Origin of the sequence: Niallia taxi (assembly GCF_032818155.1) — a bacterium.
Taxonomy (GTDB): Bacteria; Bacillota; Bacilli; order Bacillales; family Cytobacillaceae; genus Niallia; species Niallia taxi_A.
Window position 1 is genome coordinate 1,458,085 of the sequence record NZ_CP102589.1, and the last position, 57,671, is coordinate 1,515,755.

Annotated in this window: 55 protein-coding genes, 1 tRNA gene, 1 pseudogene, 2 riboswitches and 2 other annotated features (2 of these 61 only partly in view); of the genes and pseudogenes, 43 read left to right on the top strand and 14 right to left on the bottom strand. The window is 38.7% G+C overall.

Annotation, left to right across the window (positions count from 1 at the left end; translation table 11 throughout):
* Nucleotides 1-351, top strand: partial view of a TVP38/TMEM64 family protein gene (locus tag NQZ71_RS07110; protein ID WP_144456539.1) — the 3' portion only. Its footprint begins 249 nt before the window's first position; 351 of the gene's 600 nt are visible here — the last part of the coding sequence; its start codon lies beyond the left edge, outside the window; it ends in the stop codon at nucleotides 349-351.
* Nucleotides 352-365: 14 nt separating this feature from the next.
* Here the strand turns inward: NQZ71_RS07110 and NQZ71_RS07115 are convergent, their stop codons facing one another.
* Entirely contained in the window at nucleotides 366-719 is a 354-nt protein-coding gene (locus NQZ71_RS07115; protein ID WP_144456537.1) for a sigma-w pathway protein ysdB, read from the bottom strand.
* A gap of 238 nt (nucleotides 720-957) precedes the next feature.
* Between NQZ71_RS07115 and NQZ71_RS07120 the strand changes: the two genes are divergently transcribed.
* Nucleotides 958-2,040, top strand: coding sequence for a M42 family metallopeptidase (locus tag NQZ71_RS07120; RefSeq protein ID WP_144456535.1), 1,083 nt, complete (start codon nucleotides 958-960; stop codon nucleotides 2,038-2,040).
* A 40-nt stretch (nucleotides 2,041-2,080) separates the two neighbouring features.
* Here NQZ71_RS07120 and NQZ71_RS07125 read toward each other — a convergent pair whose 3' ends face one another.
* From NQZ71_RS07125 to sspI, 3 genes are all read right to left on the bottom strand, one after another.
* Nucleotides 2,081-2,620 carry a hypothetical protein gene (locus NQZ71_RS07125; protein ID WP_260053727.1) on the bottom strand — a complete coding sequence of 180 codons (540 nt, stop codon included), beginning with the start codon at nucleotides 2,618-2,620 and terminating at the stop codon, nucleotides 2,081-2,083.
* Between the two features lie 151 nt (nucleotides 2,621-2,771).
* The gene (locus NQZ71_RS07130; RefSeq protein WP_127737101.1) at nucleotides 2,772-3,899 is read right to left on the bottom strand and encodes an AI-2E family transporter; all 1,128 of its coding nucleotides are present in this window, start codon (nucleotides 3,897-3,899) and stop codon (nucleotides 2,772-2,774) included.
* A gap of 351 nt (nucleotides 3,900-4,250) precedes the next feature.
* Nucleotides 4,251-4,457: a small acid-soluble spore protein SspI gene (gene sspI / locus NQZ71_RS07135; RefSeq protein ID WP_127737103.1), complete on the bottom strand. Its 207-nt coding sequence runs from the start codon at nucleotides 4,455-4,457 to the stop codon at nucleotides 4,251-4,253.
* Between the two features lie 135 nt (nucleotides 4,458-4,592).
* Here sspI and NQZ71_RS07140 point away from each other — a divergent pair, with 135 nt between their 5' ends.
* From NQZ71_RS07140 to NQZ71_RS07205, 14 genes are all read left to right on the top strand, one after another.
* A complete protein-coding gene (locus NQZ71_RS07140) occupies nucleotides 4,593-5,339 on the top strand; it encodes a TrmH family RNA methyltransferase (protein WP_144456531.1) in 747 nt (248 codons plus the stop codon).
* Nucleotides 5,340-5,410: 71 nt separating this feature from the next.
* Nucleotides 5,411-5,658: a binding site (T-box leader), on the top strand.
* An 89-nt stretch (nucleotides 5,659-5,747) separates the two neighbouring features.
* Complete coding sequence (pheS, locus tag NQZ71_RS07145; RefSeq protein WP_144456529.1) at nucleotides 5,748-6,788, top strand: phenylalanine--tRNA ligase subunit alpha; 1,041 nt, start codon at nucleotides 5,748-5,750, stop codon at nucleotides 6,786-6,788.
* Between the two features lie 18 nt (nucleotides 6,789-6,806).
* A complete protein-coding gene (pheT, locus tag NQZ71_RS07150) occupies nucleotides 6,807-9,221 on the top strand; it encodes a phenylalanine--tRNA ligase subunit beta (RefSeq protein WP_144456528.1) in 2,415 nt (804 codons plus the stop codon).
* A gap of 338 nt (nucleotides 9,222-9,559) precedes the next feature.
* Nucleotides 9,560-9,820 (top strand): cell division protein ZapA, encoded by a 261-nt coding sequence (zapA, locus tag NQZ71_RS07155; protein ID WP_144456526.1) that lies wholly within the window; start codon nucleotides 9,560-9,562, stop codon nucleotides 9,818-9,820.
* Between the two features lie 9 nt (nucleotides 9,821-9,829).
* Nucleotides 9,830-10,372, top strand: a complete 543-nt coding sequence (locus tag NQZ71_RS07160) for a CvpA family protein (protein ID WP_127737113.1) — start codon at nucleotides 9,830-9,832, stop codon at nucleotides 10,370-10,372.
* Between the two features lie 161 nt (nucleotides 10,373-10,533).
* Nucleotides 10,534-12,255 (top strand): DNA polymerase/3'-5' exonuclease PolX, encoded by a 1,722-nt coding sequence (gene polX, locus NQZ71_RS07165; RefSeq protein ID WP_260053825.1) that lies wholly within the window; start codon nucleotides 10,534-10,536, stop codon nucleotides 12,253-12,255.
* Nucleotides 12,256-12,315: 60 nt separating this feature from the next.
* On the top strand, nucleotides 12,316-14,664 hold the full coding sequence (locus NQZ71_RS07170) for an endonuclease MutS2 (protein WP_317011574.1): 2,349 nt from the start codon (nucleotides 12,316-12,318) through the stop codon (nucleotides 14,662-14,664).
* A 31-nt stretch (nucleotides 14,665-14,695) separates the two neighbouring features.
* The gene (locus NQZ71_RS07175) at nucleotides 14,696-15,103 is read left to right on the top strand and encodes a DUF350 domain-containing protein (protein ID WP_144456522.1); all 408 of its coding nucleotides are present in this window, start codon (nucleotides 14,696-14,698) and stop codon (nucleotides 15,101-15,103) included.
* Nucleotides 15,104-15,261: 158 nt separating this feature from the next.
* On the top strand, nucleotides 15,262-16,944 hold the full coding sequence (locus tag NQZ71_RS07180; protein WP_186304110.1) for a long-chain-fatty-acid--CoA ligase: 1,683 nt from the start codon (nucleotides 15,262-15,264) through the stop codon (nucleotides 16,942-16,944).
* A 5-nt stretch (nucleotides 16,945-16,949) separates the two neighbouring features.
* Nucleotides 16,950-17,690 carry an electron transfer flavoprotein subunit beta/FixA family protein gene (locus NQZ71_RS07185; RefSeq protein ID WP_144456518.1) on the top strand — a complete coding sequence of 247 codons (741 nt, stop codon included), beginning with the start codon at nucleotides 16,950-16,952 and terminating at the stop codon, nucleotides 17,688-17,690.
* 16 nt (nucleotides 17,691-17,706) lie between these two features.
* Nucleotides 17,707-18,669, top strand: coding sequence for an electron transfer flavoprotein subunit alpha/FixB family protein (locus NQZ71_RS07190; protein WP_144456516.1), 963 nt, complete (start codon nucleotides 17,707-17,709; stop codon nucleotides 18,667-18,669).
* Between the two features lie 151 nt (nucleotides 18,670-18,820).
* Nucleotides 18,821-19,135 carry a thioredoxin gene (gene trxA, locus NQZ71_RS07195; protein WP_144456514.1) on the top strand — a complete coding sequence of 105 codons (315 nt, stop codon included), beginning with the start codon at nucleotides 18,821-18,823 and terminating at the stop codon, nucleotides 19,133-19,135.
* A 186-nt stretch (nucleotides 19,136-19,321) separates the two neighbouring features.
* The gene (gene uvrC, locus NQZ71_RS07200; RefSeq protein ID WP_144456512.1) at nucleotides 19,322-21,094 is read left to right on the top strand and encodes an excinuclease ABC subunit UvrC; all 1,773 of its coding nucleotides are present in this window, start codon (nucleotides 19,322-19,324) and stop codon (nucleotides 21,092-21,094) included.
* Between the two features lie 84 nt (nucleotides 21,095-21,178).
* Nucleotides 21,179-21,359: riboswitch (Lysine riboswitch) on the top strand.
* A gap of 124 nt (nucleotides 21,360-21,483) precedes the next feature.
* A complete protein-coding gene (locus NQZ71_RS07205) occupies nucleotides 21,484-22,716 on the top strand; it encodes an aspartate kinase (protein WP_317011575.1) in 1,233 nt (410 codons plus the stop codon).
* Between the two features lie 89 nt (nucleotides 22,717-22,805).
* On the opposite strand, the gene NQZ71_RS07210 is transcribed toward NQZ71_RS07205, so the two are convergent.
* A complete protein-coding gene (locus tag NQZ71_RS07210) occupies nucleotides 22,806-23,168 on the bottom strand; it encodes a DUF4288 domain-containing protein (RefSeq protein ID WP_317011576.1) in 363 nt (120 codons plus the stop codon).
* A 181-nt stretch (nucleotides 23,169-23,349) separates the two neighbouring features.
* Entirely contained in the window at nucleotides 23,350-23,805 is a 456-nt protein-coding gene (locus NQZ71_RS07215; protein ID WP_144456506.1) for a YslB family protein, read from the bottom strand.
* Nucleotides 23,806-24,307: 502 nt separating this feature from the next.
* On the opposite strand from NQZ71_RS07215, the gene NQZ71_RS07220 reads away from it, so the two are divergent.
* From NQZ71_RS07220 to sdhB, 3 genes are read left to right on the top strand one after another with little or no spacing between them, the layout of a single operon-like run.
* Nucleotides 24,308-24,916, top strand: coding sequence for a succinate dehydrogenase cytochrome b558 subunit (locus NQZ71_RS07220; protein ID WP_144456504.1), 609 nt, complete (start codon nucleotides 24,308-24,310; stop codon nucleotides 24,914-24,916).
* 42 nt (nucleotides 24,917-24,958) lie between these two features.
* Complete coding sequence (gene sdhA / locus NQZ71_RS07225; protein WP_144456502.1) at nucleotides 24,959-26,722, top strand: succinate dehydrogenase flavoprotein subunit; 1,764 nt, start codon at nucleotides 24,959-24,961, stop codon at nucleotides 26,720-26,722.
* A gap of 1 nt (nucleotide 26,723) precedes the next feature.
* Nucleotides 26,724-27,485 (top strand): succinate dehydrogenase iron-sulfur subunit, encoded by a 762-nt coding sequence (gene sdhB, locus NQZ71_RS07230; protein ID WP_317011577.1) that lies wholly within the window; start codon nucleotides 26,724-26,726, stop codon nucleotides 27,483-27,485.
* A 120-nt stretch (nucleotides 27,486-27,605) separates the two neighbouring features.
* Here sdhB and NQZ71_RS07235 read toward each other — a convergent pair whose 3' ends face one another.
* The 3 genes from NQZ71_RS07235 to NQZ71_RS07245 form a co-directional block, all read right to left on the bottom strand.
* Nucleotides 27,606-28,280: a DUF2642 domain-containing protein gene (locus NQZ71_RS07235; RefSeq protein WP_144456500.1), complete on the bottom strand. Its 675-nt coding sequence runs from the start codon at nucleotides 28,278-28,280 to the stop codon at nucleotides 27,606-27,608.
* Nucleotides 28,281-28,322: 42 nt separating this feature from the next.
* Nucleotides 28,323-29,762: a DUF2642 domain-containing protein gene (locus NQZ71_RS07240; RefSeq protein ID WP_317011578.1), complete on the bottom strand. Its 1,440-nt coding sequence runs from the start codon at nucleotides 29,760-29,762 to the stop codon at nucleotides 28,323-28,325.
* A gap of 61 nt (nucleotides 29,763-29,823) precedes the next feature.
* Complete coding sequence (locus tag NQZ71_RS07245) at nucleotides 29,824-30,339, bottom strand: hypothetical protein (RefSeq protein ID WP_144456496.1); 516 nt, start codon at nucleotides 30,337-30,339, stop codon at nucleotides 29,824-29,826.
* A gap of 617 nt (nucleotides 30,340-30,956) precedes the next feature.
* Nucleotides 30,957-31,039: riboswitch (cyclic di-GMP riboswitch) on the top strand.
* A gap of 74 nt (nucleotides 31,040-31,113) precedes the next feature.
* On the opposite strand from NQZ71_RS07245, the gene NQZ71_RS07250 reads away from it, so the two are divergent.
* The 10 genes from NQZ71_RS07250 (at nucleotide 31,114) to NQZ71_RS07295 (ending at nucleotide 37,646) form a co-directional block, all read left to right on the top strand.
* A complete protein-coding gene (locus NQZ71_RS07250; RefSeq protein WP_260053738.1) occupies nucleotides 31,114-31,470 on the top strand; it encodes a response regulator in 357 nt (118 codons plus the stop codon).
* A 129-nt stretch (nucleotides 31,471-31,599) separates the two neighbouring features.
* Entirely contained in the window at nucleotides 31,600-32,217 is a 618-nt protein-coding gene (locus tag NQZ71_RS07255; protein WP_317011579.1) for a cupin domain-containing protein, read from the top strand.
* 227 nt (nucleotides 32,218-32,444) lie between these two features.
* Nucleotides 32,445-32,669, top strand: coding sequence for a spore germination transcription factor GerE (gene gerE / locus NQZ71_RS07260; RefSeq protein ID WP_016201768.1), 225 nt, complete (start codon nucleotides 32,445-32,447; stop codon nucleotides 32,667-32,669).
* Between the two features lie 270 nt (nucleotides 32,670-32,939).
* Nucleotides 32,940-33,398 carry a MarR family winged helix-turn-helix transcriptional regulator gene (locus NQZ71_RS07265; protein ID WP_127737155.1) on the top strand — a complete coding sequence of 153 codons (459 nt, stop codon included), beginning with the start codon at nucleotides 32,940-32,942 and terminating at the stop codon, nucleotides 33,396-33,398.
* Between the two features lie 10 nt (nucleotides 33,399-33,408).
* Nucleotides 33,409-34,206: a glutamate racemase gene (gene racE, locus NQZ71_RS07270; protein WP_144456490.1), complete on the top strand. Its 798-nt coding sequence runs from the start codon at nucleotides 33,409-33,411 to the stop codon at nucleotides 34,204-34,206.
* A 134-nt stretch (nucleotides 34,207-34,340) separates the two neighbouring features.
* Complete coding sequence (locus NQZ71_RS07275) at nucleotides 34,341-35,396, top strand: GerMN domain-containing protein (RefSeq protein WP_317011731.1); 1,056 nt, start codon at nucleotides 34,341-34,343, stop codon at nucleotides 35,394-35,396.
* Between the two features lie 152 nt (nucleotides 35,397-35,548).
* Nucleotides 35,549-36,142 (top strand): XTP/dITP diphosphatase, encoded by a 594-nt coding sequence (locus NQZ71_RS07280; protein ID WP_317011580.1) that lies wholly within the window; start codon nucleotides 35,549-35,551, stop codon nucleotides 36,140-36,142.
* A 15-nt stretch (nucleotides 36,143-36,157) separates the two neighbouring features.
* Nucleotides 36,158-36,667 carry a metallophosphoesterase family protein gene (locus NQZ71_RS07285; protein WP_144456484.1) on the top strand — a complete coding sequence of 170 codons (510 nt, stop codon included), beginning with the start codon at nucleotides 36,158-36,160 and terminating at the stop codon, nucleotides 36,665-36,667.
* A 132-nt stretch (nucleotides 36,668-36,799) separates the two neighbouring features.
* Nucleotides 36,800-36,873 (top strand) — tRNA-Arg (locus NQZ71_RS07290).
* Between the two features lie 575 nt (nucleotides 36,874-37,448).
* On the top strand, nucleotides 37,449-37,646 hold the full coding sequence (locus NQZ71_RS07295) for a hypothetical protein (protein WP_260053741.1): 198 nt from the start codon (nucleotides 37,449-37,451) through the stop codon (nucleotides 37,644-37,646).
* Between the two features lie 162 nt (nucleotides 37,647-37,808).
* Here the strand turns inward: NQZ71_RS07295 and NQZ71_RS07300 are convergent, their stop codons facing one another.
* Both NQZ71_RS07300 and NQZ71_RS07305 read right to left on the bottom strand, forming a co-directional pair.
* Nucleotides 37,809-38,249 carry a ferritin-like domain-containing protein gene (locus tag NQZ71_RS07300; RefSeq protein ID WP_144456480.1) on the bottom strand — a complete coding sequence of 147 codons (441 nt, stop codon included), beginning with the start codon at nucleotides 38,247-38,249 and terminating at the stop codon, nucleotides 37,809-37,811.
* Nucleotides 38,250-38,363: 114 nt separating this feature from the next.
* A complete protein-coding gene (locus NQZ71_RS07305) occupies nucleotides 38,364-38,606 on the bottom strand; it encodes a hypothetical protein (RefSeq protein WP_144456478.1) in 243 nt (80 codons plus the stop codon).
* A 200-nt stretch (nucleotides 38,607-38,806) separates the two neighbouring features.
* Here NQZ71_RS07305 and NQZ71_RS07310 point away from each other — a divergent pair, with 200 nt between their 5' ends.
* The gene (locus NQZ71_RS07310) at nucleotides 38,807-39,328 is read left to right on the top strand and encodes a GNAT family N-acetyltransferase (RefSeq protein WP_317011581.1); all 522 of its coding nucleotides are present in this window, start codon (nucleotides 38,807-38,809) and stop codon (nucleotides 39,326-39,328) included.
* Nucleotides 39,329-39,416: 88 nt separating this feature from the next.
* Here NQZ71_RS07310 and NQZ71_RS07315 read toward each other — a convergent pair whose 3' ends face one another.
* Nucleotides 39,417-39,776, bottom strand: a complete 360-nt coding sequence (locus tag NQZ71_RS07315) for a YhjD family protein (RefSeq protein ID WP_317011582.1) — start codon at nucleotides 39,774-39,776, stop codon at nucleotides 39,417-39,419.
* Between the two features lie 13 nt (nucleotides 39,777-39,789).
* Nucleotides 39,790-40,098, bottom strand: a complete 309-nt coding sequence (locus NQZ71_RS07320; RefSeq protein ID WP_260053743.1) for a hypothetical protein — start codon at nucleotides 40,096-40,098, stop codon at nucleotides 39,790-39,792.
* Nucleotides 40,099-40,210: 112 nt separating this feature from the next.
* Between NQZ71_RS07320 and NQZ71_RS07325 the strand changes: the two genes are divergently transcribed.
* Complete coding sequence (locus tag NQZ71_RS07325) at nucleotides 40,211-40,429, top strand: WYL domain-containing protein (RefSeq protein WP_144456470.1); 219 nt, start codon at nucleotides 40,211-40,213, stop codon at nucleotides 40,427-40,429.
* Nucleotides 40,430-40,447: 18 nt separating this feature from the next.
* On the opposite strand, the pseudogene NQZ71_RS07330 reads toward NQZ71_RS07325, so the two are convergent.
* A pseudogene (locus tag NQZ71_RS07330) lies at nucleotides 40,448-40,850 on the bottom strand (GNAT family N-acetyltransferase).
* 414 nt (nucleotides 40,851-41,264) lie between these two features.
* On the opposite strand from NQZ71_RS07330, the gene NQZ71_RS07335 reads away from it, so the two are divergent.
* The 12 genes from NQZ71_RS07335 to lon form a co-directional block, all read left to right on the top strand.
* Nucleotides 41,265-41,498 carry a YolD-like family protein gene (locus tag NQZ71_RS07335; RefSeq protein WP_259347156.1) on the top strand — a complete coding sequence of 78 codons (234 nt, stop codon included), beginning with the start codon at nucleotides 41,265-41,267 and terminating at the stop codon, nucleotides 41,496-41,498.
* 433 nt (nucleotides 41,499-41,931) lie between these two features.
* Nucleotides 41,932-42,193, top strand: a binding site (T-box leader).
* A gap of 126 nt (nucleotides 42,194-42,319) precedes the next feature.
* Nucleotides 42,320-44,038, top strand: coding sequence for an acetolactate synthase large subunit (gene ilvB, locus NQZ71_RS07340; protein ID WP_260053744.1), 1,719 nt, complete (start codon nucleotides 42,320-42,322; stop codon nucleotides 44,036-44,038).
* On the top strand, nucleotides 44,035-44,553 hold the full coding sequence (gene ilvN, locus NQZ71_RS07345) for an acetolactate synthase small subunit (RefSeq protein WP_144456463.1): 519 nt from the start codon (nucleotides 44,035-44,037) through the stop codon (nucleotides 44,551-44,553). Before ilvB ends, ilvN begins: the two co-directional genes overlap by 4 nt.
* A gap of 46 nt (nucleotides 44,554-44,599) precedes the next feature.
* Entirely contained in the window at nucleotides 44,600-45,622 is a 1,023-nt protein-coding gene (gene ilvC / locus NQZ71_RS07350; protein ID WP_127737187.1) for a ketol-acid reductoisomerase, read from the top strand.
* A gap of 124 nt (nucleotides 45,623-45,746) precedes the next feature.
* The gene (gene leuB, locus NQZ71_RS07355; RefSeq protein ID WP_317011583.1) at nucleotides 45,747-46,847 is read left to right on the top strand and encodes a 3-isopropylmalate dehydrogenase; all 1,101 of its coding nucleotides are present in this window, start codon (nucleotides 45,747-45,749) and stop codon (nucleotides 46,845-46,847) included.
* Nucleotides 46,848-46,933: 86 nt separating this feature from the next.
* Nucleotides 46,934-48,340, top strand: coding sequence for a 3-isopropylmalate dehydratase large subunit (leuC, locus tag NQZ71_RS07360; RefSeq protein ID WP_144456459.1), 1,407 nt, complete (start codon nucleotides 46,934-46,936; stop codon nucleotides 48,338-48,340).
* Between the two features lie 20 nt (nucleotides 48,341-48,360).
* The gene (gene leuD / locus NQZ71_RS07365) at nucleotides 48,361-48,963 is read left to right on the top strand and encodes a 3-isopropylmalate dehydratase small subunit (protein ID WP_144456457.1); all 603 of its coding nucleotides are present in this window, start codon (nucleotides 48,361-48,363) and stop codon (nucleotides 48,961-48,963) included.
* 175 nt (nucleotides 48,964-49,138) lie between these two features.
* Complete coding sequence (locus NQZ71_RS07370; RefSeq protein WP_317011584.1) at nucleotides 49,139-50,164, top strand: tetratricopeptide repeat protein; 1,026 nt, start codon at nucleotides 49,139-49,141, stop codon at nucleotides 50,162-50,164.
* A gap of 225 nt (nucleotides 50,165-50,389) precedes the next feature.
* The gene (tig, locus tag NQZ71_RS07375; protein ID WP_144456454.1) at nucleotides 50,390-51,676 is read left to right on the top strand and encodes a trigger factor; all 1,287 of its coding nucleotides are present in this window, start codon (nucleotides 50,390-50,392) and stop codon (nucleotides 51,674-51,676) included.
* Nucleotides 51,677-52,043: 367 nt separating this feature from the next.
* Entirely contained in the window at nucleotides 52,044-53,309 is a 1,266-nt protein-coding gene (gene clpX / locus NQZ71_RS07380; protein ID WP_144456452.1) for an ATP-dependent protease ATP-binding subunit ClpX, read from the top strand.
* Between the two features lie 200 nt (nucleotides 53,310-53,509).
* On the top strand, nucleotides 53,510-55,183 hold the full coding sequence (gene lonB / locus NQZ71_RS07385) for an ATP-dependent protease LonB (RefSeq protein WP_317011585.1): 1,674 nt from the start codon (nucleotides 53,510-53,512) through the stop codon (nucleotides 55,181-55,183).
* 441 nt (nucleotides 55,184-55,624) lie between these two features.
* Nucleotides 55,625-57,671: the 5' portion of an endopeptidase La gene (gene lon / locus NQZ71_RS07390; RefSeq protein ID WP_144456448.1), read on the top strand. Its footprint extends 281 nt past the window's final position; only the first 2,047 of its 2,328 coding nucleotides appear in the window; the start codon lies at nucleotides 55,625-55,627; its stop codon lies off the right edge, out of view.

Below are 57,671 nucleotides of genomic sequence, written 5' to 3' on the forward strand. Positions count from 1 at the left end.
GTCTTGAAGAAAAGGTGGTTCGGTGAATACCGCAATCTTACAACAGGTCAAGTAGCGGTTTTAAGGCTAATCCCTTTTATCCATTATCATCTCTTAAACTTCTGCCTTCTGGAGCGGACAAAAACTTTTAAGAATTATTTAAAATCCTCTTTTGCCACGAATATACCGCTTGCCTTTTTTTATACTATTTTTGGGCAGTTTATCAGCCAGTTTTCACCAACGATGATTATTGTTATTTTATTTGCATTAGCTGTATTAGTGTATATTTTGCGAGAGAAAATGACCATTATTAAATGGCATGAGTTTTTTAAAGAGGATAAGCAAGAAAAAAAAGCTAAACACTCTGTTTAGCTTTTTGATTTTTATTAGGATTTTTTCCAGTCTATTTTTGAATTAGGGTAAACAGCTTTTAATGATTCCTCCAAAAAGCGGACATCATCGTCCATTAGCTTCGTGTCATAAGGTTCAGTCGGCCATAATAAAATCCTGCTTACCGTTTTATTGTCAACGGGGTGTACATATTTTTCCCCTTCAAATAAAAAGCCTTTATAAGTGACAAGGAGATTCATTCTGACATTTTTTCGATTGTCAATCAAATAAAACCTATTGCCTCTTTTAGCAAATTCAAGCCTTCGTACAGGGCTTGCAACAAATGAAATGATACGATAAACAATAAAGATGATAAGAGCCAATAACAGCAAACGCAAGAGCAACATCATAAATAAAGCCTCCAAATTTTTTGATAAAACTTTAGCTAATTCTATACGTGTAGAAACAAATAAGGTTTCAAATTTTAGAAAATATTTTTTAAAATACGAAAGAGACTTTTAAAAAAGCGAATTTAAAGCATAATATTAATGATTACATCACTATCTCAGCATAATACTAGGAAGATTTTTAATTTATTAGTATAATAAGAATGATTTGAATGATTAATATTAAGGGAGTCGAAGTAAAATGAAGCTAGATGAAACATTATCAATGCTTAAAGATCTGACAGACGCTAAAGGCATACCAGGAAATGAAAGAGAACCAAGAGAAGTAATGAAAAAATACATATCAGCATATGCAGATGAAGTGACGACAGATAATTTAGGGAGTCTTATTGCCAAAAAAACAGGTAAAGAAGACGGTCCGAAAATCATGGTGGCTGGCCACTTGGATGAAGTAGGCTTTATGATCACAAGGATTGATGATAGAGGGTTCCTATACTTTCAGACAGTTGGAGGCTGGTGGTCACAAGTAATGCTGGCACAGCGTGTGACGATTGTAACAAGCAAAGGAGATATCACTGGTGTAATCGGTTCAAAACCGCCGCATATTTTGTCTCCAGAAGCCCGTAAAAAGCCGGTTGAAATTAAAGATATGTTTATTGATATCGGTGCTGCTTCTAAAGAAGAGGCACATGAATGGGGAGTTAAGCCAGGAGATATGGTCGTACCATATTTTGAGTTCACTGTTATGAACAACGAAAAGATGCTGCTTGCTAAAGCTTGGGATAACCGTATTGGCTGTGCCATTGCCATTGATGTACTAAAAGGCTTAAAGGACAGTGAGCATCCTAATACTGTTTATGGTGTCGGAACAGTTCAGGAAGAGGTCGGCTTGCGTGGTGCAAGAACGGCAGCGCAGAAAATTCAGCCTGACATTGCATTCGGCGTGGATGTAGGTATCGCTGGAGATACACCTGGCGTCACAGAAAAAGAAGCGTTGAGTAAAATGGGTAAAGGCCCGCAAATTATTTTGTATGATGCTAGCATGGTGTCTCATAAAGGCTTAAGAGATTTAGTAACAGACACAGCAGATGCTCAAAATATACCTTATCAATTTGATAGTGTGCCTGGGGGAGGCACTGATTCAGGTGCCATACACTTAACACATAATGGTGTGCCGGCATTGTCTATAACAATTGCAACGCGCTATATCCACTCACATGCAGCAATGCTCCATCGTGATGATTACGAAAATGCTGTTAAGCTTATTATCGAGGTTATTAAAAAGCTCGACAGTGAGACAGTGAAAGAACTAACATTCAAATAATTAGAAAAGAGACCAGGGAAAATAAATTGGTCTCTTTTTTTTATTTATTAACACTAGATGGTTTTTTCTTCGGCCAAAGACAATAGCTGAAACTGATTAGAAAGTCGATACCAAGGACAAGTGTCCATACTTGAATAAGTGAAAGCAAGGTTTTTATCTCTTCTTTAGGAATAAATAATGTCATGAAATAAAGCAAACAGGCACCTATTGCAAAAGCAGCAAGATGGCGCAGCCAACCAACCACCTCTTGTATTGCATGCGCCCGTCCGTATTTTTTTACAGGCTTTTCTCCACCTGCAAACCGGAAGCTGAAATGGGCATCCATCCATTTAATCATACTGTGTCCGAAGGCAATTGTGACACCGATATAAACAGCAGCCAGCCCATGGAATACCGTGATTTCACTGCCCTTATTGATGTCTATAATCGTAAAAGTGATTAAAAGTAAATCGATAATTGGTGTGGCGAGAAGAAAAGCTGCACTTAGTTTTTTTTTCTTCCACATATACCGGCAAAACAACCCCAATAATACAAATATCCAAAAAGCAATTTCGCATAGAATAATTAAAAAGCCAATCACCTGGAACACTCCTTTTAATAAGTGAAAAATGATTAAAGGTATACTAGTGATATGCACAAAGCAGTTAATCATGAACTAAAAAATAAAACTTTTTAAATGATAGGCAGAAACCAAAAACGGTTTGCCCGATTACTGGACAAACCGTTTTAAATTAACTTAAATCGATTGGCGGTGGTGGTGGCGGAGTATTGTTTAATATTGCCGCTTTTCGTGCCTTTAAGAATCGATTGATGTTTAAGACAATTGTTTTTGCAACAGCGTAGGTTGGTACTGCCAAAATCATTCCAAGTATGCCTGCAAGGTTTCCAGCAACAAGCAACAGAACAATAATAGTAGCAGGATGGGTATCTAGCCTTTTACCTAAAATAAGTGGTGAAAGGATATTACCTTCGATTTGCTGAGCAATCGTAATGACGAGAATTACTAAAAGAGCCTGTGTCGGTGAAGTAAATAATGCGATAATAACAGCAGGCGCTCCGCCGATAAGTGGTCCAACATATGGGATAATGTTAGTAACAGCAACAATCAATGCCATTACTAAAGCATAATCAAGACCAATGATCCAGTAACCAATTAAAGCAAGTGTACCTACAAACAGGGCAACCATTACTTGTCCTTGAATATAAGCAGCTAAAGTGTCACCAGTATCTTTTAGAATTTTTGTAGCTTCCTTGCGATAAGAAACAGGGAAAAACTTCGATAATGCGGAAGGAAACTTACTGCCGTCCTTGAAGCTGTAAAAGAGCAAGAAAGGAACAGTAACAATCGTTATCGTAATATTTGTCATCGTACTGATGATGGCACTAATGCTGTTTGTTATGCTGCTTGGAATTGTTTGAGCATAGTCATTCAGCTTTTCGGTAATGTCGCCCATTGTGACATATTCCTGATTAAGGAGCCATTTGTATTGCTTCGTATCATTTAAAGTATTAAAGAATTTAATAGCTTGATCCGCATAGTTTGGAATATTGCTGAAAAGCTCAGTGATCTGCTTGCTAATTAGCGGAATGACACTGCCGACAGCTAAAATAATTAATCCTATTACTACTACATAAATAATAATAATAGCTAATGTTTTCGGCACTTTATATTTTTGCAAGAAATTTACGATCGGGTTGAGCAGGAAATACAAAAAGCCTGTGATGATAATGGGGAAAAACAAAGTAGTGAACAATACAGCTACAGGCTGGAATAAAAAAGATATTTTTGTGCAAACATATATGATTGCTACAATCAATAATACTTGCAAAAGCCAATAATGAAACTTCTTTTTCGTCAAGTTATCTTCACCTTTTTTCTTTAATTATTACATTGCATCTATGTAAAAATATATGTAACGTAGTATAGCATAAAAAACTATTAGAATTATACCCTGATATACCAAGATTATAACATTACAATTGGATGCTAGTAAGGAAATACGAATGACTAATAAATAAGTTTCATAAATAAGTAATAAATTTTTGAGGCAAAAAAATAGGAGGAATAAATTCTCCTCCTATACGGTGATATAGTGAATTAGTTTTAAGTGAAGAAATCCTTGTCTTGGCTGTGTTGCACGATGTAGCCAAGAAGCTTTACGGATCAGTTGATCTTTTTCTTAAGTCTGGGAGAATAAATTCCCCCAATTTTATTTTAATCCAGTCTCAAGTGTCTGAAGCATTTCTGTTTTATCTTGATCAGAAGAATTTTGCCAGATTACTTCAAACAGCACACCAAGACCTGGTAGCATTTTCTCTTCGCCATTTTGGATAGCGTCAACAATTGTTGCTTTTAGCTCGTCTTGTGAATTACCTGATACATTATGGATAATCGCGTTTCGTAAGTTTAAACTCATGGATAGCACTCCTTTTTCCTATTATAAGAAAGCCCACACTATATCATTTCTCATTTGCCGTTTATTATGTATATTCTTTACGCTATAATTAAAAAATAGGAAGCAATGGTTAGTTTAAGTGAGGAGACATGCAATTTGAAACATATACTTTCTGCCAAAAACCCTCAAGTTAAAGAGTGGAAAAAATGCCTGACCAAAAAGGAAAGAGACAAAACAGGAACATTTCTTGTCGAAGGATTTCATTTAGTGGAAGAGGCGCTCAAAGCAAATGCGATAAAGCAGATAATTATTTCTGAGGAAATAGAAATGCCAGCTTGGGATTATGGAGATATTTCCGTTACAATCGTAACCAAAGAAATTATTTTACAGTTGACTGACACTGAAACACCGCAAGGAATTGTAGCGCTGTGTGAGCAATATAGAGATGAGCAGGCATTATTAACAGGTAAGTCCTTTATTGCCCTTGATCAGGTGCAGGATCCGGGAAATCTTGGCACAATAATTCGCACAGCAGATGCTGCAGGAATTGACGCAGTAATCGTTGGGGATGGCACTGTCGATATATACAATCCAAAAGTAGTCCGCTCTGCACAAGGAAGCCATTTTCATCTGCCTATTATTAAGCAGAACCTGCCAAAATTCATAGAAGGCTTAAAGGAAAAGGGAGTTTCTGTTTATGGGACAAGCTTGGAAAATGGCGTTAATTACCGAGAAGTATCTGCTGCAGAATCCTTTTGCTTGATTGTCGGTAATGAAGGAAACGGTGTAAGTAAAGAAGTGCTGTCAGCAACTGATAAAAATCTATATATTCCGATTCATGGTAAAAGTGAATCATTGAATGTGGCTGTAGCTGCAGGAATTTTAATGTATCATTTCGTTTGAGTCTAGCCTAAATCCAAAATGGGTTTGAAATGCGCTTTAAAATATACTATAATAATGGCAAATTGCATGATGAATAAACGTTGATGGAGAAAAGTAGTTTATAGCCCTGCTGATAAAGGGAGAAAATGCCTTGACTGAAAGCATTTTTATCTGGCAGCATGAATGAAGTTCACCTCCTGAGTTGGCATCGGGACCAATTTCTTTATGAAATTGTAAAGATGTTCCGGCATTTATGCCGTTATCCAAATGAAGTGAACTTGAATGCTGAAATTCAGGTTAATTAGGGTGGTACCGCGAATACATAAACCTCGTCCCTTTTATAGGGATGGGGTTTTTTTATGTTCTAATTCAAAGTAAAGCGAATCAAAGCTTTGCAATTCATGCAAAATTACAAGGAGGAAACGAACAGTGGAAGCGAAATTAAAGGAACTGCAAGAAGAAGCTTTAAAAGCAATAGCAGCCAGTGAAAGCGTAAAAGAGTTAAATGACATAAGAGTAGCTTATCTTGGCAAAAAAGGTCCCATTACAGAAGTATTAAAGGGAATGGGTAAATTATCAGCAGAAGAACGTCCGAAAATGGGTGCTTTAGTCAATGTCATTCGTGATGAGATTACAAGCCATATTGAAGAGAAGCAAAAGATGCTGGAAGAAGCAGAGGTTCAAAAGAAAATCGCATCTGAAACAATTGACATTACACTTCCAGGGCGTCCAGTTGCGGTTGGGAATCATCATTCCTTAACAAGAGTTATTGAGGAAGTAGAGGATTTATTTATTGGAATGGGCTATACGGTAGAAGAAGGTCCAGAGGTAGAAGTCGATTACTATAATTTTGAAGCATTGAACCTGCCGAAAAACCACCCAGCAAGAGATATGCAGGATTCCTTCTATATCACAGAAGAACTGCTTTTAAGAACACATACTTCACCAGTTCAAGCACGTACAATGGAGAAGCATAAAGGAAAAGGCCCTGTTAAAATTATTTGTCCAGGAAAAGTGTATCGCCGTGATAATGATGATGCGACACATTCCCATCAATTTATGCAAATTGAAGGACTTGTTATTGATGAAAATATTCGTATGAGCGATCTTAAAGGTACACTTGAAGTATTCGCGAAAAAAATGTTCGGAAATGACAGAGAAATCCGTCTGCGTCCAAGCTTCTTCCCATTCACAGAGCCTTCTGTTGAAGTGGATATTTCATGCAGTATTTGTAAGGGAGCAGGCTGCAGTGTATGTAAAGGCACTGGCTGGATTGAAGTGCTTGGAGCAGGGATGGTTCATCCAAATGTACTGGAGATGGCAGGATTTGACTCGAAGAAATATTCTGGTTTTGCCTTTGGAATCGGTGCAGAACGTATCGCTATGCTGAAGTATGGAGTTGACGACATTCGCCATTTCTATACAAATGATATCCGTTTCTTAAAACAATTTTCAGTGCCAGAATATTAAGGTTGGAGGAGAAAGCAAATGTTAGTTTCTTATAAATGGTTGCAGGAATATATAGATTTAAATGATATAACACCAGATGAATTAGCTGATCGCATCACAAGAAGCGGTATTGAGGTTGAAGGTGTTGAAGTATTGAATGAAGGCATGAAAAATATCGTCATCGGACATGTGCTAGAGCGTGAGCAGCATCCGAATGCAGATAAATTAAATAAATGCTTAGTGGATGTCGGTGATGGTGAGCCAGTACAAATCGTCTGCGGCGCGCCGAATGTCGATGCTGGTCAAAAAGTGGCTGTCGCTAAAGTTGGAGCAGTCCTGCCAGGCAACTTCAAAATTAAAAAGGCAAAGCTGCGCGGTGAGGAATCAAATGGAATGATTTGTTCCCTTACGGAGCTTGGCATTGAATCGAAGCTAGTTGCAAAGGATTTCTCAGAGGGTATTTTCGTATTCCCAAGTGATGTGGAAGTAGGAAGAGACGCACTTGAGTATTTACAGCGTGATGATGCGGTCCTTGAATTAGGATTGACACCAAACCGTTCTGATTGCTTAAGCATGATTGGAGTTGCTTATGAAGTTGCAGCAGTGTTAAGCAAGGATGTAAAGCTTCCTGCAGTTGATTATCCAAAAGCAGCAGAAAAAGCATCTGATTATGTTAGTGTTAAAGTGGAAAACAGTGAAGATGCTCCATTATACACTGCTAAAATTATTAAAAACGTTAAAGTTGCTCCATCACCATTATGGATGCAAGGAAGACTGATGGCTGCTGGTATCCGTCCACATAATAATGTTGTTGATATCACGAACTATATTCTTCTTGAATACGGTCAGCCTCTTCATGCATTTGACTATGATCGTCTTGGCTCAAAGGAAATTCTTGTAAGAAGAGCAAAAGCAGGCGAAACAATTACTACATTGGATGATGCGAAAAGAACATTATCTGAAGATAATCTGTTAATTACAAACGGTGAAACTGGTGTGGCTGTTGCTGGAGTTATGGGTGGAGCAAACTCAGAGGTTCAAAATGATACAACGACAGTTCTTCTTGAATCTGCATATTTTGAAGCGGGAGTTATCCGTAAATCTTCTAAAACATTAGGGTTAAGAAGTGAAGCAAGTGCAAGATACGAAAAAGGGATTGATCCAAATCGTGTCCGTCAAGCTGCAGAAAGAGCAGCACAATTGCTGCAGCTTTATGCTGGCGGTGATGTGTTGGAAGGTGAGGCAGCAGTTGATGCACTTAAAGCTGAGCCAAAGGTTGTATCCATTACACTAGAGAAGCTGAACAATGTATTGGGAACTTCTTTAACAGAAAATGAAGTTACTGATATTTTCAAAAGACTGCAATTTGAAACGTCTGTGGAAAACGGCAGCTTTACAGTGACTGTTCCGACGAGAAGAAATGATATTACTATTCCAGAAGACTTAACAGAAGAAGTGGCAAGACTTTTTGGCTATGATGATATCCCGACAACTCTGCCAATTGGTGCTTCTATCCCTGGAGCATTAACAGAGTATCAGAAGAAGCGTCGTTCTGTTCGCAAATACCTAGAAGGTGCTGGCTTGTATCAAGCTATCACATATGCATTGACAAGCGACAAGAAGGTGCAGCAGTTTGCACTAGAAAAAAGAAACCCAGTTCGTTTGGCAATGCCGATGAGTGAAGAAAGAGCATTGTTAAGACAAAGCATTATTCCACAGCTACTTGAGGTAGTTAAGTATAACGCAGCACGTCAAAATGACAGTCTTGCTGTGTACGAAACAGGTGTTGTGTTCTTAGAAACGGAACAAAATCAGCTTCCAGAAGAAAGAGAGCATGTTGCCGGAGCAATTACTGGTTCTTGGGTATCTCATGTTTGGCAAGGCGAGAAAAAGCCAGTCGATTTCTTCGTTTTAAAAGGTGTGCTTGAAGGACTTTTCCAAAAGCTTGGAGTATCTAAGTCAATCGAGTTTACGCGCGGAACAATGGATGGAATGCATCCTGGGAGAACAGCTGAAATTCTGTTCAACGGTGAGTCAATCGGCTTCGCAGGCCAAGTGCATCCACAAGTACAAAACGAGCTTGATTTGAAGGAAACATATGTCTTTGAATTAGACTTAAGCAAACTGCTGGCAACAGAAGTAAACGAGCTGCAATATACAACAATTCCAAGATTCCCAAGTGTAACAAGAGATATTGCACTTGTTGTCGATGCAACAATTCTAGCTGGCGACATTCAGAACATTATCGTTGAAGCAGGCGGCTCCCTTTTGAAAGAAGTGCAAGTATTTGACCTGTACGAAGGCGACAAAATGGAAGAAGGCAAAAAATCAATTGCATACTCTCTGAAATACTTCGATCCAGAACAGACTCTAACAGATGAAATGATTACAAAATCACATGACAAAGTGCTAGAAGCTGTTAAAGAAAAAGCAGGAGCAGTGTTAAGAGGATAAAACAAATTTTTGTAGCATCAAAGAAAGAAGGATATTGATTTACGCTGCAAGGGGAAACTCTTACTTGCTGCGAAACTGCCGAGCCTCCACACAGTGCTTTTTGCAAGCACATGGAATCTCTAAAGCAAACGTCAATATTTATCTTTTATAGTAAAACAAACTTCCTTTTTAAAAGTAAGTGCATTAACAAAAGAGCTGGCCATTACGGCCAGCTTTTTTGCGCGATTTAATAGGGAGAAGCTGTAAAACTTGCCCCATTTAACATGCAATGACTTCCCACCTAAAGTCACTTCATGGTATGATATAGAATAGGATTCTTAAGAATTGGAGGCAATATAGTGTCAGATGTACAAAAAAACCGTACGAATGTGAAAATATATGGAACGGAATATGTAATAGTTGGCCAAGAATCTTCTAATCATGTTCGATTGGTTGCCTCTATCGTAGACAAAAAAATGCGCGAGATAAACGGGAAGAATTCATCCCTTGATTTGAATAAATTAGCAGTGTTGACAGCTGTGAATATTGTAAATGACTATATTAAGTTAATAGATCGCGTGGAAGAACTTGAGAATGAATTAAATAGAGAAAAGGGCTGAATAAAGTTCATGTTAGATATAATCGTCATTATTCTGCTGATTTTTGGTCTATTGAGAGGACTGAAACGAGGCTTTATCCTGCAAATCATTCATTTGACAGGGTTTATCGTTGCTTTTATTGTGGCAACGAAATATTATATACCATTCTCAAAGAAATTAAATTTGTGGATACCTTATACGAATACAAGTGAGAACAGTTTCGTTCAAGGACTTTTTGGCAGCATGAATTTAGAAGAGGTATTTTATCGCGCAATCGCCTTTGCGGTGATTTTTTTTGCTGTGAAAATAATTTGGCAAATTATCGGAAGCATGGTGGATTTCGTTGCGAGTCTTCCTATTCTTAAACAGCTTAATACCTGGGCTGGTGCAGTATTAGGCTTTGTTGAGACATATTTAGTGCTGTTTATTTTGCTGTATATTGCCGCACTGCTGCCTGTCGAATTTATTCAGACACATTTAAACACTTCCTTTATTGCAGCAGGCATTATCGAGAACACCCCGTATTTCTCGGAAAAGATTAAAGAAATATGGTTCGAATATGTTGGCTCCTAATGGGCAGTTAAACTCTTCCGGCAAAATGAGGCTGGGGGAGTTTTTCTGTTGTAATTTAAGCATCAACATATTATAGAAAAGCAGCAGAACATGTTATGATATTATTGTTTGACAAAATTAGGGGAAACATACTAATCAATAACAGAATTATGTAGGTGATTATAATGACAACAAAAAAAGATGTAGTACGGCAATTAGAACAAATTGCGATATATATGGAATTAAAAGGAGAAAACTCCTTTAAAATAAGTGCATTCAGAAAAGCAGCTCAAGCATTAGAGACAAATGAACATACACTTGAGGAAATAGAGGACTATACTGCATTGCCTGGTATAGGCAAAGGAACGGCTGGAGTGATTGAGGAATTTATCGCAACAGGAGAGTCCTCTGTGCTAAAGGAGCTGAAGGAAGAAGTACCAAAAGGCTTAATTCCTCTATTGCAGCTTCCAGGTCTTGGCGGCAAAAAAATTGCGAAGCTCTACAAGGAATTAGGAATTGAAAATGCAGAGGACTTAAAGCTTGCTTGCCATAACAAGAAAGTGCAAGCACTTAGTGGCTTCGGCAAAAAAACAGAAGACAAGATACTAGAAGCACTCGACAGCTTTGGTTCAAGACCAGATCGCTTGCCGCTTGCCTATATGCTCAGGGTAGCATTTTCGATTGAATCTGAGCTGGAAAAAATTGCAGAAATCGAAAAGTTTTCCCGTGCGGGAAGCATAAGAAGAATGCGGGAGACTATCAAGGATTTAGACTTTATTATTGCCACAAATTCACCGTCTGAGGTTAAGGATAGATTGCTGGCTTTAAACGGAATAAAGGAAGTCATAGGTGCAGGCAAAACGAAGGTAAGTATTGTTCTTGAATTAGAATTCGACGTATCTATTGATTTCCGTCTTGTGAAGCCAGAGGAATTTGCAACAACACTTCATCATTTTACAGGAAGCAAGGATCATAATGTAAGGATGAGACAGCTCGCCAAGGAACGAGGCAAAAAAATCAGTGAGTATGGTGTAGAGGATACGGAAACAGGGGAAGTGGAAACATTCTCGACAGAAGCTGAATTTTACAACTATTTCGGGTTGCCGTTTATTCCTCCAGAAATGCGGGAGGACGGAAAAGAAGTCGAGGATTACAAAGAAGACTTGCAAATTGTTTCTCTTGAAGACATCAAAGGTGACCTACATATGCATACAACTTGGAGTGATGGTGCATTTTCAATCGAAGAAATGATTGAAGCAAATAGACAGCGCGGCTACAAATATATGGCAATCACCGATCACTCTTTTTATTTGAAGGTAGCAAACGGCTTATCCCCTGAACGTTTGAAAGAGCAGCTAGATAAAATTAAAGCACTCAATGAGAAGTATGATGATATTACCATTCTTGCAGGTGTTGAAATGGATATTTTGCCAGATGGTTCACTCGACTATGACGACGAGCTTCTTGAGCAAATGGATATTGTTATTGCATCCATTCATTCGTCCTTTTCACAGCCTAAAAAGAAAATAATGGAACGTTTGGGAACTGCTCTTCGTAATAAGAATGTCGATATTATTGCACATCCGACAGGCAGGAAAATCGGCAAAAGGGACGGCTATGAAGTCGATATGGAGGATTTAATTAAGCTGGCTAAAGAGACAAATACAGTTCTTGAGCTTAACAGCAATCCGAACCGCCTTGATTTAAATGCAGAATATGTCAAGATGGCGCAAGATGAGGGAGTTCATCTCGTCATTAATACAGATGCCCATCATACGAAGGAGCTTGCATATATGGGGATCGGTGTGTCAACAGCAAAAAAAGGCTGGATAAAAAGAGATACTGTGATAAATACATGGGAAACAGATAAACTATTGGATTTTTTAAAGAATCGCCATCAATAAGTTTTAATGATAAAAAATCATAACTATGGCATTGCTAAAAAAGGTAAAGGAGAAAACTCCATGCAAGAAAGAGCGTTAAAGACATTAGAATTTGATAAGATTAAAAGTCAACTGCTAGAGCATGTCTCTTCCTCACTAGGAATGGCAAAAGCAACTGAGTTAATGCCTTCCACAAATTATGAAGAAGTCGTGCAATGGCAGGAAGAAACAGATGAAGCAGCAAAGGTAGTCCGAATGAGAGGGAATATCCCGTTAAGCGGCATCCATGATATTCGTCCACATGTTAAACGCTCAACCATTGGGGGTATGCTTAGCCCTGTTGAGTTAAATCAAATAGCAAGCACTGTTCATGTGAGCAGGCAAATAAAAAGATTCACAGAGGAATTTCATCAAGATGAGCCAATTCCGATTTTGTTTGGGCTCGCTGAGCAAATTATAGTCCTTGCAGAGGTAGAAGAAGAAATTAAGATGGCAATTGATGAACAAGGAAGTGTAATGGATAGCGCTAGTGAAGCACTGCGTGCCCTTCGCAATCAGCTAAGAAGGAATGAATCAAAGGTCAGAGAAAAGCTGGAAAGTATGATACGTTCATCTAGTGCTGCTAAGATGCTGTCAGATACAATCATTACTATCCGGAATGACCGTTATGTTATTCCAGTAAAACAAGAATACAGAGGTCATTATGGAGGAATAATCCACGATCAAAGTGCCTCTGGCCAAACATTGTTTATAGAGCCCCAATCTGTTGTAACCCTGAATAATGAACTTTCAGGAATCCGTGTAAAGGAACAACAGGAAATAGACAGGATTTTGGCACAGCTAACGGTGCTTGTAGCAGAGCATCGTGAAGAACTTCTGTCTATTGTAGAAATACTAAAGGACATTGACTTTATGTTTGCAAAAGCAAAATACGGTCAACGGATTAAAGGCACGAAACCAAAGATAAATAATGAAAGAAGAATTAATCTTTTTAAAGCAAGACATCCGTTAATTCCACTTGATCAGGTTGTAGCAAATGATGTTGCCTTAGGTGATACGTATTCCGCTATTGTTATTACAGGACCGAACACAGGTGGTAAAACAGTAACACTGAAAACAGTTGGACTTTGCACATTAATGGCACAAGCGGGCTTGCAAATACCAGCACTTGATGAATCCGAAATGGGTGTGTTTGAGGCAGTTTATGCAGATATTGGCGATGAACAGTCCATCGAGCAATCATTAAGTACATTCTCCTCCCATATGGTTAATATCGTGAGTATCTTAGAAGACGTAAACAGCAATAGTCTTGTGCTGTTTGATGAGCTTGGTGCAGGAACAGATCCACAGGAAGGGGCAGCACTTGCCATTTCCATCCTAGACGAAGTTAACAAACAGGGAGCAAGAGTAATAGCGACTACCCATTATCCAGAACTGAAGGCTTATGGCTATAACAGGGAAAGGGTAGTGAATGCTAGTGTTGAATTTGATGTAGAGACATTAAGCCCAACCTACAGGCTGTTAATCGGTGTGCCTGGCCGAAGCAATGCCTTTGAAATTTCGAAGCGCCTTGGCTTAAAAGAGGATGTTATCGAAACAGCCAGATCTCATGTGAGTGATGAAACTAACAAAATCGAAAATATGATCGCATCTCTCGAGGAAAGCCGCAGAGCAGCGGAAATCGAGCATAAAGAAGCAGCAGAATTACTGAAACAGGCAGACATGCTGCACCGTGACTTGCAAAAGCAGGTTATGGAGTATTATGAGAAAAAAGAAGCGCTTGAAGAAAAGGCGAAGAAAAAAGCAGCAGATATCGTTGAAAATGCGCGAGCAGAAGCAGAAACGGTTATTTCTGATTTGCGGAAGATGCAGCTGGAAAAACGGGCAGAAATTAAAGAGCATGAACTGATTGACGCTAGAAAACGTCTTGAGGATGCTGCTCCAAAGACTGCTATCAAACGAAAAGAAGCAGCAAAAACGAGTCATGAATTCCAGCCTGGCGATGAAGTTAAGGTGCTGACATTCGATCAAAAGGGTCAGCTCATTGAAAGGGTTTCTGCTAAAGAGTGGCAAGTTCAAATCGGCATTATGAAGATGAAAGTAAAAGAGCGTGACTTGGAATTTATTAAAGCACCTAAAGTGGTTGAAACAAAACCACTGGCAACAATCAGAGGTAAAGACTTCCATGTAAGCCTTGAACTGGATCTTCGCGGGGAAAGATATGAAAATGCGTTAGCACGTGTGGAAAAATACATTGATGACAGTTTGCTTGCAGGCTATCCAAGAGTATCCATCATACATGGTAAGGGAACAGGTGCATTACGGACAGGTGTGCAGGAATACTTGAAAAACCACCGTTCTGTCAAAAGTATCCGCTTCGGTGAGGCAGGAGAAGGCGGCAGTGGCGTTACGGTTGTTGAGCTTAGATAAGAGTTTTTAGAAATAGGAGAGGAGATGCCAGATGAATTCCTTTTGGAGTAATGAATATGTGAACACCGCTGGCGATTATAGTGTTGTAATCCTTAGCATTGTTGTGTTTTTAGCTGTGTTTGAACTGGTGACAAAATACAATAACTGGGAAGAAATAAAAAAAGGGAATGTCGCTGTTGCGATGGCAACAGGCGGAAAGATATTTGGGATAGCGAACGTGTTCAGGCATTCCATCATGCAAAATGACTCATTGCTGACAATGATTGTTTGGGGAATATTCGGTTTTTTCCTATTGCTAATCGGCTATTTCATCTTTGAGTTTTTAACACCAAAATTCAAAATTGATGAGGAAATAAAAAATGATAACAGGGCGGTTGGCCTTATTTCCATGATTATTTCCATCGGCTTATCTTATATTATAGGTGCAGGAATATCCTAAGCACATAAAAAAGAAGACCTGTTCCATTTTGGAACAGGTCTTCTTTTTTATAAACGGAAACTGCCCTTTTTTATTTTGGGCTTATTTTATATATCCATTGGTACCTCCCCGCCATATAATAAGCTAGTACAATTTATTATATGTTAGGAGGAGTCGGTTTGGAAACGGAAAAACCATGGCTGGCGCTTTATCCAGGTGAAACAGCCAAGAATGTCTATTATAAAGCAGAAACCTTGCCACAGCTTTTACGTAACGCAGCAAAGGAATATCCGAAGCATAAAGCCATTCACTTTATGGGGAAGGAATTAACCTTTAAACAAACATTTGAAAAAGCGAGAAACCTCGCAGCATATCTGCAAGAAACAGGAATCACAAAAGGAGACAGGGTTGCAGTCATGCTTCCCAATATCCCGCAAACGGTCATTAGCTTTTATGCTATTATGCTTGCAGGCGCCATTGTAGTACCAGTTAATCCACTTTATAAAGAAAGAGAAATAGAATTTATACTCAACGATTCAGGCGCAAAAGCAATTATTACCCTCGATATCCTATATAATCGCGTGAAAAGTGTACAAGAAATGACAAGTGTAGAGCAAATTCTTGTTACCTCCATCAGTGAATTTCTTCCATTCCCTAAAAATCTATTTTACCCATTTATCCAAAAGAAAGAGTATGGTTATATCCCTAATGTTAAGCATGAAGGAAATACCCATTTATTGAAAAATATTTGGAGCTTGCCAACAGCAGACTTAAAAGAGATCAGCATCGACTTTGAAGAAGACTTAGCAATCATTCAGTACACTGGGGGTACAACAGGATTTCCAAAAGGTGTTATGCTGACACACCAAAACCTTGTTGCAAATACGTCTATGTGCCGTCAATGGCTGTATAAGCTCGAAAAAGGCAAGGAAAAGCTGCTAGCAATTATGCCTCTCTTTCATGTTTATGGCATGATGACAGTTCTCGTCCTTTCTGTAATGGAAATTTATCAGATGATTCTACTACCGAAATTTGATGCCACTACTGCTTTAAAGACGATTGAAAAACAAAAACCAACTGTTTTTCCAGGGGCACCGACAATCTATATTGGCCTCTTAAACCATCCGGACATCAATAAATATGATTTATCCTCTATTGTTGCCGCAATAAGCGGTTCTGCTCCACTACCTAAGGAGATTATTGACCGCTTTGAAGAAAAGACTGGTGGGAAGCTTGTCGAAGGTTATGGGCTAACTGAAGCATCACCAGTAACACATGTTAATTTTGTCTGGGATCATGAAATTGTCAAAGGAAGCATTGGAGTGCCTTGGCCTGGTACAGATGCTGCTGTGTTCTCTCCAGAAACAGGGGAAGAGCTGCCTCATGGTGAAATTGGTGAATTGGCAGTGAAGGGACCACAAGTAATGAAAGGCTATTGGAATAATCCAGACGAAACAGAGCTTGTTTTAAAGGATGGCTGGCTATATACAGGTGACCTGTGTTACATGGATGAACGAGGCTATTTCTATATTGTGGACCGGAAAAAGGACACGATTATCGCAAGTGGCTTTAACATCTATCCACGCGAAGTGGAAGAGGTATTATATGAGCACCCTGCAGTTCAGGAAGCGGCAGTTGTTGGGGTGAAGGATTCCTATCGCGGGGAAACAGTGAAGGCTTTTATTGTATTAAAAGAAGGAGCACAAACATCTGAAGATGAGCTGAATAAATATATGAGGGAGAGAATTGCCTCATTTAAAGTACCGCGAATATATGAGTTCCGTAAAGAATTGCCAAAATCGGCAATTGGCAAAATTTTAAGAAGAGAATTGAAAGAGAATGGAACAGAAGAAGGGAGATAGTGGGGATGAACATCATCGTCTTGCTTTCCATCGTTGTGGAGGCAAATCAGCCAATTACGATTGAAAACGGGCAGATTTTGGACAAAAACATAAAAGAAGCAATTAATCCACCAGATGAGGCTGCGCTTGAAGAAGCATTGCTGCTGAAAGAGACTTATGGAGGAAGTATTACCATTGTAGCAGTACATCATCAGGATGCAGAGAAGCATCTTAGAAGAGCACTTGCAATGGGTGCAGATAGCGCACTTCTTATACAGACAGAAGGAAGCTTGGAGCCGTCTTCCATTGCTAAAATCATTGCCCAGAATATAAAGGACCTATCATTTGACCTAATCCTAGCAGGCGATTTCTCCACAAATGGAGGGTCCGGACAAGTGGGACCAAGAGTCGCAGCCATTTTGGAGCTGCCTATCATAACAAAGGCAGAAAGAATCGAATTAGATAAAGGGGCTGTATTTGTCACAAAGGAAAGCAACGGTGATTTAGAGACATACAAAGGCTCGTTCCCTGTTTTGCTAACAATTCCACAAGGACTGCATAAACCGCGATTGCCAATTCTCGCAAACATTATGAGAGCTAAACAAAAGCCATTAGAAAAAAGAACCGCTTCATTAGAACAGATTGATATCCAGTCACATAGCTTCCGTTTTCCTGTTGCTGACAGAAAAAGGATCATACTGCAAGGGGAGCTGCCCGAACAGGTGAGTGAATTGGCGAAACTGATTAAAGAGCATATACAAGAGTGACGGGAGGGGAAGTATAATGGATGGGAAAATTGTCATTATCGCAGAAAAAAGACGGGAAAAACTTCATCCTGTCACATTGGAATGTATAGAAGCAGCTCAAGAAATTTCAGGTACTGGCGAAATCATTGTCCTCGTTTTTGGGGATGAGGAAGAAGAGGAGTTGGCTGAAAACCTTTTATATCATGATGCAGACAGAGTCCTGTATATGAAAAACAGCCGCTTATCACGACTAGAGCCCGAAAGCTTGCTTCCATTAATCCAGCAAACAGCTGAAGCGGAGCAGCCTTCCTTCCTGCTGTTTGGCCAAACAGATTTGGGTAAAACCCTTGCTGCAGCTTTATCAGAAAAAATCAATCTTCCTCATGTGTCAAATATAGTGGCAGTAGAAAAAACAAACGCATTACTAGTCACTAGGCAAATTCTTTCTGGTAATGTCCTAGAAAAGGTACAAACAAACACACCTTGCATTCTCAGCATAAAGCAAAAGGCTTGGAAAGCAAATAACAGGCTTCAGAAGAAAAAGGGGAAATTAGAAACAATCCATCCGACTGTTAAGGAACCTTCCTTTTCCTTAGTCAGGCTTGAGAAAAAACATACTGGAAAGGAAGAGCTGGCAAATGCTAAAGTAATTGCAGCTGCAGGAAGAGGCGTGCAAAATGAGAAAGGCTACAGCCTTGTTCAGGAGCTTGCAAAAACTTTAAAAGGAACAGTTGGAGTGTCCCGCGGAGCTGTTGAAATTGGAGTTTGTGATGCCGCTAATCAAATTGGGCAAACAGGAGAGACGGTTGCACCAAAAATGTATATTGCTTGTGGAATATCTGGAGCCATCCAGCATCTTGTTGGTGTAACAGCTGCTGAAATGATTATTGCTATTAATAACGATGCGGAAGCACCGATTTTTCAAAACGCTGATTATGGAATTATTGGGGATGTTTTTGAAGTTCTGCCCTTATTGAAGAAAGAGCTAGATTTACTATAGAGAGAAAGATGCAAGCGCTGGTTAAAAGGTCTGAATAGATGCTGAAGCAGATGGGAAAAATGATGGACGAAACAAATTATTAGCATCATCATGCAAACGGTGGTATACTTTGGTTTATTATCAGGTATAACACTACTTAGGAGGCATATAAATGGCTATATCACATGCAACAGATCAAAACTTTTCAGAAGAAACAGGTTCAGGCGTAGTCCTTGCAGACTTTTGGGCACCTTGGTGCGGACCATGTAAAATGATTGCACCAGTATTAGAAGAATTGGATTCAGAAATTGGCGATAAAGTTAAAATCGTAAAAATCGATGTTGACGAAAACCAAGAATCTGCTTCTAAATTCGGCGTAATGAGCATCCCAACATTGTTGGTATTCAAAGACGGAGAAGTTGTCGATAAAGTTGTCGGCTTCCAACCTAAAGAAGCTCTTTCTGAACTATTGGCAAAACACGTTTAATGCAAAAACAACCCCCGGGACCTTCCTTGGGGTTCTTTTTTTCAAAACAGCACTCCTTTTGGAAAAATCCTCATTCCCTTCCTTCAAATTACAAACGCTCATAGTTGCCGAATTCAAGCTTCTGTCCTATCATATATAATAGTACTTATGTTCTGTATTAACAGGTGCGTTCAGGGAGGGACTGCAATGAACGATACGATAAAAAACAAACTGATGCTTTTGCCTGATCAGCCAGGATGCTACTTAATGAAGGACAGACAAGGAACGATCATTTATGTAGGAAAAGCAAAGGTGCTAAAAAACCGCGTCCGCTCGTATTTCACTGGCTCTCATGACGGGAAAACCTTAAGGCTAGTCAATGAAATTGAAGACTTTGAATATATTATCACCTCCTCTAATATAGAGGCACTTATCCTTGAAATTAACTTAATTAAAAAGCATGACCCAAAATACAATATTATGCTTAAGGATGATAAGACCTACCCTTTTATTAAGCTGACTGCGGAAAGACATCCACGTTTAATTACGACACGCAATGTAAAAAAGGATAAAGGCAAATACTTTGGACCATATCCGAATGTACAGGCAGCAAATGAAACGAAAAAGCTGCTAGACCGCATTTATCCGCTGCGCAAGTGCACAACACTGCCTGATAGGGTATGTCTTTATTATCATTTAGGACAATGTCTTGCACCATGTGTAAATGAAGTGCCGAAGGAAGAATATCGAAGAATGGTTGATGAGATTACGAAGTTCCTTAATGGCGGGTATAAAGATATAAAAAAAGAGCTCACAGAAAAAATGACAGCAGCAGCAGAGGAGCTTGATTTCGAACGGGCAAAGGAATTCAGAGATCAGATTGCTAATATTGAAGCTACAATGGAAAAACAGAAAATGATGATGACAGATCTTGTTGATAGAGATGTTTTTGGATATGCAGTAGACAAAGGCTGGATGTGTGTTCAAGTCTTTTTCATCAGACAAGGAAAGCTGATTGAGCGTGATGTAAGCATGTTCCCCATTTATCAAGAGCCGGAAGAGGAAATGCTCACATACTTCGGACAGTTTTATTCTAAGGCCAATCATTTCAAGCCGAAGGAAATCCTTATCCCAGATTCTGTTCAAGGAGAATTAGTAGAGGAACTGCTTGATGTGAAGGTTATCAAACCACAGAGAGGACAAAAAAAGGATCTTGTTCTCTTAGCAAATAAAAATGCTAAAAACGCCCTGCATGAGAAATTTGCTCTAATTGATAGGGATGAGGACCGCACAATAAAGGCAGTTGAAAATTTAGGCAGGCAAATGGGAATTTACACACCACATCGTATTGAAGCATTTGATAACAGTAATATTCAAGGGACAAATCCAGTATCTGCCATGATTGTTTTCGTAGATGGAAAACCTGCGAAAAAGGATTATCGAAAATATAAGATTAAGACTGTTCAAGGACCAGATGATTATGAATCAATGCGCGAGGTCGTCAGAAGAAGATACCAGCGTGTATTGAAAGATGGGCTGCCAATGCCAGATTTAATTTTAGTTGATGGAGGAAAAGGTCATATTGAAGCAGTAAGAGAAATTCTCCTTGATGAGCTGGCACTCGACATTCCAGTTGCAGGCTTGGCTAAAGATGATAAGCATAGGACTTCCCAGCTTCTTTACGGCAATCCGCTCGAAATTATACCACTGGAAAGAAACAGTCAGGAATTTTATTTGCTTCAACGCATACAGGATGAAGTCCACCGTTTTGCAATCAGCTTTCACCGACAAATCCGTTCAAAAAATGCTTTCCAATCTATGCTTGATGATATCTCAGGCATTGGAGAGAAACGGCGTAAGCTGCTGTTAAAAACGTTTGGTTCTGTCAAAAAGATGAAAGAGGCATCCATTGCTGAATTCACAGCCATTGGAATCCCTGCGGCTGTTGCCGAGGAGCTTATAGAAAAATTAAAAGACTGATTGTATTTTTATGCAAAAAAACAAAAAACATTATTGTTAACTTAAAAACGGTATGCTATAATGATGGCAACTTATAACTTAATAAGTGAAGGTAGAGGTGCGAGCTTCAATAGTAATAATTCGGAGAAGAATGAGCTTCCGTGAAGAATTATGAAAGGGAAAATCGCCGAAGTGAAGGGATAACTCATCATTCCTTTGCTGGTTTTGCATTGAATAAATGTAAGACTGTCAAAACAAGGAACTGTTTTGGAGAGCTATCTCGCTGTTTGTGCACATTTAGTATGTATTTAACCTGCACGGCAATGAGATGTTCTCATTGCCTTTTTTGTTGTTTCTTTTAAGAAATAAGGCAATAGAACAAAACTTCTAAGAGGAAAAGGGGAATAGCTGTGGGATTAGTAGTACAAAAATTTGGCGGAACATCTGTTGGCAGTGCTGATAGAATCAAGCATGTTGCAAAAAGAGTAATCGAAGAAAAGAATCGTGGAAATGATGTCGTTGTTGTCGTTTCAGCAATGGGGAAAACAACAGACTCATTAGTGAAGCTTGCTGGTGAAATTACAGATAAGCCGAGCAAACGTGAAATGGACGTGCTATTGACAACAGGAGAGCAAATCACAATTAGCTTACTGGCGATGGCTTTAAATGAAAAAGATGTTGAGGCAATTTCATTCACAGGCTGGCAAGCAGGAATGGAAACAGAAGCGGTACATGGAAATGCCCGCATTTTAAATATAAAAACAGAAAGAATCGAAGAGCATTTGATGGATGGCAAGGTTGTTATTGTCGCAGGCTTCCAAGGAATTACAGAAGGTGGAGACATCACAACACTTGGCCGCGGCGGCTCTGATACAACAGCGGTTGCACTTGCTGCAGCATTTAAAGCAGATAAATGTGATATTTATACAGATGTTACTGGTGTATATACAACAGATCCACGCTATGTGAAAGAAGCACGTAAGCTGCTTTCCATTTCATATGACGAAATGCTTGAGTTGGCAAACTTGGGTGCAGGGGTGCTTCATCCTCGTGCAGTAGAATATGCGAAAAACTACCAAATGCCGCTTGTCGTTCGTTCAAGCATGGAACAAGAAGAAGGAACTATCATCGAGGAGGAAGTATCAATGGAACAAAATTTAGTAGTGCGCGGAGTAGCATTTGAAGATAATATTACGAGTGTAACGGTGTTTGGCTTGAAAAACTCATTAACAAGTCTTTCAACAATCTTCTCAACATTAGCATCCAATCACATCAATGTCGATATTATCATCCAAAGCTTGACAGAAAGCCAAGCAACAAACCTATCTTTCTCTATTAAAGACAGTGATTTGGATGAGACAGTTAAAGTGCTTGAGGAAAATAAGGCAGTACTAGGCTACGATAAAGTCGCTTCAGAGCAAGGCCTTGCAAAAGTATCAATCGTTGGTTCTGGCATGATTTCAAACCCAGGTGTGGCAGCAGACATGTTTAAAGTTCTAGCAGAACAAGACATTGTTATTAAAATGGTAAGCACATCAGAAATCAAAGTTTCTACAGTTATTGAAAAAGGCAATATGGTGAAGGCTGTTGAAACACTTCATGATGCATTTGACTTGAGCAACCTGCCTGTGATTAATGCTTAATAACATAAAAGAATAAGATTTCTAAATTATAGGATTATACTTAAAATCACATATAAAAACGCTGTTGAATGTACAACAGCGTTTTTATATTATTCTTGGAAGAACTTCTTTAATACATCCTGTGTTCCACTTTCCCTTGGGACCAAAATAAAGCGAGAATATACCTCGGTTCCCGTTTTTAATTCCTCATCCATTAATTCAAAAACATCAAGAACCTTTACTAGCTTCCAGCATACTGTTTCCTCATACTGATTTTTATAATCGTGTTCCGCTTCTTCTCCTAGTTTTTTCCCAAGCAAGCTGGCATTTTCAGATGATTCTGCCTTAACTAATATATGGCTTTCCTCATACGTTTTAGTTGTGTTTTCATAATTCTCGTCTACTTGTTTTGGTTCTCCATTATGAACAGATTCATACAGAAGTGCCACGACAAACCACTTTTTGTCAGACATTTTCGGACCTCCTCTAAGTCACAAGTAATTCTATTTTTATTTTATATGGGATTTATCGCTGCACAACAAGTATTACGAAAAATGCAGGTGAATGTAATCCTTAGAAATAGCGTCTCAATAAAAAAGCGTGAAATTCAATGAAGAATTCACGCAGAAGTCTGTTTCGTACTATTGGTTTTTATTATGCAGGGTCTTTACTATCCCAGCGGACTGTAATCGTGATTTTTTTACCGCGGCGTTTTGGATCTTCAAACGCTTCTGCAACTAATTCTCTTATTTGTTCATGCTGCTGTGCTAAATAGCCTGCTTCGAGCTGAAACGTGCATTTCCCTTTTTCCTTAAGCCTTTTTTCAATTAAAGGGCTTGAGAGAGCATATTCCATTTCGTTTTTATTTGCTTTTACAATTTCGAGATGGCCCCAGCCTGCTTTTTCAAAGTAAGCAGCTGCCTCTTCCAAGTGTTCCAGTGGAAATGTTCGGGCAATTCTTTTTCCGGCCCAATATAAGATATCTGGAGTGTCTCTCCCAAGCAAGTCAGGTATTAGGATTTCACGCAGCAATTCGTATCCATATGCAGGTACGGTAAGAGAGTCTTCCTCCACTTTCGTTATTTGTTCTTCCGTTGTAATCTCGCTCAATTGTCTCTCTCCTCTTTCTACAATTCTATAAATATATGTTAATAAATTCTGTATATGCTTCGTAATTTCGACAAAAAATATATCGCTTTAATAGTATACTGTAAAATCCGGAAAAAAACATAGCAATAAGGGATTAATAACAGGAAAATCAGGTCTATTTTATTAGTTCTGTATGGCAAAATAACACATGATAGTTAGCTTTTCGTTTCTTAGAAAAATTTAAGTGAAAAAAAGCTAAGGTCCTTCTGGCATCTGGTCTATTAGCTTCTTTTATTTTTCCTGTACCCACTTGTTTCTATGCTAGAAAATAAAGTAGAAATTTTTCCAAGAGCAAAATCATATAATAAAAAAGGATAAATAAATCTGGAATAAATGTATCCGTTTTCTTGACCGAGATTTTTATTGGGGGTACAATGAAATTGTCACAGAATTGTAAGTTTTCTATCTTGTAATCGCTTTTATGAGTAAAAAGAACTATTTCATCATTTGGGGGGGGAAAAGTATGGCAAAAAATCGAGAGTTTCTGTTCAGAAGATTACATTCTTTACTGGGGGTCATTCCAGTAGGTGTATTTTTGATACAGCACTTGGTTGTTAACCACTTTGCTACAAAGGGACCGGAATCATTTAATAAGGCAGCTGGATTTATGGAGCAATTGCCATTTCGTTACTTTTTGGAAATTTTCGTGATTTTTTTACCAATCATTTATCATGCTGTATACGGTATTTATATTGCTATTACAGCCAAGAACAATACAAAAAACTATGGGTATTTCCGAAACTGGATGTTTTATATCCAAAGGGTCACAGGGATTGTGACATTGGTATTCATTGTATGGCATGTTTGGGAAACACGGGTAGCGGCTCAAATGGGGAAAGAGGTCAATTATAACATGATGGAGGAAATCTTAGGAAATCCTTGGATGTTTGCCTTCTATTTAGTTGGTGTTGTCTCTACTATCTTCCATTTCTCTAATGGTTTATGGTCATTCTGTGTCAGCTGGGGTATTACTGTTACACCTAAATCTCAAAGAATCAGTACATACGTTACGATTGGAATATTTATTGTTTTAACAACAATTGGCGTTAGAGCACTTTTAGCTTTTGTATAAAGTTTTAGATTAATAGAGCAATAGATTAAGGGAGTGGAATAAATGAGTAAAGGGAAAGTAATCATTGTAGGCGGCGGTTTAGCAGGACTAATGGCCACAATTAAAGTAGCGGAAACTGGGACACCTGTTGAATTGTTTTCCCTTGTGCCTGTTAAGCGTTCCCATTCTGTTTGTGCACAAGGCGGCATAAATGGTGCGGTAAACACGAAAGGAGAAGGAGATTCTCCTTGGGAGCATTTTGATGACACAGTGTATGGCGGAGATTTCTTAGCAAACCAACCGCCAGTAAAAGCAATGGCAGAAGCTGCACCTGGAATTATCCATTTGCTTGACCGTATGGGCGTTATGTTCAACAGAACACCAGAAGGTCTGCTAGATTTTCGACGCTTTGGAGGAACGCAATACCACCGAACAGCATTTGCTGGAGCAACAACAGGCCAGCAGCTTTTGTATGCATTAGATGAACAGGTGCGCAGATACGAGGTAGATGGACTAGTTGTCAAGTATGAAGGCTGGGAATTTCTTGGGGCAGTTCTTGATGATGACGGTGTTTGCCGCGGTATTAAAGCACAGGATTTGAAAACAATGGAAATTAAAGCCTTTCCTGGTGATGCTGTCATCATGGCAACAGGCGGGCCTGGTATTATCTTTGGAAAATCGACGAACTCTGTTATTAATACAGGTTCAGCGGCCGCAATTGCTTATCAGCAGGGCGCTTATTATGCAAATGGCGAGTTTATTCAAATTCACCCGACAGCTATTCCTGGTGATGACAAGCTGCGCTTAATGAGTGAATCAGCTCGTGGTGAAGGTGGAAGGGTTTGGACATATAAAGATGGTAAACCGTGGTACTTCCTTGAAGAAAAATACCCTGCCTATGGCAATCTAGTGCCAAGGGATATTGCAACAAGGGAAATTTTCCATGTATGTGTAGATCAAAAGCTTGGTATTAATGGCGAAAACATGGTGTATTTGGACTTGTCCCACAAAAATCCAAAGGAGCTAGACATTAAACTAGGCGGTATCATTGAAATTTATGAAAAGTTCATGGGAGACGACCCACGTAAAGTGCCGATGAAGATTTTCCCGGCAGTTCATTATTCTATGGGTGGATTATGGGTCGATTATGATCAAATGACAAATATTCCTGGCTTGTTTGCGGCAGGAGAATGTGATTATTCACAGCATGGTGCAAACCGTCTAGGAGCTAACAGCTTGCTGTCTGCTATTTATGGCGGTATGGTTGTTGGTCCGAATGCAGTTAAGTATATCAATGGGTTAAGCAAAAGCGCTGATGACTTATCATCCGTTCTGTTTGATAAGGCAATACAGGAAGAGCAAGGAAAATGGACTGACATCATGAAGCTTGATGGAACAGAAAATGCTTATGTACTGCATAAGGAATTAGGAGAATGGATGACAGATAATGTCACAGTTGTTCGCTATAATGACAAACTTCAGGATACGGACAACAAAATCCAGGAATTACTGGAACGCTATCAAAACATCAACATTAATGATACGGCGAAATGGAGCAACCAAGGAGCGGTCTTTACCCGTCAGCTTCAAAATATGCTGCAACTGGCAAGGGTTATAACAATTGGAGCATATAATCGTAATGAAAGCCGGGGCGCTCATTATAAACCTGATTTTCCAGAGAGAAATGATGAAGACTTCTTGAAAACAACAATGGCCAAGTTCGTATCAGAGAAGGAAGCGCCAAGCTTCCATTATGATGAGGTTGATACATCACTTATCAAGCCTAGAAAGCGGGATTATTCCAAACAAAAAGAAGGAGTGAAATAAGATGGGGGAAGCAAGTACGGTTACATTTCTGATTAAAAGGCAAGATGATCCTGATACAGCACCATATGCAGAAGAGTTTAAATTGCCTTATAGACCAAATATGAATGTCATCTCTGCCTTAATGGAAATACGAAGAAACCCGGTTAACAGCAAAGGCGAAAAAACAACTCCTATCTCTTGGGATATGAACTGCTTAGAGGAAGTATGCGGTGCTTGCTCAATGGTTATTAATGGAAAACCAAGACAGTCATGTACTGCATTAGTAGATCAGCTGGAGCAGCCGATCCGCTTGGAGCCAATGCGCACATTCCCAGTTGTCAGAGACCTGCAGGTTGACAGAACCCGTATGTTTGACAGCTTGAAAAAGGTAAAGGCTTGGATACCAATCGATGGCACTTATGACCTTGGACCAGGACCAAGAATGCCCGAGAAGAAAAGACAATGGGCATACGAATTATCTAAATGCATGACATGCGGCGTCTGCTTAGAAGCTTGTCCTAATGTTAACAGTAAATCAGACTTTATGGGACCTGCACCATTATCTCAAGTACGACTCTTTAATGCTCATCCAACAGGAGCAATGAACAAGTCTGACAGACTTGAGGAAATTATGGGAGATGGCGGTCTTGCGAATTGCGGTAACTCGCAAAACTGTGTTCAATCATGTCCGAAAGGCATACCATTGACAACATCGATTGCAGCACTGAACAGAGATACAACCTTTGAAGCATTCAAAAGCTTTTTTGGCAGTGACAGTGTTTAATAAAAAGGAGATGGCTGACAAAAACAGCTATCTCCTTTTTTAAATTATCATCAAGAGTGCAAAATAAAATTGGAAATGCAAAAGAAAAACATCTTCCTTGAGATGTTTTTTATTTGTATATTATGGTAGGTGAACTGATTTTAAATGGGTTAGCTTCCAATAAACAGGAGTACCCTCGGCTGTAATTATCTCTATAATATTATTGGAAATATTTTTTACTAATCCAATCTTGTCTGGCGCATCTCCGAGATCAAATACAAGCAATTGGTCAGTATATTTTTTTAATTGCTCTTCAAAAGTGCGGGCTAAAGGTATATTGGAGGGGACAATGGGAAGATTCGCATTATTCAATGTGTATGGTGTTAAATTAGAAGTGTATGGAATAAGCCATTTGATGTGATGCATCGAAATAAGAATAGTTTTAAAAACTGGAGAATAAAAAACAATATAGTCATTTAAAATATTAGTGATATAGCCATGAATAGACTTATTGCCAGTAACGAATAATTCTATAAATTGTCCCTTTGCATTATTTAGGATTTTACGATATGAAATGTTTTCATTATCATCTTGAAATGGCAAATCTCCGCTAAATGTATCAAGAGTGAATTCCGTTTCTCCTTTTAACGATTTTTTTATAGTATGAACATGGTTAAGTGGAATATAAAGGTACTTTTCTCCATCGTTAATCACGATAATATCTAGGCCATTGTCCAAAAGAATTCCAGAAAACGTAGTTTTTCCTGATATTTCAACCTTTACATACTCATTTTTCAATTTTTTAAAGCTATCCATCTTTTCACTTCCTTAAAAAAGCAAGTAATTAAAATACACTAATCATTTCTTTGGTTTTCTTAGACGTTCTTCCCTGATTTTCTTGTACATATATTCTGCATGTTTCATTAAGGAAAAGTATTGTTTCTCAAGTGCAAGTTTCTGGTCTTTTGCATTAATAATCTGTGTTTTTAATTCTGTTTTTGCATTATTTTCATTATTCAATGGCACTTCTGGATTTTCCGTTTCTAGTTCCGTTTGCTTTTTTTTGCTTCTTAAAGAGGATCCTAAGGGATTAAGGGGGTGTTTAAAGACACTATCACTTAGGTTATTGTTCTCCTTTTGTTTCACTTCTTTTTTCGGAGAAACTTGATCACTTTCGGCTTTAGGAGATTTATCCAAAGTATCAGCACTTCCTTTGTATTTTTGTGTTAAAACATCAGTCAAAAAGTCATGCAGAGTATCATCTTGCTTCTTATTCTGTCTTGATGGTATATCGGCAAAAACATTGTTTGTTTCCCGAACTCCACTTTTAGTATGTTCTGAGTTCACTATAACCGCACCTGGTTCACCAGTGACTATAGAATTTTTCATTATCCCCATCATAGAATCAGCATTTATTGTTTCTGCTTTAGAATCAGAGATTGTATCAACAAGAGGGCTCATGTCAGAATCAGAGATTGTATCAACAAGAGGGCTCATGTCAGAATCAGAGACTGTATCAACAAGAGGGATCGTGTCAGAATCAGAGACTGTATCAACAAGAGGGATCGTGTCAGAATCAGAGACTGTATCAACAAGAGGGATTGTGTCAGAATCAGAGATTGTATCAACAAGAGGGATTGTGTCAGAATCAGAGATCGTTTCTACAAGAGGGTTCATGCTAAAATCGTAGACCTCGCTTTTAGCTGGTTCCATACTGTACTTAGAGTCAGCATTATCTCTTGTTTCTGTGTTAGAATCTGCAGGAGCTTCCTTAAACAATTCGCTCATTTCCGTAACTTCTTCTAAATGTGCTTTAGAATCAGGGGAATTATCTTCATTATTAGACGATTGCACCTGCTTAGAATTGGAACTATCATCTTCATGCAGGCCATTAAAGATATTTATTATCGAGGTTTTAAGGATATACATTTGTTCTTCCTTATTAATTAAAATCAAGAAGTCCTCGGTAACTTTACTTAGCATTCCTTTAAAAACCTGATTGGAATTACAAGTAATGGTCACCCAGCTGTATCTTAGCTCCTCTAATAAAGCATTTAAGTCTTTTTTAGTCTCAAGTGGAAATTCTAAGGATAATGGATTATTGTCTTTGGCATTCTTTGTAATAGCATGAATTTGGTCTAATGCAAAATAATAGATTTTCCCATTCATTTCAAGCATTAAATGATCTTCTTTGACATCGAGTAATGTACCTTCCACATATTGGTCTTTGTCTAGGAAAAGCCTTATCTTGAATCTTTTTAGTCTATCAAGTGCATTGGAAAAAGTGAATTCTCCCAAAAGAACCACCTCCTAAATGATAGTCGCTTCTTCTAGAAAAAGAAGCGACTAATCATAATGATTATTTTTCACTGCTCTTTTCTTCTGTTTTTTCTTCCTTCTTATCATCTTTCTTATCTTCTTGTTTCTCAGACTCCTCTTTCTGCGGCTTTTCAATTTTAAGTCCATAGCTGATATTGTGGATGTGGAAAGTGGCGATTCTGATAATTTCTTCATTATGAACAATTGTAATATATTCTAAATTAATGTCATCCAATACGCCTTCAACGGACTCCTTACCACCGCGATTGATCTTAACCCAATTGTATTTTAAGCTTTCCATTACTTCAAAAAGAGTTGGAGCAGTTACAAAGACAAATACTTCAGGTATTTCAAGTTCAAATGGAAGGCCTTTTTTTGTGTTTTCTGTCAGACTTTTGATGTGGTGTGTTAAATAATAAACGACACCATCTGCTTCAGTAAGAATAGTGAAATGGTCTTCGCTAACCGCTAGTAATTTCCCGATGCGGGATTCTGGACCTCCCCTATCCACTTTAATTGTTTTACCTATTAATGTCTGTAATACTTCTTTATTCATCTCCAAATAACCTCCTAGTTATGTTTTCCTTGTATGATATGTGTCGGGGTAAGACAATGTACTATGTTACCTGCCTATTTATGTAAATGCATTTTTTTAGTGCGTGTATCAATAGTTTTTCTTTAAATAATTTCCTGGTATTGGACAAACGTATATTTTCATGCATGTAAGGAAAACTCTGAACAAAAAGAATGAAGAATCCATAAAATGTAGCAAAAAAAGGAAAGCCATTAATTTTGTGGGGGACATCATAAAGACTTTTGGTGATAGTTTAAAGAAATGGAAAGAAGGAATAACTTTTTCATTAGAGATTAATTTTGTAAAAAAGAAGATGATAAAAAAGACGACAAAAAGCATGAGAAAAGGGATAGCAAAAAAGATGAGACAAGAAAGGGACACATAAAAAATAAGTATTACTTTGTAAAGTAAAGGTATTGTCAATCTGCATAGCAGAGAAAAAACTGGGATATAGTCTAACTATATTCTAATTTTTTTTTGTGTGTGAAGAAATATTATAATGTTTCTGCTATTTATTGATTATTATTTAGCAGGAATAAGTATTGTTTCTCATTTCCTTATAAAAAAACAATATATAGTTTAAAAGTACTATGTTATTCTAATGTTATTGGCAAATTTTACGAAAGTAAAAGACGCAAAGCCACGGGCCTAATGTGCAAGCAATGGCAGCCGGGTTGCCGAGACAAAAGCTTGTCTTGATTAATAAATTACTCCTTTCCTTTAAGTTTGCCAAAGTTAGAACTAGGAGTGATTATATTGGAAGTCAGGGTTGTTATTGCAGACGACTCTTTATTTATGAGAATTTACATAAAAAATCTATTGAAAAACAGCAAATACAAAGTCATAGGAGAAGCCTCTGATGGATGTGAGGCTGTGACTATTTACAAGGAGCTTAAACCGGACATACTACTCCTTGATTTAACAATGGAATGTATGGACGGCATGACAGCATTGCAGAGAATTATGGAATTTGACCCTTGTGCCAGAGTTGTTATCTGTTCAGCAATGGGACAAAGCAGGAATGTCATTGCTGCCCTTTCATACGGCGCAAAGGATTTCATCGTAAAGCCTAATTTCGATAGGATCCTGCTTACATTAAATAAGATATCATAAGGAAAAGGATGCCGCCTTTGGCATCCTTTTCCTTATTCTTAAAATTGTGTTTAGGGTATGTGTCACGCTTTTAGCTGATTCTCATACTATACGTTGTAGTACTTTATAAAGAAATGGGGACTGTATGCGATGCCAACTTCCTATATGGACTATACGAAACCAGATGTCAGCTATTTTTCCGACGTGAACAAAAACCGTCTAAATACTCGCAATGCTGATAACTACATCAACCGATTAGGCAGGGATGTCTTAAACACTCTCGGTGAGGTTTCTTTATTAGATATTTATTTAAGCAACGGAAGGGTAGTCGAACCACATTATCATCAAAACGCGGCAGAGCTTGTTTACTGCATCTCTGGGTCTGCAGTCGTTTCCTTGATTAATCCTTTCACAAACAAAGTATCCAATATTCCCATAAGGCCAGGCCAAGTGGCCAACATCCCTCAAGGCTGGTGGCACTGGGAAATAGCCTCGGAAGATAAAACCCATTTGCTTGCCATCTTTGATGCCCCGTACCCTGAGTATATATTTGGTTCTGATATTCTTACTAAAACACCAGTCGAAGTGCTCGCACACACGTATTGTCTTGACCCCGACCAACTGAAAAAAACCCTTGCTCCGCTGAAAAATGAAACCATTGTGATAGGACCTACAGATGAATGCTTGCATAATCAGCAAATGCAACAATCTACTTCTGACTATCATTATGGCCGAAATAATCCATACAGCATGCAGCAGCCATTCTAACCATATGGCTACTACTGAGCAAATCTACAAATAAGAAAAGTAATGCCTTACCTGCAATGGAAAGGGATACGCAGCAGTAAAGTGCAGCAGCCATTTCTAGAAAAAAACGCAGTCCATTTTCAGAAAATACAGTCACTACAACGCTTTTTCTCACATAATATATTCAGACTATAATATATACCCATCCCATAGTTCATAGCTGGCAAAGGCAAGGAGGGTTACACTACTTGAAGGAGAATGAATTTACTCACAAGCCATTATTAACAAAAAGGGAAAGAGAAGTATTTGAACTCTTGGTTCAAGACAAAACGACCAAGGAAATCGCGAGTGATTTGTTCATCAGCGAAAAAACAGTTCGCAACCATATTTCTAATGCGATGCAAAAGCTGGGCGTAAAGGGGCGTTCACAGGCTGTTGTAGAACTCCTAAGAATGGGAGAACTAGAGCTATAATTTTCGGAGGGTGACTTTAAAGAGCAGCGGATACGAATCCTGTCTATGGGAGGGATGACTGCGGCTTATAGAGTCACCTTTCAGTTTTATATCAGTTATATATAGTAGTGTTTAAATGGGTGACAGCAAATAGTGCTGTCTTTTTTCAGTTGGAAAGCTTCCAGTAAAGGCATTTTAGCCTATACGTTTACGATTTGCTCAATCTAGACTATAATTATTATTAAGTAATGAGGAAGAAGATAAATTGGACAGATAATAGGAGATGTAGCAATGAATGTAGAAGAAAAAAACTCTAAAGAGTATTCAGATATGATAGCAATCATTGAGAAAGATATGAGATACATTTCTGGCATCATCAAACAGAAGGGCCGGGAAATTTTAAGCAATTATACAATTACACCGCCTCAATTTGTTGCATTGCAATGGCTTTTTGAAGATGGGGACATGACAATCGGTGAATTATCGAATAAAATGTATCTAGCCTTCAGCACGACAACTGATTTAGTGGACAGAATGGAAAAGAACGAATTGGTTCAGCGAGTGAAGGACCCTAATGACCGTCGTGTTGTACGCATTCATTTATTGGATGAAGGCAAAAGGCTGATTGATGAAGTAATAAAAAAAAGACAAATGTATTTACAGGAAGTTTTGGGTAATTACTCACTGGAAGAAGTTGCACATTTAAAAGACAACTTCATTAGATTGCATCAAGAAATGCGGGAAAAATGAGGCGGTAAGTTTGGAAAGACCAATAGGTGTTATTGATTCAGGTGTTGGCGGATTAACTGTTGCAAAAGAAATTATGAGACAGCTGCCTAACGAAAAGATCATTTATTTGGGAGATACGGCTAGATGTCCGTATGGACCAAGATCTGGGGAAGAAGTAAAAGCATTTACATGGGAATTGACGCGGTTTTTGCTGCGGAAAAATATTAAGATGCTTGTCATTGCTTGTAACACAGCAACTGCTGTCGCCCTTGAAGAGATAAGGGAGCAGCTATCGATTCCGGTCATCGGTGTGATTGTCCCTGGGGCAAGAACGGCGATTAAAGTGACAAGAAACAACTATATTGGCATGATTGGAACGATTGGAACAGTTAAAAGCAAAGCATACGAAAAGGCGCTGAAGCAGATAAACAAAAAGGTGCGCACAGAAAGTCTAGCATGTCCAAAATTTGTTCCTCTTGTGGAGAGTGGAGAATACGATGGGCCTGTCGCAAAACGCATCGTAAAGCAAACTCTTGCTCCATTAAAAGGAATTGGTATTGATACACTTATACTGGGATGTACACATTACCCTCTTTTGGAAAAGGTTATCCGAGAGGAAATGGGGGACAAGGTTAAGGTGATTAGCTCTGGTGCAGAAACAGCGCGAGAAGTAAGCACCATTCTTGCACATAATAATCAGCTTGCCTTGCCACATGATAGTAATGAACATGAGTTTTATACAACAGGCTCAAGCGATATTTTCGCAAGGATTGCTTCAGATTGGCTCCATGAAAAAGTGGAAGCGGTCGAGACAATTAAGCTGATATAAAAGACTAAGCATAAAAGTGCTTAGTCTTTTTTCTATGGATTTAATAATTTTAAAAAATATTTTAGAGAGCTCGGTCTAATTTTAGAAATAGCTCGTATATATATTAGTACAAACTGTCTTAGGAGTGATTAATGATGTCTAAGAATAAAAAGCTTACCATTTTGTCCGCTGCACTCGTATCAACTGTTATGCTATCTGGCTGTGGTTTATTTGGAGGAGAAAATGGCAAAGAAAATGTCGACCCACCGCAATCAACTACATATAGTGATAATGCGACAGAGGAAACAGCTGCAAAGGCTGGGGAAGAGACTGCAGAATCCATGCCAATTGAGTTATATTTAGTGGATAAGGATGGATTTGTTGTTCCGCAAACATTAAATATCCCGAAAACAAACAGTGTTGCAAAAGAAAGCCTTGAGTATTTAGTGAAGGATGGTCCTGTCACAGAAATGCTGCCGAACGGCTTCCAAGGAGTCTTGCCTGCAGGTACAGAGGTTACTGTCAATATTAAGGATAAAGTAGCTACAGTTGATTTCTCGAAGGAGTTCAACGACTATGATGCAAGCGACGAGTCTAAAATCATGCAGTCAGTCACATGGACATTAACACAGTTTGATTCCATTGATTCGGTTAAGCTGCAGGTTAATGGCAAGGAGCTTGTACAAATGCCTGTCAATAAAACGCCAATCCAAAGCGCCTTAACAAGGGAAATGGGTATTAACTTGGATACAAAGGATGTTGCTGATATTACTAACACTAAACCGCTAACTGTTTATTATGTGGGCGGAGAGACTGGCGAATATTATTATGTTCCAGTAACAAAACGTGTCAGCAACGCGAATGATAATAATATTGCTGCAGCAGTTGGCGAGCTTGCAGAAGGACCAGGAACTGGGTCTGCCTTGGCAACCTTCATGGAGCAAGACGTGAAGCTGTTGGATGAACCTGTTGTGGCAGATGGAAAGGTTACATTAAACTTCAATGAGTCCATCTATAATAGTGCAGACGGTGAGGAAAAAACCGTTTCTGCTGATCTGTTAAACTCTCTTGTGCTGTCTTTGACAGAGCAGGAAGGCATTGAGAGTGTTGCCATCACAGTGAATGGCGAACAGGACCTTGTGAATGAGGAAGGCAAAAGCCTTACTGAGCCAGTATCACGTCCTGAAAAAGTTAATACTGGAAGCTTCTAATATACGAAAGGCTGCTTTATGCAGCCTTTTTTGTGTGTAAAGGATGACATTTTATATATGATTGGACTGTCCAATTTTTTGATAGTAAAATGTAAGAAGAAGTAAATATATCTACATAATTAAAAATGCACGCAGCAGGAAGTGGGAGCAAAATGAAAGAAATCATTATCGCAACGAAAAACCGAGGAAAAGCGAAAGAGTTTGTGGAGATGTTTGAGCCGCTTGGCTACGCTGTCAAAACATTGCTTGATTATCCAGAAATTGAGGATGTGGAAGAAACAGGCACAACATTCGCAGAAAATGCAGTTTTAAAGGCTGAAACAGTGGCAAAGCTGTTAGGAAAGGTTGTTATTTCCGATGATTCCGGCTTAATGGTTGACGCACTTGAAGGCAGACCTGGCGTTTATTCTGCACGATATGCAGGAGAACAGAAGGATGATCAGGCAAACATGGATAAAGTGCTTGAAGAATTAAAAGGAGTTCCTGTAGAAAAACGAACAGCACGCTTTTGCTGCACATTAGCAATCGCCAATCCTGAAAGCGGGACACAGACGTTTACAGGCACTTGTGAAGGTGTAATATTAGAGGAGAGAAAAGGAGAATATGGCTTCGGCTATGATCCGATTTTCTTTGTAGTGGAAGAGGAAAAGGCAATGGCAGAATTGCCGCCAGAGAAGAAAAATAGTATTAGTCACAGAGCAAATGCACTTAAAAAATTAAAGGAACAGCTTCCGCAAGTTCTGTAAGGAGAGTGTTTGACAATGAAGGTTCTAATCGTCAGTGATAGCCATGGCCTTGTCGATGAGCTGCAGGTGTTGAAGGAAAGGCATAAAGAAGAAGCAGACCTGTTCCTTCATTGCGGAGACTCTGAGCTCCCTATCGATGACAAAGCCATCTCTGGGTATGTCGTAGTTCAAGGAAACTGCGATTATTTCGCAAAATATCCAGAAGAAACAATCCAAGAAGTGAACGGAAAAAAACTCCTGATGGTGCATGGCCATCTATATGGCGTCAAATCATCTGTCAGCAGACTGTTATACAGAGCAAAAGAAGTCGGCGCTCAAATTGCCTGCTTCGGACACAGCCATTATCTTGGTATGGAAATGATCGAAGATGTATTATTCATCAACCCAGGCAGCCTGCGTTTACCAAGAGGAAGAATGGAAAAGACATATGTCATTCTATCCGTAGAAGACAAAATATTAAAAACAGAAGTGTACGATTTTGACAAAGGACTGCTTCCAGAATTGACAGCAGAGTTTCCTATTTAATAACTTTCTTGAGGAGAAAATAAATTAATTTTCTCTTCAAGAAAAAAACTTTGCAAAAGTTGTTGACTTTATATTATCTAGAACATATAATAAATATTGTCCTGATGAGGACGTTAAAAAAACAAAAAACATGTCCCAGTAGCTCAGCCGGATAGAGCATACGCCTTCTAAGCGTACGGTCGGGAGTTCGAATCTCTCCTGGGACGTCCCATAAAGGCACTTGCAAATGTTGATTTTTATCAATGCTTGTGAGTGCTTTTTTTATGTCTTCAAACGAATAATCAATAAGGAAAAAATTTTACATATCTTTTTATACATGATGAGGATTAATGATTAATCGATATAAAATCCTATGGACTTTTTGTGATCGGACAGGTTATTGAAGAGGCGAGAAAGAAACGAACTAATTTTAAACCCATATTCTTTTTATATTTCTAAGCTTCATTGTTTTATAGTTAGATTAAATTATTTATTTTCGTGTTTAATTATATTTGACTAGCCTCATCTATCGCTTTGTGATTGCGTATTATTTTTATTTATTTACTTAAGGTTGTCAAACTAAAAGTGTATAAACAATAAGATAAATGGTTACAATAAAATAGTAACAGTTTTTTGCACAACACTGTTAAATGCCTTACTCTTCGGAGTAGGGCTTTTTTTATATTTCCCAAGACATTGCACTTCATCAAAGCAAACATAGCTGCTTTTCCAGTTTAGAAATACTTTTACAGCCTCCTAAAACATGGTAACATTGAATTACCACAAAAAGGAGAATAACCACATGAAGCATATAACAGCAGCTATCTACTTTTCAGTAGGCTTTTTATTAGTATCTTTTAACAGCTTTGGCGGCTTTTATCCTGTAGCAGGCTATAAGTTCATTGTCTTTTTTATTTTTCTTTTAGGAATTGTTTATCTTGTTTCTGCTATTAAAGATTACTTGAGAAAACATTATTCAACAGAAGATAGAAAAGGGTAGTTTTACTTTCAATGCTAGAGTATGACAAGTCCTAAAGGGAAGAATGTATCTTCTGAATGGAACACCTAGTGATGTTAGAATCTAATTTTTAATATTCACCAGTCTAGGTATGACAGGTTCATATTTCCTTAAACGAAAAAAAGCATCCGATGGGTGCTTTTTTTATCTTTGCGTCTTCAAAAAATACAAAAACCAAACTGCATGATTTTGTTCATCCATCGCTGCTCTTTTAAATGATTCTTTAATAAAGTCATTGCTTGTGCTGTCAGCGATTGTTAAATAAAAATCAACGGTCTCCTGCTCGTCATGGAAAGCAAAATCAATACCAGAATGATAGTTGTTAGGGCAAGTTTCTGTAATGACTGCTGAATGTTTGTGGCCTGTTAGCTGGGTGTAAATTGAGGAGAACACATTATAATGGTTGATTTCATCCTTGCGTATTTCGCTGATAATTTGTCTTTCTCGTTTTGTCGGTGCTAATGTTTCCAGTTTTTTATAACAGTGGATTGCGGCATACTCACCATCTATTGCCTTCGCAATCTGTGCAGCGAGCTCCTTTGCGCGCTGTTGATATAAATCATAATAGTGATTCAAATTATTCAGCTCCTTGCGGTTGTTATAGCTTACATTATGAAATTTATAAATATAAGGAACTTGTCTTATGTAAAAAGAGGAGCTCGTGAAACGAGGAGTATTGATGAGGATTTTCTTTTTTTCTTACTTTGCTGTTTTTAATGTACGTACAAACTTAATGTTAGAACCTTTCACCTGCTTTTGAACTTTTTTAATCCCTTCTGTACCAACTACACTGCCAAGCATACTGATGACAATACTTGAACAAATCCATTGCAAAGTATAATAAATACCAGAACCGACTAGTATATCAAGAAGCATAATTCGCTTGATAACAGTACCCTCAACTACCACAACGAGAAATTTCTTTTCGGTCTTTCTTGCCAAATAGATCACATCCTTCCTATTAAGCTTATGTGCCTGTATGCTTGGTCTATTCAATAATAAATCATCACTTTTCATTCAGAGTGATGACCTAGTTTACTATTTTTTAGATAATGTAAATATATAACAGGAATTGAAAGAAAAAGCAGGGAATATAAAGCGAGAAGCTTTTTCATATTTTTAGAGAATGGGTGGGAACTGTTATGGAAATAAGGACATCAAGGCTGTTAATCCGTGAATTCAACAAAAGTGATTGGCCAAAAGTTTATAGCTATGCCTCAAACAGTAATGTCATGCATTACATCCCAGAAGGTGTAATGACAAAGGAGCAAACACAGCAATTTATACGTGATAATCAAGGTGAAAATGCGCAATATTTTGCTGTGATGCTAGCGGCGGAAAAGGAGCTAATAGGCCATATAGCGTTTTTTAAATATTTTGGAGTGCATACATATGAAATTGGGTGGGTGTTTCATCCTGATTTTTTTAATCAAGGCTATGCAACAGAAGCGGCAAAAGCTGTTTTAGCCTATGGGTTTGAAAGTATGGAGCTTCATCGGATTATTGCTACATGTCAGCCTGAAAATGTTCCTTCTTATAGAGTGATGGAGAAACTTGGAATGAGAAGAGAAGGTTTTTTCAAGAAATGCATTCCTGCAGGAGACGGTTGGTGGGATGAATATTATTACGCAATATTAAAAGAGGAATGGGAGTGCATCCGTTAAGGCCGGATGTTTAAAGGGGCTGCATAAACAAGCTCAAGGCTTAACGTGCATGTAACCCCTAGATCCACCAGTTACATTGGAAAGCTACTTACTCTGTGCTACGCATTAAATAGTAAATGAGCAGCTTTTGAGTATTGCTTTTCAAGCTTGTATTGTCAAAACGGTGAGGCTCATGTGCTCCTTTAAAATAAAAATTATACTCTGTAGAAATACCGTCATTATGGCCGCGCTGTACATTAAGCTGGTTCCTTTGCATATCTTCCTTGATTTTCTTTAAGTCTGATTGAACTTTCTGCATGGTATGTTCAATTAGATTTACATAGACATTTTTGATTTTGAAGGATGTATCTTCTATCTTTTTGCGGTCATATTCGAGTACTGCTAATACAAGTGCTAGATACACGGATTGACTGATAATTTTGCGGTCGGACTCTAAAATATCGTGCATCTCTCGACCGCTCCTATTCCGCTTTTTTTGCTGAAATAAGATTATGGAATGGCACGAAGTGAATAGAGTGCTCCATCCCCTTTACCCGCAGCTCTTTTTTGACATAATCGATGAAAATAGTCGTTCCATATAGCGAATAAATGGATTCCTCGAGCTTAATTCTGTATTCAAGTGACCAGTTGTACTCCATCGCTTCATGTATAAGCATGTCAGTATCAGTAGAGAAAGCTTTAGTTGATTCTGGCTTTGTCTCTATTACCCCTTGTTTTAGCTGTTGCGGAAATACCATGGCAGTCCATTTTAATTTACTTTCTTTAATCATAACATCCATCTCCTTTTGTCCTTTTAATATATCAGAACAAACGTTCTTAATCAAGGTTTATTTGGAACGTTTGTTCGTATATAATATATGCAAGAAAGGAGTGAAATATTAAATGAATCGTCAGCTAGAAAGAGCACTCAAGGAAAATCGGGCAATCGAAATCATTTATATGAGCGGAAATGAATGTTTCTCGAAGAGGACTATTCTTGTGCGGGAGATGAAGGGAAGCTATATTAAGGCATATTGCCTGCAGAGAAAACAGCCAAGAATATTTAAGCTGGATTCTATCCTCGCTGTTTCCTTTGCAGTTACAGATAGAAAAAATGCCTAAAAAAAATGCTTGGAGTCATTATTTTCTTGCGATGCGAAAGCCATTGTCGATATTTTCAAAACCAACGTGAGGATAATATGACATCGCATCAGGAGCCGCGAGAAGAATAAGGGCGCTCTCCGATACGCTCTTTTAATAGGAGGAGTAAAGTTTTGCCAATGCCTTCCTTTTGATAGCTCTTATCGACTGCTAAATCAGATAGATAGCAGCAGTAGCTAAAATCCATTACTGCCCTTGCCACCCCAACTAATTGATCCCCATTCCATGCCGTAAAAAGTATATCTGCATGATTAATCATTTTCTGTAGCCGCGGATAGTCATCTGTGGGACGAATAAGTTTTGATGCAAGGAATACCAGGGAAAGCTGTTCTGGTGTTATTTTTTCATTGTATTTGTATTCAATTACTGTTAGTGGATCCATATATTACTTCCTGCAGCTTTTTCTTTAATATAAAGTGAAAAGACCAATTATCTGCAAAAAAATGATATAAAATTTCTTCAATTATCTGAAAATTTTATATCAATATAACAATCGCTTTATTTCTCAAAGGTGAACTTTATGAAAACATACACATTCCCTTATAGGATGAAATCTCTTTCAACATCGTTTGTCAGTTTTTCTAATAAGTATTTATAGAGTAACAACAAAAAATAGGAAAAAAGGTTAGTGTAAACGGTTAAGAAATCGGTAAATGGTTATATTGAAGATATCACCCTATCGGTTTTGTAAAAAAGTTCACAAATTGTACACAAAAACGTTGGAAACGCTTACTGATTATAGTGTATACTATACATATAGTAAATTCTAACTATAAACAATTGCAGTGAAATATAGATGAAACAGATAGGAGACTATGTAAAGGAGAAGGAAAAGATGATTTTAAAAGAGTTAGCAAGAAACCGGAAATTAGTCATTAATTACTATAAAAATGGACTTTTGCAAACATGCAAGGGCAGTGTAGAGTTGTTGAACCTCCACGAGCAAACGTTAAACCTGAAGGATGAGAAGGAGAATATCCTCCAAATTAAATTATCATGGATTCATGACATTGCACCAACAGCTGGTTAAGTATATTTGAAAATGGAACCGCTTTCCTAAGAGGGAGCGGTTTTTTGTAAAAAAAGGTTGTCAGGAAATCTGACAACTTCGTATACGCAGTTCACATTATCGTATTATAATGAATTCTCCAAGAAGTATTGTGCTCGATTGTACTGTGAAAATTAGGAGTAAAAAAACATAAGGGAATCTGTTAAAAAAAATTTTTGGATTTTTACAAAGTACAGGCGTTATTTATTTATCAATATTGTAAGCGGTTACTCTTAGTTTGTTTTTGTTTGAATTATCGAATAATTCTTAAAAAGGGTGTTGACTCTTGTTTCAAATCGGCGTAAGATAACCTCAACAAAAGCAAAACAGAAAATAAAAAAAACACCTTAGAAAGCTATTGAAACCATTTGAAATACCGTCGTTAAGTAAGCCTATTACCTAAATAAAAGATAATGAAAATACGATGATGAGGATAAGTAGTTCCTGATTTGGGATTCCACAGAGAGCCGGTGGTTGCTGAGAACCGGTGAAGCCGATCAAGAATGAACTCACCTCTGAGTGTTGGCTTGAAACACATTTGTGCAGTAGAGCTAACCGAGTGACACGCCACTCGTTACCAAAAAAAGAACGAACTGTTCATTGAGTGCATACATGTTTTATTGTATGAATGAGGGTGGTACCGTGGAAAAGCTAAAAAAAGCCTTTTCACCCCTTTTGTCTACTTAGTTAAGTAAACATTGGGGGTGTGAAGGCTTTTTTTATGATATAAATCCATTTAATTACTGGTGCTGCTGGCGAAATCATTGTAAAAATTAAATCACCTTAATAAGGAGGTTATATTGATGATACAGAAAACCGCCTTTGAAGAGACGAAGGCTCAGACAAAGCCGTTAACAGGTGCAGATCTTTTGCTGCAAGCTTTAGAGCAGGAAAATGTGGAGTATATTTTTGGCTATCCGGGAGGTGCAGTTCTTCCGATTTACGATAAAATATACGATTCGAAAATATTCCATGTCCTTCCGAGACATGAACAGGGCGGAATACATGCTGCTGAAGGCTATGCCCGCATATCTGGAAAACCGGGAGTAGTTATTGCCACATCAGGTCCTGGTGCCACAAATATCGTGACAGGACTTGCGGACGCGATGATGGATTCCTTGCCGCTCGTTGTTTTCACTGGACAGGTAGCGACAGGTGTTATTGGGACAGATGCATTTCAAGAGGCAGATATTCTTGGTATTACAACACCAATCACGAAATATAATTGTCAAATCAGAAGCTTGGAAGACATTCCAAGAATTGTAAAGGAAGCTTTCTTTATTGCTACAAGCGGAAGACCAGGGCCGGTATTGATTGACGTGCCGAAGGATATTGCTGCAACTGTGACAGAGGTGCCTCAGGAGCAAGAAGTGGACTTGCCGGGCTATCAGCCCACTACAAAGCCAAATTATTTACAAATCCGTAAGCTGACAGAGGCTGTCAGTGCTGCTAAAAAACCAGTAATTCTGGCAGGAGCAGGGGTTATTTTCTCAAAGGCGTCAACCGAGTTGAAGGAATACGCAGAACAGCAGCAGATTCCTGTTGTGCACACATTGCTTGGCTTAGGTGGACTTTCGGAGGATAACAGCTTGTTTGTCGGAATGGGCGGAATGCATGGCTGTTACGCGGCTAATATGGCATTGTATGAGTGTGATTTACTTGTAAATGTTGGTGCAAGATTTGATGACCGCTTGACAGGTAATTTGCAGCATTTTGCTCCAAATGCAATTAAGGCACATATTGATATCGATCCAGCTGAGATTGGCAAAATTATTCCGACAAAAATTCCAGTCGTAGCAGATGCGAAAGAAGCGTTGACAGAGTTAATCAATCAAAATGGAAAACGTTCTGAGCATGACGAATGGTTAAAAAAGATTGAAAATTGGAAAAACGAATACCCTTATTATTATGATGAAGATTCCGACAAGTTGAAGCCGCAGCAAATACTTGAGCTTCTTCATACAAAAACAAATGGGGAAGCAATTGTAACAACAGATGTTGGACAGCATCAAATGTGGACAGCACAATACTACCGCTTTAAGGATCCTAATAAATGGGTAACTTCAGGTGGATTGGGAACAATGGGGTTCGGCTTACCATCAAGCATCGGTGCACAAATTGCCGACAAGGATGCAATCGTTCTTTCCATTAGCGGTGATGGCGGTTTCCAAATGTGCAGCCAAGAATTAGCTCTTATCAGGGAGTTGAACTTGCCGATCAAAATCATCATTTTCAATAACCAAGCATTAGGAATGGTAAGGCAATGGCAGGAATTCTTTTACGAATCACGTTTTTCTCACAGTAAGGAATCTGTGCAGCCGTCCTTTGTCAAGCTTGCAGAAGCATATGGCATTAAAGGCTATCAAATTTCTAAAATTGAGGATGCTGACAAAATATTGGATGAAGTCCTTCATAACAGGGAACCAGTTGTCCTAGACTTCCGTATTGATCCTAATGAAAATGTTTATCCGATGATTGCACCAGGCAAAGGTTTACATGAAATGGTGGGGATGAAACCATGAAAAGAATAATCAGTTTAACAGTCATGAATAAATCTGGTGTTTTGAACCGGATTACCAATTTGTTTTCAAAAAGAAACTATAATATTGAAAGCATTTCGGTTGGTCATACGGAGCAAGAAGGTATATCCAGAATTACATGTGTTGTTCATGTAGAGAGTGAGAATGTCATCGAGCAGGTGACAAAGCAGCTCAATAAACAGGTCGACATTTTAAAGGTTGTGGATATTACTGACCAGGCAATTGTGGAAAGGGAGCTTGCTTTAATTAAGGTACTGGCAACACCAGCCACTAGAAATGAGCTGTACTCCTTAATTGAGCCTTTCCGGGCGTCTGTAATCGATGTGAGCAAAGAAAGCTTAGTCATTCAGATTACTGGTGAAGCATCTAAGATAGAAGCATTTATTGAGCTGATAAAACCATACGGAATCAAAGAGATTGCAAGAACTGGAACCACCGCATTCCCGCGTGGGTCTCAGAAAAACTCTAGTCAAAGAAACCATTACTCTATTGTTTAATTAAATTTATATAAAAACAAATCTACTAAAAAGGGAGAAATTTAAAATGGCGAAAATGTACTATAACGGAGATGCAAGCTTAGGATACTTTGAAGGAAAAACGGTTGCTGTAATTGGATACGGATCACAAGGCCATGCACATGCACTAAATATGAAGGATAGCGGAGTAAATGTAATCATTGGTTTAAGACAAGGGAAATCATGGGATAAAGCAGCTGAAGACGGCTTTGATGTTTATTCAGTTGGAGAAGCAACAGCTAAAGCTGATGTAGTGATGATTTTGCTTCCGGATGAGCAGCAAACAAAGGTTTATAATGAAGAAATCAAGCCGAACCTAACTAGCCAAGCATTAATGTTTGCGCACGGCTTCAATATTCACTTCAGCCAAATCGTACCACCAAGCTCAAGTGACGTATTGTTAGTAGCTCCAAAAGGTCCTGGTCACTTAGTAAGAAGAACGTTTGAACAAGAAGCTGGCGTGCCTGCATTATTTGCAATCTACCAAGATGTTACGGGAGAGGCAAGAGAGCTTGCATTAGCATACGCAAAAGCAATCGGCGCATTGCGTGCAGGAGCTTTGGAAACAACGTTTAAAGAAGAAACAGAAACAGATTTGTTCGGTGAGCAGGCAGTACTATGTGGTGGCTTGACTGCGCTTGTAAAAGCTGGCTTTGAAACATTGGTGGAAGCTGGTTACCAGCCTGAATTGGCATATTTCGAGTGTTTGCACGAGCTGAAATTAATCGTTGACTTGATGTATGAAGATGGAATGGCTGGCATGAGATACTCTATCTCCGATACTGCACAATGGGGCGATTTCGTAACAGGACCAAGAATCGTAACAGAAGATGTGAAGAAGGAAATGAAAGCAGTATTAACAGATATCCAAGAAGGCAAGTTTGCAAAAGGCTGGATTTTGGAAAACCAAGCGAACAGACCTGTCTTTAATGCAATCAATGCAAGAGAAAGTGAGCATTTAATCGAAACAGTCGGCAAAGAGCTTCGTTCTATGATGCCATTTGTTAAAAGCTCAAGGAAAAAAGAAGTTGTAGGCAGTGGCCAAAAATAAGACCTTTTATAAATACACTACTATCTTATAAGCAGTAAAAGGACGGTGCAGGAGTTAGATCCTGGGCCGTTCTCTAAAAATAAGCAATCGCAGGCTTACAGATGAGCATGGAGGTCATTAGCAAATGGAGAAAAAAATTGCCGTATTGCCTGGAGATGGCATCGGTCCAGAAATCATTAAAGGTGCAATCGATGTATTGCAGGTAATTGAAGCGAAATTTGACCACTCTTTTGAATATAATTATGCAAATATTGGCGGATCTGCCTTTGATGAAGAAGGAACACCTTTATCAGACAAAACGATTGCATTATGCAAATCGAGTGACGCGATTATGCTTGGCGCAGTTGGCGGGCCGAAATGGGATGCTCTTCCTGTTTCATCAAGACCTGAACAGGGGCTGCTTCGCATCAGGAAGGAGCTTAACCTTTTTGCAAATTTAAGGCCAACTAAATATTTTCCAAGCTTGGCACCAGCGTCTCCGCTGCGCCAAGAAGTTATTGAAAATGTTGATTTAATGATGGTTAGAGAGCTGACAGGCGGCATTTACTTCGGCACACCAAGTGAAAGAACAACAATTGGCGGAAAGGCTGGAGCTGTTGATACGCTTCTGTATACAAAAGAAGAAATCAACCTCGTTTTGAAAAAAGCATTCGAAATCGCCAAAACTAGATCGAAGAAAGTAACCTCTGTCGATAAGGCAAATGTATTGGAATCAAGCAGACTGTGGAGAGAATGTGCTACTGAGATGGCGGTGCAATATCCGGACATTAAACTAGAGCATATGCTTGTCGATAATGCGGCAATGCAGCTTATCAGCAATCCAAGACAGTTTGATGTAGTTGTAACAGAAAACATGTTTGGTGATATCTTAAGTGATGAGGCAAGCGTGCTGACAGGATCGCTTGGGATGCTGGCATCAGCAAGTATTTCTGAATCAGGTCCATCACTTTATGAACCAATACACGGTTCAGCTCCAGATATTGCTGGACAAAATATTGCCAATCCGCTGGCGACTATCCTGTCTGCAGCAATGATGCTTCGTATTTCCTTTGACATGGAACAGGAAGCACAATTAATAGAAAATGCAGTTGATGCAGTTTTAAATAAAGGCTATCGAACAAAGGATATCCTGTCTGCAGATACTACATTGCTTACTACTTCACAAATGGTTGAGCAAGTTAAAACCGAAATTACGGCGGCACTTGAAACAGTAGAAGTACGATAAATAGAGAGAAAACGAAAGAAAATTGGACAGATAAACAGGATAAATAATATATAGAAAAAAAAGACAAAAGGAAGGGGAGGGCCATAATGGGCAAATCCATTATTGAAAAAATCTGGGAAAAGCATATTGTTCATCGCGAAGAGGGAAAGCCGGATCTCCTGTACATTGATCTTCATTTAGTGCATGAAGTGACATCCCCACAAGCATTCTCTGGGCTAAGAATGAAAAACCGCAAAGTCCGCCGCCCTGATCGTACCTTTGCAACAATGGATCATAATGTTCCAACAATCAATCGCTTTCAAGTGGATGATGAAGTAGCTTTAAATCAGATGACAACATTAGAAAAAAACTGTCTTGAGTTTAATGTCCCATTGGCAAATTTGGAAAGTCCAGAACAAGGAATTGTCCATGTCATTGGTCCGGAATTGGGATTAACACAGCCGGGAAAAACGATCGTTTGCGGTGACAGCCATACATCGACGCATGGTGCTTTTGGTGCATTGGCGTTTGGAATCGGAACTAGTGAGGTTGAGCATGTATTAGCAACACAGACTTTGTGGCAAACAAAACCCAAAACCTTAAAAATAGAAGTGAACGGTAAATTAGCAATGGGTGTTAACGCTAAGGATGTTATCTTGTATGTTCTTTCCAAGTATGGTGTCAATTTCGGTACAGGTCATGTTATTGAATACACTGGTGACGTCATCAAACAATTGAGCATGGAAGAGCGAATGACAATTTGCAATATGTCCATTGAAGGTGGCGCTAGAGCAGGGCTTGTGTGTCCAGATGAAACGACTTTCAGCTATATGCGCGGCAGAAAATATGCTCCTGAAAACTTTGAGGAAGCAGTTAAAGCGTGGGGAGAAATCGTATCAGATGAGGACGCTGTCTATGATAAAGTGATTGAAATAGACGGCAATGACATTGCACCAATGGTCAGCTGGGGAACAAATCCATCGATGACTGCCAAGGTGGATGACAGTATTCCGAATGAAAATGATTTTGCGGACGAAACAGATCGTCGTGCCTTAAAGAGTGCTTTGCAATATATGGGGCTTAAAGAAGGACAGCAAATTAAAGATATCGCCATTCAGCATGTCTTTATCGGTTCTTGTACAAATTCTAGAATAGAAGATTTGCGACAGGCTGCAAGTGTTATTAGCGGGCAAAGGGTGCATCCAGGTGTACGCGCATTAGTTGTTCCAGGTTCCCAGCAGGTGAAAAAGAAAGCAGAACAAGAAGGTCTTGATAAATTATTTACCGAAGCAGGCTTCGAGTGGAGAGATGCGGGCTGCAGCATGTGCCTGAGTATGAATAATGATGTTGTACCAAGCGGAGAACATTGTGCATCCACTTCAAACCGTAACTTTGAAGGCCGACAAGGGGCAGGTGCCAGAACACACTTAGTCAGCCCGGCAATGGCAGCAGCAGCGGCGCTTAATGGTCACTTTGTTGATATACGAAAAGGAAATGTAGCAGAACTTGTATAAGGAAAAGGAGGGGACGTCCCATGGGCGGTTTTAAGAAATTGGCCGGAAAGGCTGTGGCGATGGATCGTGTAAATGTGGACACAGATCAGATCATCCCTAAACAATTTTTGAAAAGAATTGAAAAAACAGGATTTGGACGCTTTGCATTTTATGATTGGCGATATAAAGAGAATGGTGAGCTTAATCCGGAGTTTGAATTGAATTTCCCAGAAAATCAAGGTGCGAATATTTTGATTGCAAACAAGAACTTTGGCTGTGGTTCATCAAGAGAGCACGCTCCTTGGGCATTAAATGATTATGGATTTCAAGCTGTTATTGCACCATCCTTCGCTGATATCTTTTATCAAAATTGCTTGAAAAATGGCATGCTTCCGATCGTTCTAGAGGCTAGTGATGTTGAATATTTGCTAAAGGCAGCTAAAGTGCAGCCTTACAAACTTCATATTAATTTAGAGGAAGAAAAGGTAGAGGATGAAAGTGGCTTCTCAGTAAACTTTACAATCCATCCATATTGGAAAAAAATGCTTGTGAATGGATGGGATGAAATCCAAATTACCCTGCAATATGCGGATAGTATTCAAGAATATGAAAATAATATCAATACATTTCAATTAGTAAAATAATAAAGAAGAGGGTTTTCGAACCGTGAAATGCTTGTAATGTGCAGGGGAAAGCTGGACCACAAAGCATGATACGGAAGGAAGCTCCTTTTTCTTTTTAGGAATATTTAGCAATGTTGCAATAAAAACACCAACCGTGCTAAACTAGCAAAAAATAGAATAATTAGGGTGTTATGACATGAAAAAACGGGATTTGACCAAAAAGGGCAATATCATCCTTTTCCCTGACCTAGACCAAAGATACTTAGAAAAGGGCTTGGAGGCCGTCCAAAACAAAAACTTTCAAGAGGCAGTTTCCTGCTTTGAGAAGGCAATAGAAATTAATCCTGATAACAGTGAGATTAAAACAGGGCTCGTCTTAAGCTATTATGAGCTAGGTATGCTGAGGGAATCAAAGAAAATGGCAAAAAGCATGCTAGAGGAAGGTCAAGGAGATTATCTTCAAGTTTTAGATTTATATATGATGATTCTTGTTCAGCTCCATGAATATGAGGAGATTGCGACAACGATCGAAGTACTCCTTGAGGACAAGCATATTCCAGCAGGAAAAATAGAGCATTTTTCCAAGCTGCTTGAATTCAGCAGGAAAATGGCTGCATTAAGTGGCACAATGGAAGAGGAGTATGCTGTTGAAGACTTTGGCGAAAGTGGTCTTGATTTGGCTTCCATCCAAGATCAAAATGAAATGCTGCTTCTTGCTGCAAAACTAGAAAAGGCAAATGTGCGGCAATACATAGACGAAGTAAAGGAATACATAGGAAATCCTCAGGCAAACCCGTTTTTCCAGTCGATGCTTTTAAATATTTTAAAAGAGCAAGAGTATGAACAGCAAGTACTCGTTAGGAAAATGGACAGGGAGACGAGCGTCGTTCCAAAAAACTTAAAGGATGTACGGCTTCAGGAGCAAACGGTTGAAATTATAGCTATCCTGAAAGAAAAGCTGGAGCATCAGAATCCTGTTTTGCTCGAGAATATTGTAGCCCTGCTGGAACGCCATTTCTTTCTTCTTTATCCATTCACACTAGACGGGATGAGCAGCGGTGGTTGGGCAGCTGCCTACCATTCTATCGTGCAGGATTACTATGGTATGTATGATGAAATGGGTGAAGATATAGGCGAGCTTTATCACGTTTCTGATAGCGAAATAGAGACAGCAAAGGCGATTATTGCTAGTTTAGAGGAAATTTCTTATCCTAATATGTAGCTTGGATGTTGAAACAACTTGAACGTATGATATAATGTAATGGTTGCATTCGTAAAATGCGAGCGTGTATAACATTAGTAGATATCTGCTTTTAGTTATATAGAGCTGACATCTGCCGTAATTGGGGATGTCCGTATCAAAATTCTCTATTAAAATAAAAGTACTATCTAAACAACTGTTAGAAGTATTGAAAAGTAGAATAGATTGTTGGAGGGAAATATAGTTATGTCAGCAAAATGGGAAGCATTAGAAGGGAACCGTGGTGTTCTTACAATTGAATTGGATGCTGAAAAGTTAAACGAAGGTTTAGACCTAGCATTCAAAAAAGTAGTTAAGCAAGTTAATATTCCTGGATTCCGTAAAGGGAAAATTCCTCGTGGAATGTTCGAACAACGCTTTGGTATCGAATCTTTATACCAAGATGCAATCGATATTCTTTTGCCAGAAGCTTATGCTAACGCAATCGACGAAGCAGGCATCGAGCCAGTTGATCGTCCAGAAATCGATGTAGAGCAAATCGAAAAAGGAAAACCTGTTATCTTTAAAGCAACTGTAACTGTTAAACCTGAAGTTACTTTAGGCGATTACAAAGGTCTTGAAGTAGAAGCTGTTGACACAAACGTTACAGACGAAGATGTAGATGCAGAAATTAAAGCATTGCAAGAAAAACAAGCTGAATTAGTTGTTAAAGAAGAAGGAAAAGCTGAATTAGGCGATACAGTTGTTATCGACTTCGAAGGTTTCCAAGATGGAGTTGCTTTTGAAGGCGGAACTGCTGAAAACTTCTCTCTAGAACTTGGTTCAGGTCAATTTATTCCAGGATTCGAAGAGCAATTAGTTGGTCTTGCTACTGGAGAAAACAAAGAAGTAGAAGTATCATTCCCAGAGGAATACCATGCTGCTGAGCTAGCTGGAAAGCCTGCTACATTCAAAGTTACTGTTCAAGAAATCAAAGGAAAAGAACTTCCTGAATTAGATGATGAGTTTGCTAAAGATGTTGATGCTGAAGCAGAAACATTGGCAGATCTTAAAGAAAAAATCAAAACTCGTCTAGAAGCAGATAGAAAGCACCAAGCAGAACATGCTGTTCGTGACACAGTAGTAGAAAAAGCTGCTGCTAACGCTACAATCGATGTTCCATCTGCAATGGTTGACACAGAAATCGATCGTATGATGAACGAATTCGAACAACGTTTGCAAATGCAAGGTATGAACCTTGAGCTTTACTTCCAATTCTCTGGTCAAGATGAAGCAGCTCTTAAAGAGCAAATGCAAGAAGATGCAGCACAACGTGTTCGCGTTAACTTGACTCTTGAAGCAATCGTAAATGCAGAAAACATTACAGTTTCTGAAGAAGAAGTAACAGCTGAGCTAGACAAAATGGCAGAAATGTACAACATGGGCACAGATGCTATTAAACAAGCACTTGGTGGCGTTGAAAACCTACAAATGGATCTTAAAATCAGAAAAGCAATCGATTTCCTTGTAGAAAACAGCAAAACTGTTGCATAATAGAAGTAAGCAAAATAACTAAGGCGCGAAGTATCGTGCCTTAGTTTTATATTAGCGATTACCAACATATAATAAGATTTAAAGAGCTTGATTTCCCTTTTTTTCTTGTACAGGAATTCATACATATAAAAAGAGTGGTGTAACCAGACTTAAAGCAGGCAAAACTGGTTATGCTTAATAGAAGCACTTACGTTTTACCGCGATAGGATTATTCAGAAAGGTTTATCCAAGTTGTATCATTTCCTGTACAAACACCAATATGGTACAATGCAATACATAACTGTTGTAAAAAAAAAGATAAATAGATGATTAACTTTTTAATCCGTGCGGTAAAACATATATATAAGAGTACTTAAGGGGTGGACATATGTTTAAATTTAATGATGAAAAAGGTCAATTAAAATGCTCCTTCTGTGGTAAAACTCAAGATCAAGTCCGCAAGCTTGTTGCAGGACCTGGCGTGTACATATGTGATGAATGTATTGAATTATGTACAGAGATAGTTGAAGAGGAGCTTGGCACAGAAGAAGAAGTGGAGTTCAAGGATGTTCCGAAGCCGGCAGAAATCCGCGATATACTTGATGAGTATGTTATCGGACAGGAGCAAGCAAAAAAATCCTTGTCTGTAGCCGTTTATAATCACTATAAACGCATCAATTCAAACAGTAAAATTGATGATGTAGAATTATCGAAGAGTAATATTGCCATGATTGGACCAACAGGAAGCGGTAAAACGCTATTGGCACAAACACTTGCTAGAATCCTGAATGTTCCTTTTGCGATTGCTGATGCTACTTCATTGACTGAAGCAGGTTATGTTGGTGAGGATGTGGAGAACATTCTCTTGAAGTTAATTCAATCTGCTGACTATGATGTGGAAAAAGCGGAAAAAGGTATCATTTATATCGATGAAATCGATAAAGTGGCACGTAAATCAGAAAACCCGTCTATCACGAGAGATGTATCTGGTGAAGGTGTGCAGCAAGCATTGCTGAAAATCCTTGAAGGAACTGTTGCAAGTGTTCCGCCTCAAGGAGGAAGAAAACACCCGCATCAAGAATTTATTCAAATTGATACAACTAATATTCTCTTCATTTGCGGCGGTGCTTTTGACGGAATTGAACCGATTATCAAAAGACGTCTTGGTCAAAAGGTAATTGGATTTGGCGGAGAAACAAAAGTAGAAGAAGTCGAAGATAAAGACTTGCTTTCAAAAGTCCTTCCAGAAGACTTGCTGCGTTTTGGACTTATCCCAGAATTCATCGGTCGTCTTCCAGTTATTTCAAGCTTAGGACAGCTTGATGAAGAAGCGCTTGTTGAAATTTTGACAAAGCCGAAAAATGCTTTAGCAAAACAGTACAAAAAAATGCTTGAGCTTGATAATGTTGAATTGGAATTTGAAGACGATGCCTTAAGGGAAATTGCTAAAAAAGCAATTGAAAGAAAAACAGGTGCTCGTGGACTTCGTTCCATCATTGAGGGTATTATGCTTGATGTAATGTTCGATCTTCCTTCACGTGAAGATATCGTTAAATGCATTATCACAAAAGAAACAGTCGCGGACAACGCTGCTCCAAAGCTTGTTTTAGAAGATGGAACAGTTGTCGATAAAGAAACGAAAACATCTGCATAACAACAGTTAGCTTTAATATTTAGGGCTGGAATCATATTGATTCCAGCCCTTTGTTTTGGTCTTATAAGAGATACCTTTTGCAAAAGGTAAATACAAAATCCTAAAACATTCCATGATTTTTCCATGAAATATTGTTTATTCCAACTCTAGGAAGGAGATACTACTTTCTATCAGCAAGATTTAATTCAGGAGGTATTAATATGAGTTGGACAGAGATTGCTTTATTTGTACAACTATTCTTTGGCATCATAATCGGCCTGTATTTTTGGAACCTTTTAAAAAGTCAAAGAACACAAAAAGTATCAATTGATCGGGAATCAAAAAAAGAAATGGATCAACTGAGAAAAATGCGTTCTATCTCTTTGACTGCACCGTTATCTGAAAAGGTCAGGCCAACAAGCTTTGAAGATATAGTTGGACAAGAGGACGGCATAAAGGCATTAAAGGCAGCCCTTTGTGGTCCTAATCCTCAGCACGTCATCATATACGGGCCGCCTGGAGTTGGAAAAACAGCTGCAGCGAGACTAGTATTGGAAGAATCAAAAAGAAATTCAAAATCACCCTTCAAAAAAACTTCCGTTTTTGTGGAGCTTGATGCAACAACAGCGAGATTTGATGAAAGGGGTATTGCAGATCCTCTTATTGGTTCTGTTCATGATCCAATTTACCAAGGTGCCGGTGCAATGGGACAAGCAGGTATTCCACAGCCTAAACAAGGCGCTGTTACAAATGCACACGGAGGCGTACTTTTTATTGATGAAATTGGAGAGCTTCATCCAACGCAAATGAACAAGCTTCTCAAGGTTTTGGAGGATAGGAAGGTATTTCTCGAAAGTGCTTATTACAATGAGGAAAACACGCAGATTCCAACACATATCCACGACATATTCCAGAACGGACTGCCAGCAGATTTTAGGCTGATTGGTGCTACAACTAGGACGCCAAACGAGATTCCGCCAGCTATTCGTTCTAGGTGCATGGAAGTCTTTTTCCGGGAATTAACAGCAGATGAAGTAGTGAAAATAGGGAAAAAGGCTGCCGATAAGGTTCGTTTGGATATCAGTGAACAAAGCTTAAACACGCTTGCTGAATATGCACGCAACGGGCGTGAAGCTGTCAACATCGTACAAATATCAGCTGGGCTGGCCATAAGCGAAGATCGTACATATATAAAAAATGATGAACTAGAATGGGTTATTCATTCAAGCCAGCTCTCTCCAAGGATGGAACGGAAAATCAATGATGAATCACAAGTAGGAATTGTGAATGGACTTGCAGTGCACGGTCCGAATATGGGCGCACTTCTTGAAATTGAAGTTACTGCCATTCCAGCTGAAAAGGATAAAGGCTCTATCAATATTACGGGAATTGTGGAAGAAGAAAGCATTGGAGGTCAAGGAAAGTCAATAAGAAGAAAAAGTATGGCAAAGGGTTCAATCGAAAATGTCATTACAGTTCTTCGGTCTATGGGTGTTCCAGCAGATCAGTTTGACATCCATGTTAATTTTCCTGGCGGCGTACCAATTGATGGACCATCTGCCGGTATCTCAATGGCTTCAGGCATTTATTCGGCCATTTACAATCAACCGATTGACAGGAAGGTAGCCATGACTGGTGAAATAAGTATTCATGGCAAGGTAAAACCTGTCGGCGGTGTGTTTGCAAAGGTGAAAGCTGCTCAAAAAGCAGGAGTAGAGAAAGTGATTATTCCAGAGGAAAATATGCAGTCTGTTTTGAAAGAAATCACAGGAATTACGATTATTCCAGTATCATCCTTCCAGCAAGTATTAGAGCTTGCTTTGTTGAAGGAAGGACAAGCAAACGGGGAAGCGATACCAGCCTCGATTGAAATATCTAAAAAAGAAAGTGTATAAAAACAAAGAAGCAAGCCCTGCATGCAGATGCTGGCATATAAATGCCAGCTATCTGCTGCAGAGCTTTTTTCATTATGAAAAAAGAAAAAGTAAATGCTTGGATGTCAATTCATTTATAAGATGGCTAAGATGATTTATAATGTAGGCTAGAACTGGATGTTAATTCTTTTGCAGAAAGAGGACATAATACAGGCCATTTGTTAAAATAATAACATTATGGGATAAAAGAAAGCTTAAAAGCAAAACAACTCGAATAAATAAATGATTTCAATCAGAATAAAAGAACATCGTATAGATGCTTGCAATTTATAAGTGAATAAAACAGGGAGTCAATTAGTTCTAATTCCTTTTTCTCTATAATAACCCTAGTTAATAGACACTTTTTCCTAAATAGGATAGAATTGTACAAAGTATGAAATGCGATGCTGGAGGTGCAACGTCATGGAGGAAAAAAAGAATACACTAGTACCCCTCCTGCCGCTTCGAGGATTACTTGTTTATCCAACAATGGTATTACACTTGGATGTTGGTAGAGAAAAATCGGTGCAGGCACTTGAAAAAGCAATGGTTGATGACCATCTGATTTTTCTAACAATGCAAAAAGATATTGATATTGATGATCCTGCAGAGGAAGAATTGTACAAAATCGGGACTTTGACGAAAGTTAAGCAGATGCTGAAGCTTCCAAACGGCACGATTCGCGTATTGGTGGAAGGGCTGAAAAGAGCCAAATTTATTGAATTGACAGAAGAAGACGGGTATTATGCCGCAACACTAGAAGTGATGGAAGAAGATACTTCAAAGGATGTAGAAGATGAAGCGTTAATGAGAACGATGCTTCAATATTTTGAGCAATACATAAAGATTTCCAAAAAAATCTCTAATGAAACGTATGCTACAGTTTCTGATATGGAAGAACCAGGGCGCATGGCGGATATTATTGCATCACATCTGCCGATAAAGCTAAAGGAAAAGCAGAAAATACTGGAAACATTAGATAACAAGCAACGTATGAATCAAGTGATTGACATCATTCATAATGAAAAGGAAGTCTTAAGCTTAGAGAAAAAGATTGGGCAGCGTGTGAAGAAGTCCATGGAAAGAACGCAGAAGGAATACTACTTGCGTGAACAAATGAAAGCAATCCAAAAAGAGCTTGGTGATAAAGACGGCAAAAGCGGCGAAGTAAGCACGCTTGCTGAAAAAATCGAACAGGCAGGCATGCCGGAGCATGTTAAAGCCACTGCCTTAAAGGAACTGGATCGTTACGAGAAGATTCCTTCCACTTCTGCAGAGAGTTCTGTTATCCGCAATTATATTGATTGGCTGCTTGCATTACCATGGAGCAATGCAACAGAAGATGACTTGAACATCAAAAAAGCCGAAAAAATATTGGATCAAGATCATTATGGTCTTGAAAAGGTCAAGGAGCGCGTGTTAGAGTATTTAGCAGTGCAAAGCTTAACTAATTCGCTTAAAGGGCCAATCCTTTGTCTTGCAGGACCTCCAGGCGTAGGTAAAACAAGCTTAGCTCGTTCTATTGCCAAGTCACTTAACCGTAACTTTGTGCGTATTTCCCTTGGCGGAGTCAGAGATGAATCCGAAATAAGAGGACATAGAAGAACATATGTAGGAGCGATGCCTGGGCGCATCATTCAAGGAATGAAAAAGGCAGGTACTATCAACCCTGTATTCCTATTGGATGAAATCGACAAAATGTCCAATGACTTCAGAGGTGATCCATCTTCAGCAATGCTTGAGGTTTTGGACCCAGAACAAAATAGCAACTTCAGTGATCATTATATTGAAGAAACATATGATCTTTCCAATGTTATGTTTATTGCAACAGCAAATAACTTGGCAACAATTCCGGGACCGCTTCGTGATCGGATGGAGATTATCTCTATATCTGGATATACAGAGCTGGAAAAAATCCATATTGCTAAGGATCATTTAATGCTTAAGCAAATTAAAGATCACGGCTTGACTAAAGGGCAGCTGCAAATACGAGAGGATGCCATCCAACAAATTGTTCGCCATTATACACGTGAAGCTGGAGTAAGAAGCTTGGAACGTCAAATTGCGACGATTTGCCGTAAAACCGCAAAAATGATTGTATCAGAAGAAAAGAAAAAAGTAATTCTGACAAGCAAAAATGTGGAGGAATTCCTTGGTAAGCCGATCTTCCGATATGGTCAGGCTGAATTGGAGGATCAAGTCGGTGTTGCAACAGGGCTTGCTTACACAACTGTTGGCGGTGATACATTGCAAATTGAAGTATCGTTGGCACCAGGAAAAGGGAAGCTTGTATTAACAGGGAAATTGGGAGATGTAATGAAGGAATCAGCACAGGCTGCATTCAGTTATATCCGCTCCAAATCGGAGGCGCTTGGAATTGATCCGAAATTCCATGAAAAATTTGATATTCATATTCATGTACCAGAAGGAGCAGTTCCAAAGGATGGTCCGTCAGCAGGTATTACAATGG

Bases quoted from the DNA above. Each gene is read 5' to 3' on its own strand.
- NQZ71_RS07245 (WP_144456496.1), bottom strand. From the start codon at position 30,339: ATGAATAAAGAAGTATTACAGACATTAATAGGTAAAACAATTAAAGTG.
- tig (WP_144456454.1), top strand. From the start codon at position 50,390: ATGTCAGCAAAATGGGAAGCATTAGAAGGGAACCGTGGTGTTCTTACA.
- ilvB (WP_260053744.1), top strand. From the start codon at position 42,320: ATGATACAGAAAACCGCCTTTGAAGAGACGAAGGCTCAGACAAAGCCG.
- sdhA (WP_144456502.1), top strand. From the start codon at position 24,959: ATGAGTAAAGGGAAAGTAATCATTGTAGGCGGCGGTTTAGCAGGACTA.
- NQZ71_RS07175 (WP_144456522.1), top strand. From the start codon at position 14,696: ATGAATTCCTTTTGGAGTAATGAATATGTGAACACCGCTGGCGATTAT.
- NQZ71_RS07190 (WP_144456516.1), top strand. From the start codon at position 17,707: ATGGATGGGAAAATTGTCATTATCGCAGAAAAAAGACGGGAAAAACTT.
- NQZ71_RS07160 (WP_127737113.1), top strand. From the start codon at position 9,830: ATGTTAGATATAATCGTCATTATTCTGCTGATTTTTGGTCTATTGAGA.
- lonB (WP_317011585.1), top strand. From the start codon at position 53,510: ATGAGTTGGACAGAGATTGCTTTATTTGTACAACTATTCTTTGGCATC.
- uvrC (WP_144456512.1), top strand. From the start codon at position 19,322: ATGAACGATACGATAAAAAACAAACTGATGCTTTTGCCTGATCAGCCA.
- sspI (WP_127737103.1), bottom strand. From the start codon at position 4,457: ATGAGTTTAAACTTACGAAACGCGATTATCCATAATGTATCAGGTAAT.
- NQZ71_RS07325 (WP_144456470.1), top strand. From the start codon at position 40,211: ATGAATCGTCAGCTAGAAAGAGCACTCAAGGAAAATCGGGCAATCGAA.
- NQZ71_RS07210 (WP_317011576.1), bottom strand. From the start codon at position 23,168: ATGTCTGACAAAAAGTGGTTTGTCGTGGCACTTCTGTATGAATCTGTT.
- NQZ71_RS07315 (WP_317011582.1), bottom strand. From the start codon at position 39,776: ATGCACGATATTTTAGAGTCCGACCGCAAAATTATCAGTCAATCCGTG.
- clpX (WP_144456452.1), top strand. From the start codon at position 52,044: ATGTTTAAATTTAATGATGAAAAAGGTCAATTAAAATGCTCCTTCTGT.
- NQZ71_RS07295 (WP_260053741.1), top strand. From the start codon at position 37,449: ATGAAGCATATAACAGCAGCTATCTACTTTTCAGTAGGCTTTTTATTA.
- NQZ71_RS07185 (WP_144456518.1), top strand. From the start codon at position 16,950: ATGAACATCATCGTCTTGCTTTCCATCGTTGTGGAGGCAAATCAGCCA.
- ilvN (WP_144456463.1), top strand. From the start codon at position 44,035: ATGAAAAGAATAATCAGTTTAACAGTCATGAATAAATCTGGTGTTTTG.
- leuB (WP_317011583.1), top strand. From the start codon at position 45,747: ATGGAGAAAAAAATTGCCGTATTGCCTGGAGATGGCATCGGTCCAGAA.
- trxA (WP_144456514.1), top strand. From the start codon at position 18,821: ATGGCTATATCACATGCAACAGATCAAAACTTTTCAGAAGAAACAGGT.
- NQZ71_RS07220 (WP_144456504.1), top strand. From the start codon at position 24,308: ATGGCAAAAAATCGAGAGTTTCTGTTCAGAAGATTACATTCTTTACTG.
- ilvC (WP_127737187.1), top strand. From the start codon at position 44,600: ATGGCGAAAATGTACTATAACGGAGATGCAAGCTTAGGATACTTTGAA.
- NQZ71_RS07320 (WP_260053743.1), bottom strand. From the start codon at position 40,098: ATGATTAAAGAAAGTAAATTAAAATGGACTGCCATGGTATTTCCGCAA.
- NQZ71_RS07335 (WP_259347156.1), top strand. From the start codon at position 41,265: ATGAAACAGATAGGAGACTATGTAAAGGAGAAGGAAAAGATGATTTTA.
- NQZ71_RS07235 (WP_144456500.1), bottom strand. From the start codon at position 28,280: ATGGATAGCTTTAAAAAATTGAAAAATGAGTATGTAAAGGTTGAAATA.
- NQZ71_RS07285 (WP_144456484.1), top strand. From the start codon at position 36,158: ATGAAGGTTCTAATCGTCAGTGATAGCCATGGCCTTGTCGATGAGCTG.
- NQZ71_RS07115 (WP_144456537.1), bottom strand. From the start codon at position 719: ATGATGTTGCTCTTGCGTTTGCTGTTATTGGCTCTTATCATCTTTATT.
- NQZ71_RS07120 (WP_144456535.1), top strand. From the start codon at position 958: ATGAAGCTAGATGAAACATTATCAATGCTTAAAGATCTGACAGACGCT.
- NQZ71_RS07370 (WP_317011584.1), top strand. From the start codon at position 49,139: ATGAAAAAACGGGATTTGACCAAAAAGGGCAATATCATCCTTTTCCCT.
- pheT (WP_144456528.1), top strand. From the start codon at position 6,807: ATGTTAGTTTCTTATAAATGGTTGCAGGAATATATAGATTTAAATGAT.
- NQZ71_RS07275 (WP_317011731.1), top strand. From the start codon at position 34,341: ATGTCTAAGAATAAAAAGCTTACCATTTTGTCCGCTGCACTCGTATCA.
- leuC (WP_144456459.1), top strand. From the start codon at position 46,934: ATGGGCAAATCCATTATTGAAAAAATCTGGGAAAAGCATATTGTTCAT.
- sdhB (WP_317011577.1), top strand. From the start codon at position 26,724: ATGGGGGAAGCAAGTACGGTTACATTTCTGATTAAAAGGCAAGATGAT.
- leuD (WP_144456457.1), top strand. From the start codon at position 48,361: ATGGGCGGTTTTAAGAAATTGGCCGGAAAGGCTGTGGCGATGGATCGT.
- NQZ71_RS07310 (WP_317011581.1), top strand. From the start codon at position 38,807: ATGGAAATAAGGACATCAAGGCTGTTAATCCGTGAATTCAACAAAAGT.
- NQZ71_RS07255 (WP_317011579.1), top strand. From the start codon at position 31,600: ATGCCAACTTCCTATATGGACTATACGAAACCAGATGTCAGCTATTTT.
- NQZ71_RS07170 (WP_317011574.1), top strand. From the start codon at position 12,316: ATGCAAGAAAGAGCGTTAAAGACATTAGAATTTGATAAGATTAAAAGT.
- NQZ71_RS07280 (WP_317011580.1), top strand. From the start codon at position 35,549: ATGAAAGAAATCATTATCGCAACGAAAAACCGAGGAAAAGCGAAAGAG.
- NQZ71_RS07265 (WP_127737155.1), top strand. From the start codon at position 32,940: ATGAATGTAGAAGAAAAAAACTCTAAAGAGTATTCAGATATGATAGCA.